The organism is Chiayiivirga flava (assembly GCF_014202825.1).
Lineage (GTDB): Bacteria > Pseudomonadota > Gammaproteobacteria > Xanthomonadales > Xanthomonadaceae > Chiayiivirga > Chiayiivirga flava.
In genome coordinates this window covers 402,316-458,628 of the sequence record NZ_JACHHP010000002.1, presented here as the reverse complement: position 1 = coordinate 458,628, position 56,313 = coordinate 402,316, and the positions used below count along the sequence as shown (strand labels likewise).

The window sequence follows — 56,313 nt, the reverse complement described above, 5'->3', positions numbered from 1 at the left end:
GGATGGCGCTCTACCTCGACCGCAGCACGCCGTTTCCGGATGAGGTGAAGAAGGCCTGGCTGATCGATTCGAGCTCGCGTTCGCGCCAGTTCCTGCTGCCGTTCCTGCGGCCGGCGGCGCGCGCCCTCATCGTGCTGGTGCAGGTGGCGAAGGCGTTCACGCCGCGCAAGCTCGCGTTCTCGCGCGCGCTGCACCGGCTGCTGGCGTGGGGCCTGAAGAACTTCCTGCGGCCGGAAGCGAACTGGCTGATCCTGCGCCACTTCCATCTGGGCTCGCAGACGCTGGCGTTCATCGCTGCCAATTCGCCCGCGCCGGTGAACACCAACCCGCTCAAGCCGCTGACCATCGACGACCTGCGCGAAGACCTGTTCCTGATCCACGATCTCAACCTGTTCAACTTCGTCATCAACCTCAACGGCGCGCTGCGCGATGCGAACCTCGAGCTCGTGCCGGTCGATCGGCCCGATTTTTCCGCGGTGGAAGAACCGCCGGTGCGCCTTGCGGACATGCCGAACCGCTGGACCAATGTCATCGACCTGCAGAGCGGCATCGAGCTGTTCACGCCGATTTACCAGCTGTTCCTGACCGACGCCGATTTCTGGCGCGCCACCAACTCCTTGCAGCTGGACGAGACTATCGGCGTCTACGTGGCCACATTGCTGCGCGCGCGCGAACATCTGATGCTGGTCAACAATCGCCACCCGCTGGTGCCGATGTCGACGCTGCGCGCGGGTTTCCGCCTGACGCTGCACGGCCTGTCGACCGAAATGCTGCACGCTTTCCTGATGCAGCAGAAGGCGCGTGCGGCGGGCGCGGCGGCGCCGGAACCGCTGTAGCGGCGGCGCCGCATGCGCCGGAGCGACGCGACCGCGGGCTGCGCCTGCGCGTCGAGCATCGAAGTCTTGCGAGGAGGTCGCCCATGTTCCGTTCCGCACCCGTGGATGCCAGCCGCGCCGCGCTTGCGCTGGCCGTGTTGCGTGTCGCGCTCGCCGGCCTGCTTGCCGCGCACGGCTGGGCGCGCCTCATCGCCGGCGGCGTGGTGCCGTTCGGCGCCTGGCTCGATTCGATCGGGTTTCCGTTCGGCATCGGCATCGCCAGCGCGGTGACGGCCATCGAGATCCTCGGCACGCCGCTGCTGGCGTTGCGCCGCTTCGTGTTTCCGCTGTGCTGTGTCTATGTGGCGATCTATCTCGCCGGCCTCGTGCTGGTGCACTGGCCGGCGGGCTGGTTCGTGGTCGGGCTCGGGCGCAACGGCATGGAGTACAGCGTGCTGCTGATCGTGTGCCTGGCCGCGGTCGCCTGGCAGGACGCGCCGCGCGGGCGGGCCCGCTGACCCCGGGCGGGGCCGCCGCCCGCTGCAGGAAAAAATCGGCCGGTCACCGTGTCGATCCGCGGCCCGCTGATCCGTCGCCTCCGCAAGAGCACGCCACACCGGCTGCGCTCAACGACGGAGAATCGCCATGCGCGTGATGGTCATCATGAAAGCGAACGAGGACTCGGAAGCCGGCGTCATGCCGAGCGAGCGGCTGCTCACCGAGATGGGCGCGTTCAACGAGGCGCTGGTCCGGGCCGGCGTCCTGCTTGCCGGCGAAGGCCTGCACCCGAGTTCGGAAGGCGCGCGGGTGCGGTTCGGAGCCGATACCCGGCCGCAGGTCATCGCCGGTCCGTTCGCCGAGACGAGGGAGCTGATCGCGGGATTCTGGCTGCTGCAGGTCAAGTCGATGGATGAGGCCATCGCCTGGGTCAAGCGCGTGCCCAATCCCGAGGGGCGGCAGTACGAGATCGAAATCCGCCCGGTGTTCGAGATGGAGGATTTCGGCCCCGAACTGACACCCGAACTGCGCGCGCAGGAAGTCAGCCAGCGCGCCCGGCTCGACGCGCACACCGACTGAGGCCGCCATCATGCTCAAGATGATTCTGCTCGGGCTGCTCGGCGTGGTGGTGCTGGCCGTGGTGGTGGTGTTGGTGCTGGCCTCGCGCAAGCCGGACGAGTTCCGCGTGACGCGTTCGATCCTGATCGCGGCGCCGCCGGAGGCGGTCTTTCCGCACATCGAGGATCTGCAGGCCTGGCAGGCCTGGTCGGCCTACGAGGACAAGGATCCGGACATGCGGCGCACGCTCGGCAATCCGTCGCGCGGCGTCGGTGCCACCTACGCCTGGGACGGCGACGGCAACGTCGGTGCCGGGCAGATGACCGTGGTCGAGGCCACCGCGCCGTCGCACGTGCGCATCGCGCTCGACTTCACGCGTCCGATGCAGGCACACAATCTCGCCGATTTCTCGCTGCAACCCGAGGCCGGCGGCACGCGCGTCACGTGGACCATGCACGGACCTGCGCTCCTGATCACCAAGGTGATGCAGGTCCTGATGGACATGGACCAGATGGTCGGACGCGATTTCGCCGCCGGCCTCGCGAAACTCAAGACCCGCGTCGAAGCCGACGCCCCCCGTCCCTGATCGCCACGGAGAACCGCATGAAACTCGTGACCTACCTCAACTTCGACGGCAACACCGAAGAGGCGATGACCTTCTATGCCGGCGCGCTCGGCGCGCGGATCACCGCGATGATGCGCTTCGGCGACACGCCCGCGGCCGAGCACGTGCCGGCCGATGCGCAGGACAAGGTGATGCACGCCTGCCTGCAGCTCGGCGACGACATGATCCTGTTCGCGTGCGACAGCGGCTGCGTGCCCGGCCAGGAGTTCCGCAGCCACGAGGGTTTCTCGATCGCGATCTCGACCCCAAGCATCGACGAGACCGAACGCGTGTTCGCCGCGCTGTCGGCCGGCGGCACGGTGACGATGCCGCTGGAGAAGACATTCTGGGCCGAGCGCTTCGGCAGCCTGGTCGACCGCTTCGGCGTGAGCTGGCTGATCAACTGCGACCTGCCGACCTGAGCCGGCGCGCGGTCGCGTCGCGTGCGGCGCATGGCGATGTCTTTCCGCTTGCAAGGCCGGTGGCGCGATGGTTTGATCGCGCCGCATGACGGTCACCGACACCCACCGCGCCATCGATGCGGTCTGGCGCATCGAGGCCCCGCGGCTGATCGCGGGGCTGGCGCGTATGCTGCGCGACGTCGGGCTGGCCGAGGACATGGCGCAGGATGCGCTGCTGGCGGCGCTGGAAAAATGGCCGCAGGGCGGCGTGCCCGACAATCCCGGCGCGTGGCTGATGGCCACCGCCAAGCATCGCGCGATCGACCGGTTGCGGCACCTGAAACTGGCCGACGAGAAGCACGCGCAGATCGCGCACACGTTCGACGCTGAGTCCGAGCCGATGCCCGACCAGGCCGCCACGCTCGACGACGACATCGGCGACGATCTGCTGCGCCTGGTGTTCACCGCCTGCCATCCGGTGCTGTCGACCGAGGCGCAGGTGGCGCTGACGCTGCGGATGCTCGGCGGCCTTGCGACCGACGAGATCGCGCGTGCCTTCCTGGTGCCGGAAGCCACCGTCGCGCAGCGCATCGTGCGTGCCAAGCGCACGCTGAGCGAGGCCAAGGTGCCGTTCGAGGTGCCCGGCCGCGCCGAGCGCGCGGAGCGCCTGGACGCGGTGCTCGGCGTGATCTATCTCATCTTCAACGAAGGCTACGCCGCCACCGCGGGCGAGGACTGGACGCGCCCGGCGCTGTGCGAGGACGCGCTGCGGCTCGGCCGCGTGCTGGCCGGCCTGATGCCGGACGAAAGCGAAGTGCATGGGCTGGTTGCGCTGATGGAAATCCAGGCCTCGCGCCTTCGCGCGCGCACCGATGCCGACGGCCAGCCGGTGCTGCTGATGGACCAGAACCGCGCGCGCTGGGACCGCCTGCTGATCCGGCGCGGCCTCGCGGCACTGGAACGTGCCGAGCGGCTGGGCGGGGCACGCGGACCGTACGCGCTGCAGGGCGCGATCGCCGCGTGCCACGCGCGCGCGCAAACGCCGCAGGACACGGACTGGCCGCGCATCGCAGCGCTTTACGACGCACTGGCGGAGGTCGTGCCTTCGCCGGTGGTGCAGCTCAATCGCGCCGTGGCGGTGACGATGGCGTCGGGCCCCGCGGCAGGTCTGGCGCTGGTCGACACGCTGCGCGACGCACCGGCGCTGAAGGACTACCACCTGCTGCCGGCCGTGCGCGGCGATGTGCTCGTGCGGCTGGAGCGGCTCGACGAGGCACGCGTCGAGTTCGAACGCGCCGCCGCACTGACCCGCAACACGCGCGAGCGGGCGCTGATGCTCGAACGCGCCGCGGCATGTGCGCAGCCACATGGCGACTGAAGTGCGTGCGAGCGGCGTGCGCTGTGCCGGTGGTGCGGCGGGCGAGGCGTTGATCGCGTGTTGCGTACCGGCGGCATCGGGATAGCGCCGATGCTCGATCACGCGACCCTCGTCCGTCTGTGCCGCGCGCGCGACCGGCTGCATCGGATCGATGATGACGCGCCGGTGAGCGCACTCGCACGCGAGGCCGGCGTGTCGGTGTATGCGTTCATCCGTCTGTACGCCGCGGTGTTCGGCCAGACGCCGCACCAGCAGCGCATCGCGCTGCGGCTCGAACGCGCGCAGCAGTTGCTGGCATGCGGCGATCGTTCGGTGACGGACGTGTGCGCCGAGGTCGGTTTCGCCAGCCTGGGCAGCTTCAGCGCGCTGTTCGCGCGGCGTGTCGGCGTGGCGCCGTCGCGCTACCGGCGCCGTTTCCATGCAGTGGTGGTGCGGCCGGCGCGCGTGCCGGCGCAGCTGATTCCCGGTTGCCTGCTGCTGATGGGCGGCATCGCCGCGCTCGCAATTCCGGAGAAGCGCACCGTGCACGATCCGCAGTACCGTGACCGCCCACTCCGGTGAAGGACCAGCCCATGCGGATCAAGCTCAACAGCATCTTCGTCGACGACCAGGACAAGGCCGTCGCGTTCTACACCGGCGTGCTCGGCTTTGCGAAGAAGCACGACGTGCCGGTCGGCGAGTTCCGCTGGATCACGCTGGTGGCGCCGGAGCGCGACGATCTGGAACTGGTGCTCGAACCCAACGCCAACCCGGCCGCGCGCACGTTCCAGGCCGCGCTGATGCAGCAGGGCATTCCGCTGACGGCGTTCGAGGTCGACGACGTCGACGCCCAGTTCACGCGACTGCGTGGGCACGGCGTGGTGTTCACGATGGATCCGGCGACGATGGGCCCGGTGCGGATGGCGGTGTTCGCCGACACCTGCGGCAACCTGATCCAGCTCTACCAGCCCTTGCCTGGCTGACGCGCTACGCGCGCCGCGCGGCGGCGGATGCAGTGGCCGGCGCGCCGCATTCACCGCCGATGCATGGCAGGCGCGCGAGGCTCGGCGGCCCGTCCCGCGGAGCCCGCGCCATGTCCCGTCGATCCCTTGCCCTGGCTGCATTCGCGCTCGCGGCCGTTGCCGCCCTCGCCGCCTGCGCGTCGCGCCCGGACAGCCGTCTGCCGCCGCTGACACCGTCCATCGAGGTCGACCTGCCGCGTTTCATGGGGCAGTGGTACGTGATCGCCAACATCCCGTACTTCGGCGAACGCGGCAACGTGGCCGCGCGCGACATCTACACGTTGAACGACGACGGCGAGGTCGACACCGTCTACCGCTACCGCAAGGGGTTCGACCGTCCGGAAAAGACCACCGAGTCCACGGGCCTCGTGCAGCCGGGCACCGGCAACGCGTTCTGGCGCATCCGGTTCTTCGGCGTGCTGAAGGCCGACTACCTGGTGCTGGCGGTGGCCGACGACTACTCGTGGGCATTGATCGGCCAGCCGGACCGCGACCTTGCCTGGGTGTTCGCGCGCACGCCGGTCATCGACGACGCGCTCTACGAGAGCCTGCTCGAACGCCTGCGCGGCTTCGGCTACGACACCGGCCGCCTGCAGCGCGTGCCGCAGGTGCCCGAGCAGCTCGGCAAACCCGGGTTCCAGACCCCGTAGGCCGGCACCGGCGCGGCGGACCGGCTTCCGCCCTTGCCGTGCGCCGGCTATAATCGGCCGTTCGTTTCGGCGTCCTGTCGCCACAGCCAAGGGTGTGAGCGTGAGAAATCACGATCTGCAGTTCCTCAAGCATTTTTCGATGGTCATCGTGTTCCTGATGGGCGTGACCGTCGTCCTGTTGATCGGCGCGTTCTACGCCCACAGCCTGCACCCGGTCGATCCGGACCCGCGCGCCGAAGCGCGCGTGGCCGAACGCATCCGTCCGGTCGGCGGCGTCTACGCGGGTGAAACCGGCGCCGCGGCGATCGCCGCCGCGGCCGAGGCGGCTGCCGCCCTGGCCGCGAGCCAGGTGGCCTACGACGGCACCCTCGACGGTTCGGTGATCTACGCCCAGCTGTGCGGCGCCTGCCACACCAACGGCGCCGGCGGGGCGCCGACGCTGGACCGCGCGCACTGGGATGCGCGTATCGCCAAGGGCGTGGACACGCTGGTCAAGCATGCGATCGAGGGCTTTCAGGGCGAGGCCGGCCTGATGCCGGCGCGCGGCGGCAATCCGTCGCTCAACGACGCCCAGGTCGAGGCCACGGTGAAGTGGATGATCGACAATCTGAAGTAGTCGGCGCCGCGGCCGCTCCGGCCGCGCGACGGCTGCCGATGCATCGATGCCGCCTGCGGGCGGCATCGCCGTTTGCGGAGAGTGCGATGCGAGTGGTGCAACTGGCTTGGGCGCTGGCCGCCGGTCTCGGACTGGTCGGCTGCAGTGCGGACGCGGGGAGCGCCGCTGCCGGCGGCGACGGCGCCGGCGCCGGCACCGATGCCGTCCGCACGCTGCGCATCGGCGCGGTGCAGGGCCGTGGCGACAGCAGCCCGCATCTGGGCGAACGGGTGGAATTGCAGGGCATCGTGACGGGCAATTTCGTCGCCGGGCTCGATGGCTTCTTCCTGCAGGACGCGCGCGGCGAGGACGACGGCGACCCGGCCACCTCCGACGGCCTGTGGGTGCGCTGGCCGCGCAACAGCACGCCGAAGGTGCGCCGCGGCGATCGCGTGCGCGTGGCCGGCAGCGTGGCCGAGCTCGGGCCCGACGGCGCCAGCCAGACCACGCTCGAAGCCAGCGACGTGGCGGTGCTCGGGCGCGGCGCGGCGGCTGCCACCGTGCTCGCCGGCCCGCCCGAGTCGGCCGCGGACTGGGAGCGGCTGGAAGGCATGTGGCTGCGCATCGACGCGCCGCTGACGGTGTCCGGCAACGACGGCCTGCTGCGCTTCGGCGAACTCGTCGCGAGTTTCGGCGGACGTCTGGTGCAACCGACCGAACGCGTGCCGCCCGGCAACCAAGCGCGCCTTGCGCGCGAGGACAATCTGCGCCGTCGCCTGATGCTGGACGACAACCGCGACGGCGAGTACCCCGAAAAGCTCTGGTTCCTCGATGCACCGCTGAGCGTCGAGCGGCCGCTGCGTGTGGGCAGCGTGGTGCACGGCGTGGAAGGCATCCTGCAGCAGCATCGCGGCTGGCGCCTGCAGCTCACCGACGCGGTCGAACGCATCGACCAGGCGCCGCGGCCGGCCATGCCCGAGTTGCCGGACGGCCTGCGCGTGGCCAGCTTCAACGTACTGAACTATTTCAACGGCAATGGCCGCGGCGGTGGCTTCCCGACCGAACGCGGCGCCGCGAGCCGCGAGGAACTCGCCCGCCAGCGCGACAAGACCGTCGCCGCCATCCTGGCGCTCAAGCCCGACATCGCCGCCCTGCTGGAACTGGAAAACGACGGCTACGGCACGCGCAGCAGCCTGGCCGAACTCGTGGCGGCGCTGAACACGGCGCAGCCGGACGCCGGCTACCGCATGGTCGATGTCGGCAACGGTCCGGGCACCGATGCGATCCGCGTGGCGCTGATCTACCGGCCGGACCACGTCGTGCTTCACGGCAACGCGGCCACCCTCGCCGCCGGCGCCTTCGAGGACCACAACCGCGTGCCGCTGGCGCAGAGTTTTGCCGCACGCGACGGCGGCGCCGCCTTCACCGTGGTGGTGAATCACTTCAAGTCGAAGGGCGGCTGCGACGAGGCGGACGCCGCCAATGCCGACCGGCGCGACGACCAGGCCTGCTGGAACGGCGTGCGGCTCGCGGCCGCGACCGAGCTCGATGCCTGGCTGCGCGGCGATCCGACGCGATCGGGCACCGATCGTGTCGTCATCCTCGGCGATCTGAACGCCTACGGGCAGGAAGATCCGATCCGCCGCCTGCGCGAACTCGGCTGGCGTGACGCCTTCGAACTGCACGCTGCCGCGGCGCCCTACAGCTTCGTCTTCGACGGCTACGCCGGTCGCCTGGACCACGCCTTCACCAGCGCCAGCCTCGCACCGGAGGTTCGCGCGGCCGTGGAATGGCATATCAACGCCGACGAAAGCGAGGCCTTCGACTATCGCCGCAAGCGCCGCGACCCGGTCTGGTACCGCGCCGATCCCTACCGCGCTTCGGACCACGATCCGCTGCTGATCGTGCTGGGCCCGGCGCCCTGATGCCGGCCCACGGCGCCGGTCCGTACCGTCCGGTATGATCCGGCTCTCGCCCTCCGAGCCCACTGCATGCCCGCGTCCCCGGACCAGTTCCCGGACACCGCCACCGCGCTGACGCTCGCCGGCCCCGCCGGCGCGCTGGAAGCGGCCGTCGACGTGCCCGATCCCGCCTGTGCCCGCGCCGGCACGGTCGTCATCTGCCATCCGCATCCGCTGCAGGGCGGCACGATGCACAACAAGGTGGTGACGATGATCGAGCGCAGCGTGCGCGAGCTGGGCCTGCGCACGGTGGTGTTCAACTTCCGCGGCACCGGCGCCTCCGAGGGCGAATACGACGACGGCCGCGGCGAAACCCTCGACCTGCTGGCCGTGGCCGAATGGGTCGGACGCGTGCGGCCGAACGATGCGCTGTGGCTGGCCGGATTCTCGTTCGGCTCGTACGTGGCGCTGCTGGCGGCGCGCCACCTGCCGGTCAAGCAGATGATCTCGATCGCACCGCCGGTCGGGCGCTGGGATTTTTCCGCCGCCATCGCGCCGCCGTGCCCGTGGCTGATCGTGCAGGGCGAGGACGACGACGTGGTCGAGCCGCAGGCGGTGTTCGACTGGGTCGAGGCCATGCCCGAGAAACCCACCCTGGTGCGCATGCCCGACACCGGGCATTTCTTCCACCGGCGCCTGATGGACCTGCGCGGCGCGATCAAGAACGGGGTGCGCGGCAACCTGCCGCCGACGCTGGCCGCGTGACCGCAGCACCGCGGTGACGCCTCCGCTCGATTCCCAGCCGATGCGCCCGGGCGAGGCCTACGCCGCGGGCGTCGCGAGCGGGCGCTGGACACGCGACGCCGCGCAGCTGGCGGTGCTGGCCGAACTCGATCGCATCCACGACGGCCTGCTCGAACGCGCGTCGGCCGGCGCGCTGACCCGCCTCGCGCAGCGGCTGCGGCCGCCGCCGCCGGTGCGCGGACTGTACCTGTGGGGCGGCGTGGGACGCGGCAAGACGTTTCTCGTGGATCTGTTTTTCGAGCATCTTGCGCTCGAGGAAAAGCGCCGCGTGCACTTCCATCGCTTCATGGGCGAGGTCCACGCGCGCATCCGCGCGCTGGGCGAACACGCCGATCCGCTGGCGCGCATCGCGGCCGAGTATGCGCGCGAGGCCCGCGTGTTGTGCCTGGACGAATTCTTCGTCTCCGACATCGGCGACGCGATGCTGCTCGCGCGCATGCTCGACCAGCTCTTCGCGCGTGGCGTGACCCTGCTCACCACGTCCAACACGCCGCCGCGCGAGCTCTATCGCGACGGCCTGCAGCGTGCGAGCTTCGTGCCGGCCATCGATCTGATCGAACGCCACTGCACCGTGCACGAGATGCGCAGCACGCAGGACTACCGCCTGCGCGCGTTGACGCACGCGCCGGTCTACCACGCGCCGCTCGGCGCCGGGGCCGACGCGGCGCTGCAGTCGATCTACGAACGCCTGACCTGCGACACCGCGCACACCGCCGACACGCTCACGATCAACGCGCGCGCGATCCCGGTGATCGACCACGCCGAAGGCGCGGTGTGGTTCGAGTTCGCGGCGCTGTGCGAGGGGCCGCGCTCGGTCGCCGACTACATCGAGATCGCGCGGCATTTCCACACCGTGCTGCTCGCGCACGTGCCGCTGTTCGATCGCATGAACGAGGATGCGGCGCAGCGCTTCGTGCTGCTGGTGGACGAACTCTACGACCGCAACGTGAACCTGATCGTCAGCGCCGCGGCCGGGCCGACGGCGCTGTACGGCGGACGACGGCTGGTGCACGAATTCCGCCGCACCGAGAGCCGGCTGATCGAGATGCAGTCCGAGGACTACCTGGCGCGGGCGCATCGGCCGTGACACGGCGCAGCCCGGCCTGGAGCGCAGCCGTGGCGGCGGCCCTGGGCCTCGCGCTGACGTGCGCGGCGTTCTGGCCGGGCTGGGCCTCGTCCGATTCGCTGCAGCAGTACCTCACCGCCACCGGCCGGCTGCGGCTCGACGACGTGCATCCGCCGCTGATGGCCGGGCTGTGGCACCTGACCGATGCGATGGTGCCCGGTTCGGGCGGGCTGTTCCTGCTGTTCGCCACTGCCTGGTGGGGCGGACTCGCCGCCTGTGCGTGGGCGTTGTTCGAGCGGCCGTGGCAGCGCTGGCTCGCCACGGCGCTGGTCGGCCTCTGGCCGGCGGCGTTCCTGCTGCTCGCGCATGTGTGGAAGGACGTCGGCATGGCGGCGGCGCTGCTCGTCGCCGTCGCCGCGACGCTGCGCTGGCAGGGAGGCGGCACCCGGTGGAGCGGGGCGATCGCGCTGCTGGCGCTGGTGGCGGCGTGCGGGTTTCGCCACAACGGCGTATTCGCGGCGTGGCCGCTGCTGGTTTGGCTGTGCTGGCCGGGCGCGAATGCCGCGGCCCGCGTGCGCTGGCGCGTCGGCGCCGTGGTGCTGCTCTCGCTGGTGCTCGTGGCCACGCCCGCCACCATCGCACGCCTGAGCGGCGCGGCGCGCGGCGATGCGTGGACGGTGGTGGCGCTGTGGGACATCGGCGCGATCTCCGTGGCACAGGACCGCATGCTGATGCCTGCCAGTCTCGTCATGCCCGATCTGACCGTGGACGAGTTGCGCGCCGGCTATCTGCCCTACGCCAATCCGCCGATCTTCGGCTCGGGCAAGCTGCTGCTGAGCCTGTTCGTGCCGTACACCGACGCGCAGCGCGCAGCGCTGCGCGAGGCGTGGTGGAACGCGGTGCGCCGGCATCCGCGCGACTACCTCGCGCACCGCACGGCGCTCGCGTGGCATCTGCTGCTCGGTTACGACGCAGCATTGCCGTACCAGCTGGTCTACGTGCCCGAGCGTCTTGTCGACATCGATACCCAACCCCGACTGGCACCGCTGCCGCCGGACGACCTCGGCGCGCGGGCCGCGCGGAGGCTGTGGACCACGCCGCTGTTCGCCGGTGCGCTGTATCTCGCGCTGGCATCGTTCGCCATCGCGGGTGCGCTGCGTGCCTCGCGCCGCGCGGTGCGCGCGCCCGTGTTCGCGCTGTCGGCGTCGGCCTTCGGCAACGCGCTGCCGCTGCTGGCGATCGCGGGTTCGGCGGAGTTCCGTTACCTGGCGTGGAGCGTCGTGGCCGCGCTGCTTGCGGTGCTGGCGGCGTGGCTTGCGCAACAGCGCCGCCCGGTGGTTCTGCATTAGCATCGACGGCTCCCGACCTGCCGGATCGATCGCCATGCGCCTGACCGTTGCCCTGCTCCTGCTCGCCGCCGCCATGCCGGTGGCCGCCGCCGAGATCGACGCGGCGCTCGACACGAAGATCCAGGACTGGCGCCGCGACCTGCACCAGCATCCCGAACTCGGCAACCGCGAAACGCGCACGGCCGGCGTCGTCGCCGCGCACTTGAAATCCCTTGGACTCGAACCGAAGACCGGCATCGCCCACACCGGCGTCACCGCCGTGCTGCGTGGCGGCAAGCCGGGCCCGCGCATCGCGCTGCGCGCCGACATGGACGCGCTGCCGGTCACCGAACGTGTCGACCTGCCGTTCGCCTCGAAAGCCACCGCGCAGTACCGCGGCGAAACCGTCGGCGTGATGCACGCCTGCGGTCACGACGCGCACACTGCCATCCTGATGGGCGTGGCCGAAGCGCTGGTCGCGCAGAAAGACGCGCTCGCCGGCGAGGTGCTGTTCCTGTTCCAGCCGGCCGAGGAAGGCCCGCCCGAGGGCGAACAGGGTGGCGCGTCGTTGATGCTCGAGGAAGGCGTGTTCCGCGACTTCACACCCGAGGCCGTGTTCGGCCTGCACGTATTCAGCACCTTGAATGTCGGCACCATCGGCGTACGCGAAGGTCCGCTGATGGCAGCGAGCGATCGCTTCGAGATCGTGGTGAACGGCCGCCAGACGCACGGCTCGCGGCCGTGGGGCGGTGTCGATCCGATCGCCGTGGCAGCGGAGTTGATCGGCGGCGCGCAGCAGATCGTCAGCCGCGAGATGAACATCTCCAAGCAGCCGGTGGTCGTCACCTTCGGCGCGATCAAGGGCGGCATCCGCTACAACATCATCCCGGACTCGGTCGAACTGGTCGGCACCATCCGCACCTTCGACGAAGACATGCGCAAGGACGTGTTCTCGCGCCTGACGCGCATCGCCGACCACACCGCCGCCGCGCACGGCGCCACGGTGCAGAACCGCATCCCCGCCGACGAAGGCAACCCGGTCACGCGCAACGATCCCGCGCTCACCGCGAAGATGCGCCCCTCGCTCGAACGCATCGTCGGCGCCGACAACGTGCTCGATCCCGGCCTCACGATGGGGGCCGAGGATTTTTCGTACTACGCACTGGAGGTGCCGTCGATGTTCTTCTTCGTCGGCGCCACGCCACGCGGCACCGACCCGGTCACCGCGCCGAGCAACCACTCGCCGGAATTCTTCCTCGACGAGGAAGCGCTGAAGATCGGCACGCGCGCGCTGCATGCCGTGGCGGTGGACTACCTGGCTGCATCGAAGGCGAACTAGGCTTCAGGACGGCATCGCGGCGATGCGTTTTGCCGCCGCCTCGATGCCCGCGAACACGCTCTCCCGCACCCGCGCGGGAAATCCGTCCGGCAGCAGCGCAGACACCTCGTGCAGCGCTTGCGGAACGCGCTGCACCAGGGCGTCGATCCACGCGTCGGCGCCCTCGGCAAATCCGCAGGCGCGCGCCATCGCATTCCAGTGCGAACGGCGGATGTCGAGCAGGCGATAGTGCCGGTTCTTGCCGACCACGGCCATCGCGAGTTTCGCGTCATGCGGATCGAGTGCGCCGGCGCTGCGCCCGAGGATCGGGTACACCGACAACACGTCGTACAGCGGCGTGAGGCGGAAGCGACCGCCGCGTTCGAGGTGCAGGCTGAAGTTCTTCGCGTGGCCGTCGGTGGCGGCAAGCAGCCAGAACGCGATCTGGGTGCGCAGGAAGGTGGCGCGATCCTCCGGCTGCGCCGACTGCCGCAGCAGTTCCAGGATGCGTCGCATGCCGGGGCCACCGTCGCTTTCGTATTTGCGTGTCGGCGGCAGGCCGAGGGCCTGGCAGAGGTCTTCCTGCGGCAGGCGCATCCACCAGCGTCCGTCGGGCGACAGCTGCCGGTCGAAGCGTTCGACGATCAGTGCCTTCTGATCCTCGAAGCGCGCGATTTCTGCGCGCGCCACCGGCAGGCCGAAGGCGCGCAGCAGTTCGCCGCACAGCCATTCATTCTCGACCGACGCCGACATGTCCGCACGCATGTTGCCGACGAGGCCGAGCGGCAGCTTGAAGATGTGGGTGGTGGGCGTGGTGCCGTGCGGCCGGCACCAGCGGCCGTGGTAGCGCAACAGGGCGGTTTTTTCCTGCGCGCCTGCGATGGAAATGCGGAACGCGTCGTCGCTTCCCCCCTGTCCCGGCAGCGGCGCGGCGCCGAGGCCGCGCAGCACGGCGGCGATGCCGGCGTCGTCCAGAGGCTCTGCCGTGATGTGCTGCACCGGCGGCGGACGCTCGCCGTGCGGCATCAACTGGATGGCGCCGGTGCAGTCGCGGCCGATCTCGGCGAGCAGGTCGAACGCGGCGGTCGTCGCGGTGCGGAAGCGTTGGCGCATGCGGCGCCGGATCGGTTCGCTGTCCGGCAGCAGGTTTTCGAAGAAGGCGTCGACGACATCCCCGCGATGCTCGCCGCCGTCCGGCAGCAACGGCAGCGACAGCGAGATGGCACGCACGTGTACGGACGCGAGCCATTCGGGACGGTAGCGCAGCACATCGACGCCGCGACGGTCGCGCGCCCACTCGGCCACGTGTTCGCCGTTCATCCACAGATCGAGTGCGGGCATGGCGATTACCAGTCGGCCGCTGGCGCGGCATCGACATCGCGAGGCCTGAGCAGCACGTCCACCTGCAAGAGCGCGAACACGCGCATAAGCCGTTCCAGCGTCGCGGCTTCCGGGCGCTGTTCGAGAAGACTGATTGCCTGCCGAGTGACACCGAGCTGCCGGGCAAGGTCCTGTTGCGTCAGGCCACGCGACTTGCGCACTGCCCTCAGGATCGGCCCAAGCTGGCTGGAAAGCTGCAACGGAATGTCCGACATGTCGCCTCCGCGCGCAAGCGAAAGCTTGCTTCTTGCGAATGCAATGTATCGCTTGCTTTTATCAATAGCAAGCAATGGCTTGCCTTGCACGAAAGCAAGTTATGGCTTGCCCTAGCCGGAATTGGTGTCCAGAAACGCCCGGATCTTCGGCACCAGCACCGCCGCCTTGTCCTCCAGCACGTAATGCCCGGCATCATCGAACGACAGCGTCTCCGCGTTCGGCAGAGCCTTCTGGAAGCCGCGCAGGAAATGGTGGTCGAACACGAAATCGCGCAGACCCCACAGCAGCAGCGCGGGGCGATCCGCGTACTCGTGCAACCGCCGCGCGGATTCCTCGACCAGCGCCCAGGCCTTGTCGCCCGGTTCCAGCGGAATGTCCTGCACGAAGCGCAACGTGGCGATGCGATTGGCCCAGGTGTCGTACGGCGCCACATAGGCGCGGCGCACGTCCGCCGGCATCTTCGTCTCCACGCCGACATAGGACGCTGCGCCCGAAAACGCGTTGAAGCCACGGATCAGCAAGGCCCCGAGCTTCGAATCGCGTCCGAGCTTGAGCTGCCACGGCAGTGCCTTCTCCTTCGGCAGCGGAAACGCGGCGGTGTTCGTGATCACGAGACGCTTCACCCGCGACGGATCGCGCAGCGCCCAACCGAAACCGATCATGCCGCCCCAGTCGTGCACGGCAAGGGTCACGTCGCCGCGGATGCCGAGGTGTTCCAGCAAGGCCGCCACATCGTCCACGCGCGACTGCAGCGTGTAGTCGTACGCCGCATCGTCCGGCTTGTCCGACAGCCCCATGCCGACATGGTCCGGCACGATGCAGCGGTAGCGATCCGACAATCCCGACACGAGCTTGCGCCAGTAGTAACTCCACGACGGATTGCCGTGCAGCATCAAGACGACCTCGCCATCGCGCGGGCCCTCGTCGAGATAACTCATCGAAATGCCGGGACGCACCGCGAAACGGCGGGGAGAAAACGGGTACTCGGGAAACGTCATCGTGGCTCGCGCGGGACAGAAGCCCTTGCATGATACCGGTGCCGTCCAACCGCGGCCCGGTCGCGCCACGAATGTCGTCCGTTCGTCGGCAGGCCGGCCCGCGTTGGGGCAGGCGTCAGCTGCGGTCGCGGCGGCGGGGGTACGCTGGCCCACCCAGTTCCGCCGGCCCCGCCATGCATCGCACCATCGCCGCCGCGCTGCTCGTCCTGGGCTTTCCCCAGATCGCCGCGGCGCAATTTGCCAACACCGCCGACTGTCTCAACCCCGAGGAGGCCAGCCTCCTGGCTCAGGTCAACCAGTACCGTCAGCAGAACGGATTGCCGGCGGTGGCGACGTCGTTTTCGCTGTCGAGCGTGGGCCAGTGGCATGTGTGGGATCTGGAGACCAACAACCCGTGGACCGGCGGCGCCTGCAATCTGCACAGCTGGTCGAATGCGCGTCCGTCGATCTGGCAACCGATGTGCTACACCGCAGACCACGCGCAGGCGGCGCAGATGTGGAACAAGCCGCGCCAGGTCACCGACAACGCCTACAACTCGAACGGCTACGAGAACGCGGCGTGGACCAGCGGCACGATCACGGCTGCGGCGGCACTGCAGATGTGGAAGAACAGCCCTGGCCACAACCAGGTGATCCTCAACCAGGGCGGATGGGCGGGCCAGACGTGGCGCGCTATGGGCGTCGGGGTATCGCAGCATTTCGCGGTGCTGTGGTTCGGCACCCTGACCGATCCGCTTGGGACGATGCTGCCGTGCGGCACCGTGGTTCCCGATCCCGATCACCTGTTTTCCGACAGTTTCGGAACCTGACCGGGCATCGACGCCCGGCACGCTGCGATCGCTGGCGCGCGTCGGCCTCAGGTCGGCATGCGCGGCTCCCACGTCCGTCCTGTCGCGGCAACGCAGCGCTACAGAGGCTGCGCACCCTCGCTCAGGATCTCCGGACAGGTCTTGCAGGCAAACACCCGGCGCCGACGCTCGCCGTTGAACTCATTGCCGATGCCCGTCTCCGAGAGCGCATCCACCGCACCACGAATGGTCGACGCGCGCAGCGCCATGCGCGCCCGCCGACTGACGGCGTTCCCGCGCCTCGGTTCGGAGCGCAATCCCTACCAGACCACTTCCGCCATCGAGCAATTGAGCCCGGAGCCGATTCCGAGCAAGGCGACCCGGTTGCCCTTCTTCAGGCGCCCCATTTCCTTGAGCTTCGACAGCACGATCGGCACCGATGCCGGCCCGATGTTGCCGTGTTCGTGGAAGATCGTGAGGACTTTCTTCGGGTCGATGCCGAAGGCCTTGATGAAGGCCTCGGTGTGGACGCGGCTGACCTGGTGGATGACGAACTCGTCGAGTTCCTCCACCGCCCAGCCCAGCGCCTGCTTGGCCGCGATGAACGTCTTCTGCGCGAGTTTCAGGCCTTCGATCAGCAGCATGCGGGTGTCGGTGACCATGCGGTCGAGGTTGCCGCGGCACAGGGTGTTCCACTGCGTGGCGGCACGGGTGACGCCGCCCTTGTAGCGCGGCGCGTCCGGGGTCAGTTCGGCGCGCGACATCACCATCGCGGCGGCCCCGCAGCCCAGCGTCAGCGAGGCCAGTTCGTTGCGGAACTGCTCTTCGGTGACGTCCGGCGCGGTCATGCGTTCCAGCGTCTTCTCGTACACGAGGTTGGCCGTTTCGCCGTCGACCACCAGCGCGTAGTCGATTTCGCCGCGCTCCAGCATGCGGCTGGCGATGTCCATGCCGTTGAGGAAGGCGAGGCAGGCATTGGCCACATCGAAGTTCTGGCAGTTCTCGCCCAGGCCCAGGTTGCCGCTGACGATGCTGGCCGTGCTGGGTTCGAGAAAGTCGCGGCTGACCGAAGTGTTCACCAGCAGGCCGATCTGGTCGCGCGAGATGTCGAGCTGCGCCAGGGCCTTTTCGGCGGCCATGGTGGCGGCGTCGGACGACTGCGTGCCGTCCTCCCACATCCGGCGCGAATAGATGCCGGCGATGTCCTGCAGCACGTCGGTCCGGATTCCGAGGCGCTCCATCGTCGGCTTCAGGCGCGTATTGATGTCCGCCGAGCTGAGCGGGCGTGGCGCATCGATGTGCGCGATGCTGGCGATGGAGACGTTCTGGAACAGCATGGGACCTGCCGGGGCGGGAATTGTCGGGGAAAAGCCGGTGAACGCTACAAGGTTACGCCGGGGGGTGCAACCGAACCGGACCCCGAGAAATGGGGGCGGACGGGGTGGGGGGCAATGGGTTCGGAGGCGGACAGGTGCGGGCCGGGTGCCAGCGTTGCCGCAACGGAGCCATCACCGATTCGAGATTAATCGTCGACCAGCGCCGCCGCCGGGATCTTCACCACCGCGTCGGGCGCGCACAGCCACAGCCGATCCTCGCGCGCCGGCTGGATCCGGTACCCGCCCGTGAAGCGCGAGAACGCCGGCAGCACCGCATGCCCCGCGCACGCCCACAGCACCGGAAACTGCGCCTTGAGCCCGGTGCGGTGCAGCCGGATCACCGGATGCACGTGGCCACCCAGCACATAGCGACCGGTGACCGGACGCGCATCGTGCTCGAAGCGGAACGGGCCGGCCTCGAGGTGCCGCACCACGGCATCCAGCCCCAGCCGCCTGCCGTCGACCGCACGATCATGGTTGCCGGCCACCAGCACGATCCCGCGCGCCGCATGCCGCATCCGCCACGCCGCCCACTCGCGCACCCATGGTGCGTCGGCCGGCAGCGGGCCATGCAACATGTCGCCGAGGATCAGCACCTGCGCGGGATCGAACGCTGCGATCAGCGCATCCAGCCGCGCCAGGTCGCCGGCGGTGCCGCCGCGCGGCAGCGCGATGCCGGCCTCGCGAAACACCTGGCCCTTGCCCAGATGCAGGTCGGCGATGGCGAGCACGCGCTCGCGCGGCCAGAACAGCGCACGCTCGGCGTGCAGCCGCACCGTTTCGCCGGCCAGTTCGAACTCGCACCACGGCTCCGACGCCGCCACCGCACTCATCCGTACTTCGCCTCGAGTTCGGCCGCGGCGCGTTCGACGCGCGTGCGCCAGTCTTCCGTGCTGAGCGCGCCGCGGAAGCCCTCGGCCCACAGCGGGAACGACAGCGGGCTCAACGTGTCCGGCTGCAGCAGCACGAGCCTGCGCGACGCGATCGCGTCGAGCGTGGTGCGCAGGTGGACGATGTCGAGTTCGGCGTCGAGCACTTCGCGGAAAGCCTGGTCGAGCAGGAGGTGACCCGGGTCATGTTGGGTCAGCACGTCGAAGAGCAAGCCGCTGGAGGCCTGCAGCTGGCGCATGCTGCGCGGCGTGCGGCCGGGCAGCGACGGCGGCAGCAGGCCGGCCACGCGCGCGATGTCGCGGAAACGGCGGCGCGCGAGTTCGCTCAGGTTGAGGCCGGCGCGGATGCCGTCGACGAGGTCGTCGGCCGAGAGGATCGAGCGCAGCAGCGGTTCGTCGACGACGATGCGCTTGGCCGGCGACAGCACCAGCCCGTAATCGTTGATCGCGAAACTGAAACTGTTGGCCGTGGCCTTGCCGAGGCGCGCGGCGAGCATCGCGGCGAGGCCTTCGTGCACCTGCCGCCCGGCGAACGGATACAGGAAGACGTGCTGCCCGTCGCGCCGCTTCACCACCTCGACCAGGAACTCGTCACGCGCCGGACGATGCGAGATGCGCGCCTGCAGGTCGAGCAGCGGCAGCACGGCCGCGAGATCGTCGGCAGCATCGTGCTCGCCCGCGATCAGCGCCTGCACGCCGTGCGCGAGCTCGGTCGACAGCGGCATGCGGCTGCCCTGCCAGCGCGGCACGATGGCGTCGCCCTTGCCTTTCGCGATGCGCACGTAGGCCGTCATGTCCTTCAGCGTGACCAGTTCCAGCGCGCGGCCGGCGAAGAGGAACCGGTCGCCGGGTTTCATGCGGCCGACGAACTGCTCCTCGATCGAGCCAAGGTCGCCGCCCTTCATGTACTTGACGCGCAGCGAGCCGTCGCTGGCGATGGTGCCGACCGAGAGGCGATGGCGCAGCGCGACGCGGCGGTCGGCGAGCAAGTAGCGGCCGTCGTCGGCGATCTCGACGCGGCGGTAGTCCGGGTAGTGCTGCAGCGCCTCGCCGCCGCGCACGATGAAGTCGAGCACGGCCTGCCACTGCAGCGGCGTGATGTCGCGGAAGGCGTGCGTGGTGCGGATTTCGGCGAGTGCGTCGTCGGCCTCGAAGCCGCCGCCGAGTGCGAGCGTGACGAGATGCTGCGCGAGCACGTCGAGGCTCAGGCGCAGCGGATGCCGCGCTTCGATGCGGCCGGCGTTCAGCGCATCGCGCGCGGCGGCGAATTCGATCAGCTCCAGCGCGTGAGTCGGCACGTTGATCAGGCGGCTGCGTTCGCCGGGACGATGGCCGGAACGCCCCGCACGCTGCAGCAGGCGCGCGATGCTTTTCGGGCTGCCGAGCTGGATCACCTGGTCGACCGCGGCGAAGTCGACGCCGAGATCGAGCGACGAGGTAGCGATGACGCAGCGCAGTCTGCCCGCGCGCAGGCCGTCCTCGACCTCGCGCCGCAGGCCGCGATCGAGCGAGCCGTGGTGCAGCGCGAGCGTCGACGGATCCTCCAGCCACACCGACGACAGCGCCTGGTGCCACAGTTCGGCCGCCGAGCGCACGTTGGTGAACAGCAGCGTCGAGTTCGCCGCGTAGATGCGCGCGAGCACGGCGGGCAGCTGCTTCATGCCGAGGTGCCCGGCCCACGGGAAGCGCACCACGTTGTCGGGCACCAGCGTTTCGAGCGCGAGCTTCTGCGGCGAGGTGCCGCGTACCAGCACCGCATCGCTGCCGTCCGGAATCAGCGCGTCGCGTGCTTCGTCGAGGTTGCCGAGCGTGGCCGAGATGCCCCAGATGCGCAGCTTCGGCGCGATCTTCTTCACGCGTGCGAGGCACAGTTCGAGCAGCACGCCGCGCTTGTTGCCGAGCAGTTCGTGCCACTCGTCGACGACGATGCCTTCGAGCCCGGCGAGCACCGGCTGCGTGTCGGCGTAGGTCAGCAGCAGCGCGAGGCTTTCGGGCGTGGTGATGAGTGCGTCGACGAGGCCCTTGCGCGCGAGGTCGCGCTGCTTCGTGCCGGAATCGCCGGTGCGCGTGCCGATGGTCCACTGCAGGCCGAGGGCGTCGAGCGGCGCGCGCAGGTTCTGCTCGGTGTCGGCGGCGAGGGCGCGCAGCGGCGTGATCCACAGGATCTTCAGCCGCGGCGCGTCCTTTGCCGGTTTCTTCTTCGGCAGCGTCGCGGCGAGCAGGGCCGCGCCCCACACCGCCAGCGTCTTGCCGCTGCCGGTGGGTGCGTGCAGCAGGCCGCTCTTGCCCGCCGCCCATGCGGCCCAGACTTCGCGCTGGAACGGCTGCACCTTCCAGCCGCGCGACTTGAACCAGTTGTTGAGGCGTTCGCGCCGCGTGCGGCCTTCCGCGCTTTCCGGTTCGACATGGACGACGGCCGGCGCGGCAGGCGCGGAGTTCGCCGCCGCCTTCGCCGCGCGGCGACGCGCCATCGCGGGCGTCTGGCGTACGCTCACGAGGCGAGGCGCTTCAGCGTTTCGAGCCTGTCCGCATCCTCGCAGCGCTTGTCGTCGCGCCAGCGCAGGATGCGCGGAAAGCGCACCGCCACGCCGGACTTGTGCCGCGTCGACAGGTTCACGCCTTCGAAGCCGAGTTCGAACACATGCTCGGCCTTCACCGAACGCACCGGTCCGAAGCGTTCCAGCGTGTTGGCGCGGATCCAGCGGTCGAGCTTGAGGATTTCCTTGTCGTCGAGGCCGCTGTAGGCCTTGGCAACGGGCACCAGCTTGTCGCCGTCCCACAGCGCGAAGGTGTAGTCGGTGTACAGCGTGGCGCGGCGACCGGAGCCGGATTGCGCGTAGATCAGCACCGCGTCGATGGTGAGCGGATCGATCTTCCACTTCCACCAGTCGCCGCGGCGGCGGCCGACCTGGTAGGTGGAATCGCGCCATTTCAGCATCAGGCCCTCGACGCCGCGTTCGCGCGCGGCGTCGCGCTGCGTGGCGGCGTCGGTCCAGCTGTCGGCGTGCACTTCGGGCGAGATCGCGATGGTCGGATCGCCGAGCTGGCCGAGCAGGTGCGCGAGCATGGCGCGGCGCGTGGCGAGTGGCTGCATGCGCAGGTCGACGCCGTCGCGTTCGAGCAGGTCGTAGGCCTGCACCGCCACCGGATGCTCGGCCAGCATCTTCGCGCCGGGTTTCAGCCGGCCGATGCGGCGCTGCAGGCGCGCGAACGGCAGCACGGCGCCGTTCTCCCACGCCAGCAGCTCGCCGTCGATGACGCAGCCGTCGGGCAGCTGCGCGGCCGCGGCTTCGATTTCCGGGAAGCGGCCGTCGAGCCGTTCCTCGCCGCGCGACCACAGCGCCACCGTGCCGTCGCGCCGGATCAGCTGCAGGCGGATGCCGTCCCATTTCCATTCCAGCAGCCAGTCGCGCAGGTCGCCGAGCGATTCGGCCGGCTGCTCCAGTGGCGAGGCGAGGAAGAACGGATACGGTTGCTGGCGATCGGCGAGCGTGGTTTCGGGCGACAGCAGGCCGGCGAGGAAGTCGGTGGTCGCGGGCCACTCGCCCATCATGCGTTGCGCGAGCACGGCGATGTCGATGCCGGTGGACTGCGCCAGCGCCTGCTGCACGAGGCGCTGCGACACGCCGACACGCAGCGCGCCGGTCAGCAGCTTGTTGAACAGCAGGCGCTCGGTCTGCGGCAGCAACTGCCACGCGTGCTTGATCGCGGCGGCGCGTTCCTCGACGGGCGCGTTGCGCAGCGGGATCAGGTAGTCCTCGACCCAGGCACGCAGCGGGCGTTCGTCGACCGCGTCGGGGTTCGGATCGGGAACCAGCAGTGTCAATGTTTCGGCGAGATCCCCGACGTGTGCGTACGAGTCCTCGACCAGCCACAGCGGCAGGCCGGAGGTCTCGACGATCCAGGCGCGCAGCTCGCCGCTCGACACGATCTTCGCGAGCTTGCGCCCGACGAGGAAATACAATGCCCACACCGCGTCGTCCGGCGGCGCGGCCTTGAAGTAGTCGATCAGCGCGGCGCGCTTGTCGAGCGTGGCGGTGCTGCGGTCGAGGCGGTCGTAGAGGTCGGCGAAGCGCTGCACGGCGTCAGTTCTCGTCGCCGTACGCGGTGCGCAGCGGTTCGGCATCGACGCCGCGTTCGCGCAGCAGCTGCACGATGGCCTCGGTGTTGCCGTGCGTGGCGAGAATGCGCTTCGCACCCGTGTCCTCGATGGTGCGCAGCAGGTCCGGCCAGTCGGCGTGGTCGGACAGCACGAAGCCGCGGTCGTAGCCGCGCCGGCGGCGATTGCCGCGCACCTGCATCCAGCCCGAGGCGAAGCCGGTCTGCGCATTCCTGAATCTGCGCATCCACGGCGAACCGGCGGCGGACGGCGGCGCGAGGATCAGTTCGCCGGCGAAATCCGCGGCCTTGCCCTGCTCGCTGACGGTGTCGGTCGGCACCATGGCCACGCCGGCTTCGCGGTAGATGTCGACCGCACGCGTCATCGCGCCGTGCAGCAGCACGCGTTTGTCGGTGTAGGCCAGCAGTTCGGCCAGCAGGCGCTGCGCCTTGCCGAGCGCGTAGCAGTACAGCACGGCGGTGTCGCCGAGTCCGATGCAGTGCTGCCACCACTCCCACACCTGCTTCGCGATCTGCGGCGTCGGGCACCAGCGGTAGATCGGGAAGGCGAACGTGGCCTCGGTGATGAAGACGTCGCAGGGCACGACCTCGAACGGCACGCAGGTCGGATCCGGATTGCGCTTGTAGTCGCCCGACGCGACCCAGACCTCGCGGCCGTCGTCGATGCGCACCTGCGCGGAGCCGAGGATGTGCCCGGCCGGGTGCAGCGAAACCTGCATGCCGCCGAGTTCGAAGCGCTCGCCGTAGGCATGCGGCACGAGGTTCACGTCCTCGCCCAGCCGCCAGCGCAGCAACGGCGCGCAGCTGTCGACGCAGTGGTAGAGGCCGCTGCCGGTGCGCGCGTGGTCGCCGTGGGCGTGCGTGATGATGGCCGTGTCGACTGGTTTCCAGGGATCGATGAAGAAGCCGCCGCGCGGGCAGGCGAGGCCATCGGGCTTGAGCTGGATGAGGTCGTCGGGACGCGGCATCGCGCAAGCGTGCCGCAGCGATGATGAACGGATGCGGGCCGGCGACGGCGTCATGCGCCGCGAGCATCCGACGCCGCGTACGCATCGCCCATGTGTACTTACTTTCATTGTCCGCGGCACGCCCTGGGCGTCCTTCTGCGGCTCGCAGTCATCGTCGCCGCGCTCTCGGTGTCAGGATCTGCCGTCGCGGCGATCACGCGGGGCGTCGATGCAAACGGCACGCCCTGGATTATTGCCGTACCGGACGACTGGCAGGCGGGCGACGGACTCGTGCTGGTGCAACATGGGTTCGTTCTTGATCCGGTGGCCGAACCCGATCTGGGATTGTCCGCTGCCCGAATGCTGGAGGACGGATTCGCGATCGCCGCAAGCGGCTATCGCCAGCATGGCTGGGCCCTGTTCGATGCGATCGACGACAATCTTCTGTTGCTCGATACGTTCCGTACCTTATACGGCGTGCCTGGGCCGGTGGTGACCCACGGTGCGTCGATGGGCGGACTGATCGCGCTGAAGCTCGCCGAAGATGTGCGGGTACGGGACATGATCGTCGGCGTCGTGGCCCTGTGTCCGGCGGTCGATGGCATGAGCTTGTGGGATCGTGCCTTCGATCTGCGCATGGCGTACGACACGCTCTGTGCCGGAGTTGCGGGCGGCACGTTTCCGGAAGGGTCGGCACCATTGCCCTGGGTCAGCAATCCCGACACCCTGCAGATCGCTCGACCTTTCGGTTTCGATCTCGCGCAAAGAATGCGCGAGGAGGGAGCCATCCGAGCGTGTCTTGCGCTCGACCGCCCGCCTCGCGGTCGAACGCCCGAATCCCAGGCACGTGTCCAGGCGCTACGTGCGGTTGCCGGCTCGCCCAACGACGAGGCGCTGACCTTACATCTTGCGCTGGCGTATTACGGCCTCTCGGATCTGCTTCGCTCGCCGGACAAGCTCGATGGCGCCAATCCGTTCTACAACCGAGCCCAGGTGCGTGGGCTTGGCTTGCTCGACGTGATGTATGGCCGCAACTGGTCCGCTGACCTTCCCTATGGTTTCGACAGTCGCGTGCGGCGCGTTTCACGCGATGAATCCGCGCGAACGAGCCTGCATCGCGCAACCTCCCTGGACGGCACCGCAACGGCAAAAATCGTTTCCGTTCACACCAGCGGCGACAGCCTGGTACCTGCACGGGAACTACATGCGCTACGGTCCCGACTGGAATACGCCGACCACGTCATCGGCGTGGTGTCCGAGGCCCGGCCGAGCCATTGCGGCTTCAGTCCCGGAGAAATCGAAGCTGCCTGGCGAACCATGCGTGAATGGCTGCGTGCGGAGGGCGGCGCCACGCCTCAACTGTCGACGTTGCAGGCCCACTGCGAGCGCGATGCGGCGTCGCTGTGCCGCTTCGATCCGATCGCCACGGCTGAGGCGCTCGACGGCGCCGGGGATACGGCAATTCTGCGGCGTGCGTTCTCGGATGCATTCCCGAGCCATGTCGAAAGCCTCGGCGGCCTGTGGTGGGATCCGTCACGGCCGGCGCAAGGGCTGATCATCGAGGAACTGGACGACCACGTCGGAGACTGGCACGCGGGCGAGCAACGTGTTTCGGTTTCCTGGTATACCTGGGCTCCGCGCAGCGATCCGCAGCCCGGTCCGCGTTGGCTGCACGGGATCGGACGGGTCTACGAACGCAGCATCGTCATCGATTCGATGCACGCAGTGCATGGAGGTCGCTTCGGCGTCCCTCTCGCCGCCCAGGATCTGCAGATCACCCATTGGGGCGAGGTCACACTGCACCTGGGGTCCGAGGCTGCAACATTGCACTACCGCGGACCGTCAGCGTATGGGGAAGGTACCCTGGCACTGCAGCATCTGCTGCCGGCAGGCACTGGCGTGGTCGACCGAACGGGCCCGGTAACGCTTCCACGGTACGATTTTTCCCGGCGAGGCACCTATATCGATCCGCGACAAGCCGCTGGCGGCTGGCTGCTCAATCCGTTTGGCACGGAGAATGCGACCGGCACGCTGGTGGTGTGGTTTACCTGGACGCCCAACGGACAGCCGACATGGCTGTTCGGCCTCGCCGATGGCGACAGCGACGAGGTTGCGTTGACGCGTCCTGTGTCGGGTGGATACTTCGATGGCGGATACACCGCCGCCGACCTGGAAATGCGCGCGTGGGGCACACTTCGACTGGAGGGCTGCGACGCCGAAGGCGTCGAAACGATCCATTGGTACCCGGATGATTCGTCGTACGCCGGCGGCAGCGTCGGCCCGCGTCGTGTGACGGTTCCGCGCTACAGCGGGGGCGTTCTCGACTGCGAATGATCGAGCGACGCCCTCACTTCGGCATCGCTGCATCGTTCTCGCGGATCGGGAAGGTCTCGGCCTCGTCCTGGCGCGGCGGCGCATCCGCCGGCTGGTCCGCGGTGCGCGGTCGGTAACCGCTGCCGCAGGCGTAGGCCGCGAACCGCTGCTCGCCGGCGCTCGGTTGGTTCAGCGGCTGCACCGTGTCGGCGGCGAGGCTCGATGCCTCGTTGCGTGCCATCGTTTCGAGTTCGTCGCGCACCTTGAGGTCGTTGCGCTCGTAGAAGCCGACGCGGTCGCGCACGCTCACCGCGACCTCGCCTTTTCGGGTGCAGCCGGCGAGGCTGTCGCCGGCACGCGCGACGCGCACGGTCGCGCCGTCGGGATCCATCTTGACCCAGGTGCAGGCACCGAGCGAGAGAGCGAGCGAAGCGGCAAGCAGGGCGTAGCGCGACATGGACACGGTCCCGTGGATGAGCCGCGGCAGTATGTCACCCGCGGTCGCGCGCTGGATGGCTGCGGGATGAACGTTTGCGGGCACGTCGCGACGCTGCGACGTACCCGCGGACGATCAGCGCAGCGGCTTGCCGTCGGCGTCGAGCACGCTGACCTCGCCCAGCTTCAGATCGCGCACCGGCTGTTCGATCTTCGACAGGTCGCCGACCACCACCCAGGTCAGCGCATCGGGCTTGAGCAGGCCGGCCGCCGCGTGCACGGCCTCGGCGCTCACCGCTTCGGTGCGTTCCTTGAGCGTTTCGACGTAGTTGTCGGGACGGCCGTAGCGCACGATGCCGCCGATCGCACCCATCACCGCGCCGGCGGTTTCGTAGGAGCCGGGCAGGCTGAGCACGTTGGTGCGCTTGATCTTCGCAATCTCGTCGTCGCTCGCGGCCTGCGCGTTGCTCGCGAACTGCGCGATGTCGGTCTGCAGCTCGCGGATCGAATCGGCGGTCCTGTCGATCTGCACTGCCGCCGACGCGATCCACGGGCGCTGGCCCTTGGCGCCGATGGCGTAGCTGTAGGCGCCGTACGCCCACTGCTTTTCCTCGCGCAGTTTCATGTTGAGGCGCGAGGAGAACTCGCCACCGAGCACGCCGTTGGCGATGTCGAAGTCGAGCGCCTTCGGATCGCCGGTCGGGTTCACTACCTGGCCGACGAGGATATTGGCCTGCACCGCGCCGGGCTGATCGATGAGGAACACGCGCGGCTTGGGCTGCAGCTCGACTTTCGCCACCTCGATGACGGGCAGTTTCTTCTCCGGCGCCTTCCAGTCGGCGAAATGTTTTTCCAGCAGCGGCACGATCTCTTTGAGCGTGGTGTCGCCGACGACGATCAGCGTGGCGTTGTCCGGACGGATGAAGTCACGGTGGAAGGCGACGAGGTCGTCGCGCTCGAGCGCCTTGATCGAGGCCTCGTCGCCGCTGCCGCTGAAGGGAATCGCGTAGGGATGGCCCTTGCCGTACAGCAGCGGCGGCAGCACGCGGTTGGCCACGCCGTTGGGGCGCGTCTTTTCCTGCGCGATGCCGGCCAGCCAGGTCTGGCGCACGCGGTCGATTTCCTTGTCGGCGAAGTCCGGCTTGCGGATCACGTCGGCGAACAGCGACAGCGACGGATCGAGTTGCGGCTTGAGTGCAGAGACGTATACGTTGCTGCCGTCGAGCGAGGCACCGGCGCCGATCACCGCACCGAGGCTCTGGGTGCGGTCGGCGAGCGCGAGCGCGTCGAGACCGGCCGCGCCTTCGTCGAGCATGCCCATCGTGAAGCTGGCGGTGCCGAGCTTGCGGCCGAGGTCGGCGGTGTAGCCGGCGTCGAACTCCATCGAAAGCTGCACCACGGGGATCTCGTGCCGCTCGGCCAGGATCACGTCGATGCCGTTGGAGAGTGTCGCGCGCTGCAGCGCCGGGAAGCGCAGGTCGGGGAACGACTTGGTCTCCGGCACGCCCTTGCTGCGATCGACCTTCGAGGCAACCACGGTGAAGTTCGGATCCGGCAGCAGCACCTTCTCGGGCTGTGCCTTATCGCTTTCGGTGGCGACGCGTTCGGGTTCCGGCGCGGACGCGGCCGAGGTGTCGCCCGGTTCCACGACGAGGGTGTGGTCGCCCTGCGCCAGCCACTTCGCCGCGGCGGCCTTGAGATCGGCCGTGGTGGCCTTGTCGAGCGTGGCGAGGCTGTCGCGGAAGCAGCCCGGATCGTCCATGAAGACCGCGCATTCGGCCAGCACGTCGGCCTTGCCGCCGAAGCCGCCGATGCGCTCGACGCCGCGCACGAAACCGGCCTCGAACACGATGCGGGCCTGGTCGAGTTCGGCCTGCGTGGGACCGTCGGCAACGAACTTCTTCACTTCCTCGGCCAGCACCGCTTCGACCTTCTTCACGTCGACGCCGTTGCGCACGTTGGCGATGATCGCAAAGCCCGACCCGAGCTCCGAGCCCATCGCGAACGCGCTGACGCTGTCGACCAGCTTGTCCTGGTGCACGAGGCGGCGGTCCAGGCGCGAGGACTTGCTGCCGCCGAGGATCTGCGCCACCAGTTGCAGGTGGTCGAGCTGGGCGTTGCCGAATTCGGGCACGTTCCAGGCGCGGTAGATGCGCGGCTGCGCGACGCGGTCGGTCATCGTCTCGCGCGTGGACTCGGTGCGCGGCGCGATGTTGGTCGGCAGTTTCGGCACCGTGGCACTGGCCGGGATGTCGCCGAAGTAGTCGAGCGTCTTGGCCTTGGCGGTGGCGAGGTCGATGTCGCCGGCCAGCACGAGCACGGCGTTGTTCGGGCCGTACCAGTCGCGGAACCAGGTCTTCACGTCGTCGAGCGAGGCGGAGTTCAGATCCTCCATCGAGCCGATGACCGAGTGGTGGTACGGATGCGACACCGGGTACATCGAGCGCGAGAGCTGGTCCCAGACGCGACCGTAGGGCTGATTCTCGCCCTGGCGCTTTTCGTTCTGCACCACGCCACGCTGCTCGTCGAGCAGTTCCTGCGTGACCGCGCCGAGCAGATGCCCCATGCGGTCGGACTCCATCCACAGCGCCATGTCGAGCGCGGTGGTCGGCACGTTCTGGAAATAGTTGGTGCGGTCGGAATTGGTGGTGCCGTTCTGGTTGGTGGCGCCGACCAGTTCGAACGGTCCGAAGAATTCGCCGTCGTGGTTCTCCGAGCCCTGGAACATCAGATGTTCAAACAGGTGCGCGAAGCCGCTCTTGCCGACCGGCTCGTCCTTCGAACCGACGTGGTACCAGATGTTGACCGCCACCACCGGCGCCTTGCGGTCCTCGTGCACGATCACGCGCAGGCCGTTGGGCAGGGTGAATTCCTGGAACGGAATGTCGACGTCGACCTTCGCGTGCGTGGTGCCTGCGAGCGCGAACGCGAGGGTCGAGGAAAGCGCGAGAACGCGCCCGATGCGGGACGGCTGCGACATGCGGAACTCCGGAGACGACGATTTCGAACAGCCCGTCATGCTACCGGAGACACGCGCCGGGCGCGCCGCATGACCTTCGGCACGGTGCACACGCGGAACGAGCGTCCGGCTGCAACCGCGCGTCGTGCCGATGCGTAGATAGACTGGCGCCAACCCGGCCGTGTGCCGTCGTTTACGGAGGCTTCCATGCAACGCATCCTCATCACCGGTGCCAACCGCGGCCTCGGCCTGGAGTTCGCCACCCAGCTGCTGGCGCGCGGGGCGCATGTCGTCGCCACCTGCCGCGATCCGGCAAAGGCCAACGCGCTCAACCATCTTGCGGCCGCACACCCGGGCCGGCTGCACGTGCTGCCGCTCGACGTGTCGCAACCGGCGACGATCGACGAACTCGTGCGCGAGACCGCGCTCGTGTTCGACGGTCTCGACACGTTGATCAACAACGCCGGCGTGCTGGTCCCGGGCGAGCGCTTCGGCAGCCTCGATGTGCAGACGATGGAGCACACGTTCCGGGTCAACGCGGTCGGACCGGTGCTGGTGACGCAGGCGTGTGCCGATCTGCTGCGCCGCGGCACCACGCCGAAAGTCGCCAACGTCAGCAGCCAGCTCGGCTCGATCGGCCACTGCGGCAGCTTCGGCACGCCGAGTTATTCGATCTCGAAGGCCGCGCTGAACATGGGCATGGTGCAACTCGCGCACGCGCTGGAGCCGGACGGCATCCCGGTGTTGCTGCTGCACCCGGGCTGGGCGCGCACCGACATGGGCGGCCCGAACGCACAGGTGGACCCGGCCGTGGCGGTGGCCGGCATGCTGCGCGAGATCGACGCCCTCACGCTCAAGACCAGCGGTCGCTTCCGCGACTGGCAGGGTCACGACCTGCCCTGGTGATCCGCGTTCGCCTCCTCGCACTCGCACTCGCCGGCGCGACGCTGCCGGCACCGAACGCGTCGGCCGAATTCGTCGAAACGCGTGGCGACGCCGTCGGCATCGAGAGCGGCGTGCCGCTCTACACCGAGCATCACGTGGTGCGACGCGAGCGTGGCGTCGCGCGCGAACGCATCGTGCTCTACCGCTGTCCGGACGGCCGCGCCTTCGGGCGCAAGACGCTCGACTACGGCGATACGCCCGCCACGCCCGCGTTCCGCATGGAGGACGCGCACGTCGGCTATGTCGAAGGCGCGCGGCACGCGGACGACGGACTCGTGGCGTTTTTCGGCTTCGCCGCCGACGGCGCGCCGGCCGAAGTGGCGATCCCGCGCGGGCCGTCGCTGGTGGTGGACGCGGGGTTCGACGAGTTCATCCGCAGCCGCTGGGATGCGCTGCAGGCGGGCGAGACGCTGACGATCGATTTCCTCGTGCCCAGCCGCGGCAAGGCGTATGCGTTCGAGCTCGTGAAGCTGCGCGAGCAAACGTTGCAGGGGATGCCGGCGAGCGTGTTCCGCCTGTCCCTGGACGGTCTGCTCGGCTGGTTTGCCTCCGACATCGACGTGGCCTACCGCAACAGCGACCGCCGCCTGATGCGGTTCGAAGGACTCACGAGCGTGCGCGTGGACCGGCGCGCCAACCTGCCCGCACGCATCGATTTTCCGCTCGATGCCGAACGCGTGGTGACGGACGAGAGGTGGCGGGCGTTGCGCGACGAACCGCTGACCGACTGCCCGCCGGCCATGCCCTGACCCACGGAAGACCGGCACGCGGCGGAGCGGGGCTGCAGGCAGCGCGCAGCCGGTAGCCGGCAGCGGCAAAAAAGAACCCCGGCGCGCGGCCGGGGCAAGAGGGGAAGCGGCCACGATGCAGAACGCGGCCGTTGCCTGGGAGTCCGGGTGGGGGCGGGAGATCCGTCTCCCGCCCGCCCGAGGGCATCTCGTCTTACAGGACGACGATGTCTTCGAAACCGTCGCGGAAGATCGGACACACGCCCTCGGTCTGTTCCGGGTCGAGCGGACAGGCGTCGGTGCGGTCGCCTTCGCCGTCGTTGTCGTCGTCGTCGTCGCAGGCGTCGCCCAGGCCGTCGCCGTCGGTGTCGCGCTGGTCGAGGTTGGATGCCACCGGGCAGTTGTCGGCGTCGTTGTTCACGCTGTCGCCATCGAGGTCGTCGTCGCAGCTGTCGCCGACGCCGTCGCCGTCCAGGTCGGCCTGATCCACGTTCGCGACGAGGGTGCAGTTGTCGGAAAGGTCGCCGATGCCGTCGTTGTCGTCGTCGTTGTCGCAGGCATCGCCCTGGCCGTCGCCGTCGCTGTCCACCTGGTTGCCGTTGGCGGTGAGCGGGCAGTTGTCGCCGTCGTTCGGCACGCCGTCGCCGTCGGTATCGCCGTCGCAGGCGTCGCCGGTGCCGTCGCTGTCCTCGTCGGCCTGGTCGGGATTGGGCACCAGCGGGCAGTTGTCGCCCGGCTCGGTGACGCCGTCACCGTCGCGGTCGTTGTCGCAGGCGTCGCCGAAGCCGTCGCCGTCGCCGTCACCCTGGCCCGGGTTCACGATCAGCGGGCAGTTGTCGTTGCCGTTTTCGATCCCGTCGCCATCGCGGTCGGCGTCGCACGCATCGCCCGTGCCGTCGCCATCGGTGTCGCGCTGGTCTTCGTTGGCCGCGAGCGGGCAATTGTCCTGCCCGTTGTCGATGCCGTCGCCATCGCTGTCGCCGTCGCAGGCGTTGCCGACGCCGTCGTTGTCGGTGTCCACCTGGTCGGCATTGCCCACGAGCGGGCAGTTGTCGGCGAGGTCGAGCACACCGTCGTTGTCGTCGTCGCCGTCGCAGATGTCGCCCAGACCGTCGCCGTCGTTGTCCTGCTGCGTCGGGTTCGGGATCAGGATGCAGTTGTCGCTGTCGTCGGGGAACCCGTCGCCGTCGTTGTCCGGTTCGCAGGCATCGCCGATGCCGTCGCCGTCGGCGTCGGACTGGCCCGGGTTGACGTTGATCGGGCAGTTGTCGTCGCCGTCGGGAATGCCGTCGTCGTCGCTGTCGTCGGTTTCGCAGGCGTTGCCGATGCCGTCGTTGTCGTCGTCTTCCTGGCCCGGGTTGCCGGTGATCGGGCAGTTGTCGTCGCCGTCGGGCACGCCGTCGTTGTCGTCGTCGTCGTCGCAGGCGTCGCCCACGCCGTCGCCGTCGGTGTCGAGCTGGTCCGGATTGGGGACGAGTGGGCAGTTGTCGCCGCCGTCGTCTTCGCCGTCGTCGTCGTCGTCGTTGTCGCAGGCGTCGCCGAGGCCGTCGCCGTCGGTGTCGAGCTGGTCGGGATTCGCGACCAGCGGGCAGTTGTCGGTGTCGTCCGGCGTGCCGTCGCCGTCGCCGTCCTCCTCGCAGGCATCGCCTATGCCGTCGCCGTCGCCGTCTTCCTGGCCCGGATTGGGCACCAGCGGGCAGTTGTCGGTGTCGTCGGGGACGCCGTCGCCATCGCCATCGCCTTCGCAGACGTTGCCGATGCCGTTGCTGTCGTCGTCTTCCTGGCCCGGATTGGCGGTGAACGGGCAGTTGTCGTCGCCGTCGGGCACGCCGTCGTTGTCGTCGTCGTCGTCGCAGGCGTCACCGGTGCCGTCGCCGTCGGTGTCGATCTGGTTCGGATCGGAGACCAGCGGGCAGACGTCGTCGCCATCGGGCACGCCGTCGTTGTCGTCGTCGTCGTCGCAGGCATCGCCGACGCCGTCGCCGTCGCTGTCGATCTGGTCGGGATTGGCCACCAGCGGGCAGTTGTCGCCGCCGTCGTCTTCGCCGTCGCCGTCGTCGTCGTTGTCGCAGGCGTCGCCCAGGCCGTCGCCGTCGGTGTCGCTCTGGTCGGGGTTGGCGATCGCCGGGCAGTTGTCGTCGCCGTCCGGCACGCCGTCGTTGTCGCCGTCGTCGTCGCAGGCATCGCCGATGCCGTCGCCGTCGCTGTCCTGCTGCCCGGGGTTGGGGATCAGCGGACAGTTGTCGATGTCGTTGGGTGTTCCGTCGCCGTCGCTGTCTTCGCAGCCGTCGAGGGTGGCGCCGGCGCTGCCCAGGATAATGTCGCCGGTCAGCACCCCCAGCACATTCAGTCGAATGTGCAACGCGTTGACGCGGATGCTGTTGCCCGACACCACCTGCTCGTTGGCGACGATCCGCACCACGCCGAGCACGTTTGCGACCACGGTGTTCGGTGCCGGATTGGCGGCCAGCGGCACCGCCACGCCCTGCAGCACGAGGTTGGCGCCGGTGAGGTTGCTGCTGCCGGACAGCTGCGCCGCGTTGTTCACGCAGACGGCGCTGGCCTGCGCGACGATCGCGTCGGCCTCGAGGTTGAGCAGGTTCGGCAGGAGCACCGGAATGTTGATGCCGAGGCTGGTGTCGTCCACGCGGCCGGTGGCGTCGGCCGATTCGGCCGCGGTCGAGCCGTCGGCGGTGGCCGACGCGGCGCCGATGTCGAGCAGCGTGCCGAGGCTGACGTCGAGCGTGGTGGCGTTTTTGTCGTAGTCCGGCGGCGCGACGCCGTTGACCCCGGCCGGTGCCTTGGCCAGGTTCAGCGGTGCGCCGAGCAGGGTCAGCGTCGCGGCGGCGCCGTACCCTTCGCTGCTCGCGGCCTGGGCCGCCCGGGCGCTGTCGATGCCCAGCAGCGACAGTGCCGTGGCGAAGGCCGCCACGGCGCCCAGTCGCAGCAGGGGCCGGAGACGGACGGTGGTGATGTCGGAGCAGCCGCGGCGCGGTTGCCCCGCGGATGCCAGGTGGTCGCAATACTCACGCTTCATGGTCTTTCCTCCCCTGTTGAGGGCGCCGAAAGCCCGGTCACGCGAGTATTCGCGCAGTGCCGGGGGTTTGCGCTTTCACGCTAACGCGGCGTAAATGCACCGACCAATGAAACAAATTCATGCGGCGATGAAGGGATTTTCGCGGGCGGCGCCGCCGCGACCGGTGCCGCCGCGCCGCGCTCGGGCAAAACGGTTGATTTTTCGGGGATGTGATGAATATCGCAGTCGCCGATCCGGTTCGGAGACCTGCATCGCAGATAATTTCGCGGTAATCTGAAACAATCGTTCAACATTTCTGTGACGGGCTCCACACCGCGGTCATGCCGGAACAGCACCTGCACCTGCAACGACGTTCGATGCTGCGCGTCCAGCAGCTGGACATGCTGCTGCATCTGGTGGAAAACGGGTCGATCAGCAGTACGGCCGAAAAACTCGGGCTGACCCAGTCGGCGGTCACCAAATCGCTGAAGGAACTCGAATCGGGCTTCGGCGTGCGCCTGTTCGACCGTACCTCGCGCGGCCTGCATCCGACCGTGTACGGCGAAGTGCTGGAACGGTTCGCCCACGACGTGATGATCGGCCTGCAGTCGGCCTTCGAAACCATCCGCGCCTTGCGCCTGGGCGAACGCGGCCACGTGGCGGTGGGAATGGTGCCCGGGGCGAGCCAGCGGCTGGTCGCGCGGGCGCTGCAACGGGTGCGGGCCAGCACGCCGGAACTGTCGATCGAGTTGCAGGTGGAGGGCTCGGATGTCCTGCTCGATGCGCTCGGCGCCGGCTACATCGATTTCGCCCTCGTGCACCCGTCCGCCGCGATGGACCTGGAGCGCTTCGAGTATGTGCCGGCCGGCAACGAGCACGTGCACGCGCTCGTGCATCCCGCCCACCCGCAGCTGTGTGCCGACGGCGCCAGCGGCGTGGCGCTGATGGACTGCGCCTGGGCGCTGCCGGCGCGCGACGAGCCGCTGCGCCAGCTGGCCGAGGCGGCGATGGTGACGGCGGGGTTCCCGTTCCCCAGCGATGTCATCGAGCTGCCGCTGCACGCCGGTGCGGCGGAACTGGCGCGCACGCTCGATCTGATCGTGCTGTTGCCGCACTCGCTGGCCGAGCCCTATCTGCAGCGCGGGCTGCTGCAGGCCATCGCGCTGCCGTTCGAGATGCCGCCGTTGCCGTTCGGCCTGCTGCGCGCGCGTCACGCCGATCCCAGCGCGGGCGCCTGTGCGGTGCTGCGCGAGTTGCTGCAGGCCATCGCGCCGGACCGGGACGAGCCCGCCGCCGACGTGCGCCAGGCAGCGCGCGGCGGCTGAACGCGGCCGGGCGCGGGTCGGCTGCAACGCGTACGTCGAGGGCGGATAATCGCCCGATGCTGCACGTCGTGCTGTTCGAACCCGAGATCCCGCCCAACACCGGCAACGTCATCCGGCTGTGCGCGAACGCCGGTGCGCGCCTGCATCTGATCGAACCGCTGGGGTTTGCGCTCGATGACGCCAGACTGCGCCGCGCCGGGCTCGACTACCACGAATACGCGCAGCTGCAGGTGCATGCGGACTTCGCGGCCTTCCTCGCCGCGGTGAACCCGGCGCGCGTATTCGCGTTCTCCACGCGCGGCACGGTGCGTTACGACCGCATCGCCTACCGTGCCGACGATGCGTTGCTGTTCGGTCCGGAAACACGCGGCCTGCCGGACGCGCTGTGGCAGCGCATCGCACCGGACTGCCGGCTGCGGCTGCCGATGCGGCCGCATAACCGCAGCCTCAACCTCTCCAACGCGGTGGCGGTGACGGTGTACGAGGCCTGGCGCCAGAACGACTTCGCGGACGCGTCGGAACGTAACGAATCCTGAACATTTCCCTGTGCCATCCGTCATTTCGGCACGCAAGTTCAGGCCTGCGTTACTCCCCCGCCCGCATCCTGCGCCCCGGCCATCGACGGCCGGGAACACTTCTGACGGAGATTCACCATGAAACGCACCCTCACTGCCCTGGCCCTCGCACTCGCACTGCCGTTCGGCGCGCAGGCGGCCGATCTGAGCTATAGCTACATCGAAGGCGGCTGGCAGAAGTTCGACATCGACGGCGGCACCAATTCCGACGGCTGGGTGGCCAACGGTTCGGCCGCACTGGGCGAGAATTTCCACATCTACGGCGGCTACGGCCAGAGCGAACTGGACAACACAAGCATCGACGCCGACACCTGGCGCCTGGGCGTGGGCTGGAACACCGGCATCAGCGACAACAGCGATCTGGTCGTCCGCGCAAACTACGTGGAAGCCTCGGTGGACATCCCGGTGCTCGGTGATGTGAAGTCGGACGGCTACGAAGCCGAAGTCGGCGTGCGCTCCGCGTTCGGCGACCGCTTCGAAACGTACGCGGCGGCGGGCTACATCGACATCGAAAGCGGCTCGGGCGACTTCTACGGCAAGCTCGGCGGCCAGTACAAGTTCACCCCGGCGTTCGGCATCGTGGCGCAGGCCACCCTGGCCGATGGCGGCAACGAGTATTTCGTGGGGCCGCGCCTCAGCTTCTGACGGTTGTGTTGTCCTGTTGCATCGAAGCCGCCGGGAAACCGGCGGCTTTTTTGTGCGCTGCGGGCGGCCGGACGCGCGCCGCGCTTGCCGCGAACGCGCGCAGCGTCACGGCTTCACGAACTTGAGCGTCATGCGATCCGATTCGCCGATCGCGGCGTACTTCGCACGGTCCTTGTCCCCGAGCGCGTAGCTCGGCGGCAGCGTCCAGACGCCGTCGGGATAGTCCTTGGTGTCCTTGGGGTTGGCGTTGATCTCGCTCCTGCCGACCATGCGAAAACCCGCCGCCGTCGCGAGTTCGATGATCTGCTGCTCGGTGACGTAACCCAGCACGCCGTCGGTGGCGGGTCCGGGATTGGCACGGTGGTCCACGATGCCGAGCGTGCCGCCGGATTCGAGCACGTCGAAGAAGCCCTTGAAGTACGCCGGCGCATCGCCTTCGGCGATCCAGTTGTGGGCGTTGCGGAAGCTCAACACCATGTCGGCGGAACCGGGCTTGCCGAACACCGGCTGGTCGGGGTTGTATTTGCGCAGCAGCGGGCGCGTGGCGTCGTAGCTGCTGCGGTCGGACGCGAAGCGCTGCTTGAGCGCCGCATTGTCCTTGGCCACGTAGGCCGGCACGCCCGGCAGCGTGTCGTCGACGACGGCGGCATAGTAGCTGCCCATCGATTTCACCATCGGCGACAGGATGGCGGAATACCAGCCGGTGCCGGGATCGATCTCGATGATGTTCTTGCCGCGGTCGATGCCGAAGAACTGCAGCGTTTCCATCGGATGGCGGAACTGGTCGCGCGCGCGTTCGGCGGCGGTGCGCTGGGGCCCGACGAGCACCTTCTGCAGGCGTGAGTCCGCGGTGGCCTGGGTGATCGGCACCTGCGGCGGCTGACGCGGCTGCACCGCGGTCACGGCCGGGCCGTCGCGGGTGGCCGGTGCCTTGTCGGCCTGCGCGTCGGCCTGGGTCGGCGCCGGCGCCTCGTCGTCCGAGCACGCGGCAAGGCCACCGGCGAGCAACGCGGCGGCAAGCGCCAGGGACAACATAGTGGTGCCGGACGGTCGATCGGTGGATAACATGAGGGCTCCTGCTCGATTGCGTGAAAGCGGCGGCGGCGCGCGCGCCGCGGAAAATCCGGAATGCGCGTCAGACGGCGACCGTCGCGGGCAGGTTCGACCCCCGCGGCGGCGCGGGAGTTCCCCCGATCCGCGCCGACTCCGGATACGGCGGCACGTCGGTGTGCTGCGAGTCTGCCAGACCGCGCTGCAGATCGATCCACCAGCGCACGTCGAAGATCTCGCCGTGCGCGGCCAGCAGCGCCTCCTGCTGCGCCGGCGTCAGGCCGAGGAAGCGCGGGAACTGTTCGGGAAACACGTCGCGCTCGTCGACGTGATACCACGCGCCGTGGTGCATCTCCTCGTCGTCGGTGGTGGCCTGCGGCAGGCGGCGGAAACGGCAGTCGCGCACCAGGCACAGTTCGTCGTAGTCGTAGAAGATCGCGCGGCGGTTGCGCGTGATGCCGAAGTTCTTGAGCAGCAGGTCGCCGGGAAAGATGTCGCTGCGCGCGAGATCCTTGATCGCCTGGCCGTAGTCGACGACCGCGCGCAACGCATCGTCCGGCGCCACCTCGCGCAGATAGAGGTTGAGCGGCCGCAACCTGCGCTCGACGTAGCAGTGCGACACCACGATATCGTCGCCGTCCTCGTACACGCTGAGGCGGCAGCCGTCGAGCAGTTCGGCCAGCAGGGGCGCCTCGAATTGCCGCCTGGCGAAACGCAGGTAGCGGAACTCCTGCGCATCGACCAACCGCCCCGCGCGATCGTGGCGCGACACGATGCGGTATTTCTCGACCACCTCCTCGCGCGCCATCTCCTTCGGCCAGGCGAAGCGGTCGCGGATGAGCTTGAACACCAGCGGATACGAGGGCAGCGTGAACACCAGCATCACCATGCCGCGTTCGCCGTCGGCATGGCGGAAGCGCTCGTCCGGATGCTGCTGCAGGTGGTGGAAGAAGTTGCGGTAGCGCTCGGTCTTGCCCTGCTTGGCGCGCCCGAGCACGGTGTAGAGCTCGTCCACGGGCTTCTTCGGCAGCAGCGCACGCAGGAAGACCACGGCATCGCCGACGGTGGGAAGGTCGGCGAAGAAGTAACTGCGGGTGAAGCCGAAGACCTGCGCCAGATGGTCGCGATCGGTCAGCACCGCGTCCACGACCAAGCCGTCCGGCCCGTGCGCGAGCGCGATCGTGAACGGCGTGTGTTGCGTCTCGCCCAACGCGCGGCCGACGAGGAAGGCGCGGTGTTCGCGGAAGAACACCGTTTCGAGCAGCTCCAGCGCCACCAGTGGGCGCTCACCCCATGTGGCGAAGCGCGCAGCGATGCACGCCGCCATCGCCCCGGCGCAGCGCGCGGCGTGCGCGTACGGCACGTCGAACGCGTAGCCTGCGAGCACGCGTTCGAACACCGCGGCAAGATCGCCGTGCACGGCGTAGTTGTGGCGCGCGACCGGATGCGTGATGCGGTCGGTGGGCTCGATGTCCAGCGCGACGAATTCGATGGCCGGGTCGACCCCGCGCGTGCGGAAGAAGCGCCGGGTGAGCGTGTTGAAGTAGGTCTTGTACAGCTCCTGGTCGAGCAGCGGCGCAATCTGCGCGGCGAACGCGTCGCGGATCGCCTGCCACAGCGCGCGCTCCTGCGCGCGCTCGCCGAGCGCGGCGTCGAGCCAGGCCTGGGTCTGCGCCACGCTCACGTCGTACAGCTCGATGCGTTCGACGAGGTCGGCGCGCATGCCGCTCCAGTCGCGTGCCTCGAAACGCGGCCGCGCACGGCGCGTGATCGCGGCGAAGCGCGCGTTGTAGTCGTCGAAGCCGTCGCGGATGCGCGCGGCGACGCCGGAAGCCAGGACATGCATGCGGTGGGCCGGTGCCGGGGTAACGCGATCTTACGCGGGGAGCGCGTGCGGATTCGTCCCGCACTGTCCCGGATTGCTTCAGTGCGCGATCGGGTGCGCGCCGCGCGATCCCCGGGCCCGCTCAGAGCTGGGACTTGAACAGCGACGCCACACGTTCGCGCAGGCGCTGGCTCCAGGGGCGGGCCTGCCATTGCTCGAACGTGATCCTGCGCGTGTGAGCCAGATCGTTTTCGAAACTTGCGGTCATCTGCGCCGCGAACCGGGTGTCGTAGACGTTGAGGCTCGCCTCGTCGTTGAGCCGAAACGAGCGCGCATCGAAGTTCGTCGAGCCGACCGAAACCAGATAGCCGTCCACCACGAGCGCCTTGCAGTGGTACATCGTCGGCGTGTACTCGTGGATCGCGATGCCGGCCTGCAACAGGCGCCCCCACTGGGCCTGCGATGCCCAGCGCACGGTGTCGGCGTCGATGTGTTCCCCGGGCACGATCACGCGCACCCGCACGCCGCGTCCGGCCGCCGCCAGCAGCGCGTCCAGCGCGAGTTCGTCGGGCACGAAGTACGCGGCCTTGATGTCGATGCTGGTGCGCGCCGCCGCGATCGCCATGAGGTACATCAGCTGCATGCTCTCGCTGCCGCCGGTGGGCGAACTGGAGAACATCTGCGCGGGCATGCCGTCGGCGGGTTCGAGCCTGGGAAAATAGGCCTCGCCCTGCAGCACCTCGCCGGTGGTCTTGATCCAGTTGTCCATGAAGGTGGACTGGATCTGCGCCACCACCGGACCCTCGATGCGGAAATGCATGTCGCGCCAGTGGTCGGGGTCCTGCGCGTTTCCCTGCCATTGGTCGGCGATGCCGACCCCGCCGGTGAAACCGATACGTCCGTCCACCACGAGCAGCTTGCGGTGGGTGCGGTTGTTCATGCGCGCGATGTGGTACCAGTGCAAGGGGTGGTAACGCTCGACCTGCACGCCGGCGTCGACCATCGTGTCGAGCAGCGTCTGTTCCATCTTCACGCTGCCGACCCAGTCGAGCAGCACATGCACGGCGACGCCGCCGCGGGCGCGCTCGGCGAGTGCCTGCGCCATCTCCCGGCCAATGTCGCCGGACCAGTAGATGTACGTCTCGAAGGTGATGCTGCGTTGCGCGGCGCGCACGGCCTCCAGCATCGCAGGGAAAATTTCCTCGCCGTTCTGCAGCGCTTCCACCTTGTTGCCGGCGATGATCCCGGGCCCGAGCAATACGCTCATCTCGCGCAGGAACTGCGGATCGCCACTGGCCGGCGCATGGGTGATGCGGCGTTCGATCTTTTTCTCGGGCGGTGCGAAGTTCAGCGCGACGAGCACCAGCAGCGAAGTGACCACGCATGTGACGATGATGGCGAACATCTTCCCCCGACGTTGCATGAAAGATCCTGGCGCTGTGGAACGCCGCGGGCGCGGCAACGCACGCCCGTCCGCGGCGCGGGTGATCCGCAGGCGCGCCCCCGCGCCGGCGAAGGGCTGAGCACCACGCGCTTCGCTGTCAGGCGAACGCCGCCGGCAGGCCGGGCGCGTGGGGCATCAGGTGGTGGCGGCGCGCGCCGCCGTAACGCGACGACGCGCGGCCGGCTCAGTGGTCGCGCGAGTAGGTGCGCGCTTCGCGCGCGCCGGCACGCTCGCGGCGGACGCGCTCGCGGTCGCGCCGCAGCGAGTGGCGCAGCGAATTGAACGCCATCATCTCGTCGTCGCCATGCTGGAAGACGATTTCGTGGAGACGGGATTCGACGCGACGGCGATCGTGTTCGACGGCAAGGCGGTTGCGGCTCATGGTGACGCTCCGGCGGCAGGTGAACGGTGGCGGCAACGCGTTATCAACTTCCGTGCCAGAGTTCGGTCGCGCGCCAATGCGCGATTTTTCGTGGGCGTGGACGCGATGCGCCGCTCGGGGCGCCCCGGGTTCAGCGCAATGCGCATTCCCGCAGTGCGTGCTCGATGCAATTTGCATCCCGGCTTGCGAGCGGCGCGCGGCGGTATGCCGCGCTTGGCGTGCCGCCCGCGGCGTGGCACGAATCGTGAAATGGTCTCGGGCGACGCGCAGCCGCGCGATCCCACCCCTTCCAGGAGCCACCGCATGAACACCCACTCGGTCACCGAATCGGCGAAGTCCCTTGCCAACGGCGCCAGCCGCGAACTGCAGGCCGTCAACCGCCGCGTGGCGCAGGCGTCCACCGATCTTGCGCACGTGGTGAGCGAGCAGGGAACGGCGTTGATGCAGAACGCCGCCGCCGGCCTGCGCACGGCGAGCCGCAGCGCGAAGCAGCACCCGTGGATCGCGTCCGCGGCGGTGGTGGCGGGTCTGGCGGCGCTGGGCGGGTACCTGTTCTCGCGCCGCGTGCGCCAGCAGCAGGCGCCAGCACCGCGTCGCAGGCGCAATGCGGCGTCCTGAGCCAGCGCGCCGACCACAAAAAGGCCGCCTTCCGGCGGCCTTTTTTGTCACGCTTCGGTCGAGCCTCAGAGTGCCTTGATCAGCTCGTCGGCGAATTCCGAGCACTTCACTTCCTTCGCCCCGTCCATCAGACGCGCGAAATCGTAGGTGACGGTCTTGTTGCCGATGGCGATATCCATCGCGCGCAGGATCGCGTCCGCGGCCTCGGTCCAGCCCATGTAGCGCAGCATCATCTCGCCCGACAGGATCACCGAGCCGGGATTGACCTTGTCCAGGCCCGCGTACTTGGGCGCGGTGCCGTGCGTGGCTTCGAACACGGCGTGGCCGGTGACATAGTTGATGTTGCCGCCGGGTGCGATGCCGATGCCGCCGACCTGCGCGGCGAGCGCGTCGGAGAGATAGTCGCCGTTGAGGTTGAGCGTTGCGATCACGTCGAACTCGTTCGGACGGGTGAGCACCTGCTGCAGCGTGATGTCGGCGATCGCATCCTTGATGATGATCTTTCCGGCCGCGATCGCGGCCTTCTGCTCGTCGTTCGCGGCGGCTTCGCCGGACGCGGCCTTGGTGTCTTCCCACTGGTCCCAGGTGTAGACCTTGTCGCCGAATTCGCGCTGCGCCAGGGCGTAACCCCAGTTGCGGAACGCGCCCTCGGTGTACTTCATGATGTTGCCCTTGTGCACGAGCGTGACCGACTTGCGGTTGAACGCGATCGCGTACTCGATGGCCGCACGGACCAGGCGCTCGGTCCCGTCCTTCGACACGGCCTTGATGCCGATGCCGGAGGTCTCGGGGAAGCGGATCTTGCCGTATTCCTTCGGGAACGCGGCCTTGAACGCGTCGAGGAACTTCCTGTTGGCCTCGGAGCCGGCCTCGAATTCGATGCCGGCGTAGATGTCTTCGCAGTTCTCGCGGAAGATCACCATGTCGACCTGGTCGGGACGCTTCACCGGGCTCGGCACGCCCTTGAACCAGCGCACCGGGCGCAGGCAGGTGTAGAGGTCGAGCATCTGGCGCAGCGCGACGTTGAGCGAGCGGATGCCGCCGCCGATCGGCGTGGTCAGCGGGCCCTTGATCGAGACGAGGTAGTCGCGGCAGGCCTGCACGGTGGCGTCCGGCAGCCAGGTGCCGAACCGGTTGTTGGCCTTTTCGCCGGCGAAGATTTCCATCCAGTGGATCTTGCGCTTGCCGCCGTAGGCTTTTTCCACCGCAGCGTCGAACACGCGCACCGAGGCGGCCCAGATGTCGGCGCCGGTGCCGTCGCCTTCGATGAAGGGAACGATGGGGTTCTCGGGAACGTGGAGCACGCCGTTGCTGATGGTGATCTTGGCGCCGCCGGCGGGCGGGGTGAGGGTCGGTTCGGCCATGGTGCACTCCCGGATGGTTGCCGCGCGGCAGGCATGCGCGCGATCGATGGATAACGCGCCATTGTCGCGGGTTACGGGCGTGGAATGAAGGCCCGGGCGGACGGGTTCCGTTGGACGGCCGAACGCGCCAGAATGCCGGGTTGGATGGAATCGGCGCCCGCTTGGACAGTACCCGACTGCAACGCCTGATCGCCGGCCGTGCCTGGCTCACGCGTTTCAATCCGGCCACGCTGAACCGTGCCCTCGACGAGGTGCGCGCGGACCGCGTCGTGGCGCTGCGGCACGAACACGACGATACGCACGGCGGCGAGCGGCTGGTCGGCACGCTGCGCGGCGCAGCCAACGGGCTCTACCGCTGCAGCATCGCGTTCGCGCCGGACGGCAGCGGCGTGCCGCTCGATACGCGATGCACCTGCACCGTGCAGCACGAGTGCAAGCACGCTGCGGCGCTGCTGATGTTCGCCGGCGAGACGCCGCCCGCGCGCTGGCCCGCCGGCGAAGCCGCGCCGCGGGCGCGGGTGGCGGACGCGCCGCCGCTCTCGCCGATGCTCGGCGCGCCGTTTCTCGGCGGACCGGGCACGTTCGGCGTCGGCCCGAGCACACCGCAAGTCGAGGACGCCCCGGCGCTCGTGCCGCTGTGGGACCGCTGGCTGCAGACGCTGCCGCCGGGCGAGGACGACGACGGCGCGGGCGCGTCCGGCCGCCGCTTCGGCCTGCTGCTCGGCGGCGACGCGGAAGGCCGCCTGCAGGCGGCCCCGGCGTGGCTGCGGCCCGGCCGCGGCAAACACATCGGCTGGGTGGATCCGCGGCCGTTGCTGCCGGCGGAAGACGGTCCCCGCCCCGCCCCGGACGCGGGCTGGGCGCCGGACGACCTGGCCGCGCTCGCCGCGCTGCAGCCCACGCCGCCGCTCGACGGACACGGTCCGCACTGGAGCGTGGTGACCACGGCCGTGCAGGAGCGCGCACTGCTCGATCTGCTGCAGCGGCACGCCGCCTTCGCCGAACGCGGCGGCGCCCCGCTGCAGCACGGCGACGCGCTGCCGCTGCGGCTGGCCTGGCAGGACCGGCCCGACGGATCGCAGGTGCTGCACGCCGGCGTCGACGGCATCGACGGTGCGCGCCTGCTGCGCGGCCACGGGCTGTGGTACGTGTCGGGCGAGGCGCGCCGGTTCGGCCGCGTCGAAGGCCACCGGCGCGTGGTCGAACATCTGCAGCGCGCGCCGGCGCTCGAACCCGAACGCGCCGAGGACCTGCGCCGGCGCCTGCAGGCCGGACGCGACCGGCCGCGACCGCGCATCGGCATCATCCCCGCGCCGCACGCGCGCGGTCCGATCCGCCACATCGACACCACGCCGGTGCCGGTGCTGAGCCTGCGCGTGGTGGAGTTCGACCTGCCCGGACGGCATCCGTCGCGTGGCCGCGCGCGGCTGGGCTGCGCCTTGCTGCAGTTCGACTACGACGGCCACCGCGTGCCGCCGGCGCCGGCCGGCAACGCGCCGATCCGCGTGCTGCGCGGCGACGAGGTGCTCGACATCCGGCGCGACACGCGCAAGGAACAGCGCACGCTGACCCGGCTCGAACGCGACGGCTTCGTCGATGCGACCCAGTTCGCCGAAGACCAGGGCCGGCGCCGCCATCCGTTCGCGGCCGACGAGTTCCTGCTGCAGCCCGACCAGCACCGCGCGCCGCTCGCGCCCGAAGCGTGGACGTCCGCCATCGCCGAGCTGGCCGCGTCCGGCATCCGGATCGAATACGGCGCGGATTTCCCGCGCGACGACGTGGTCGAGATCGAGGAGTGGTACGCCGACATCGAAGAGGCCGGCAGCGCCTGGTTCGACGTGTCGCTCGGCGTGGACCTCGGCGGCGAACGCGTCGACCTGTTGCCGATCCTGCGCCGCCTGCTCGTCGATCCGAACTTTCCGATGCAGCCGGGCAAGACCGAGAAACCCGACGCGACGTGGCGCATGCCGATCGACGCCAACCGCAGCATCCGCCTGCCGCTCAAACGCCTGCGCGCACTGCTCGAACCCCTGCTCGAATGGCTGCAGGCCGACAACGACGGCCTGCGCCTGCACCGCACCCAGGCCGAAACCCTGCTGCGCGTGGGCCAGAGCGCGGGCCTGCCGTGGCGCGGCGACGCGGCGCTGCGCGAACGCATCGAACGTCTGCGCCGGCATGCCACCAGCATCGACGCGCCGCCCGGCTTCCGCGCCACGCTGCGGCCCTACCAGCGCGACGGTCTGGCCTGGCTCGATTTCCTCGCCGAGGCCAACCTCGGCGGCGTGCTTGCCGACGACATGGGCCTGGGCAAGACCGTGCAGGTGCTCGCGCATCTGCTGCGCGAAAAGCAGCTCGGGCGGCTGGCCGAACCGGCGCTGGTGATCGCGCCGACGAGCCTGGTCGGCAACTGGCGCGACGAGGCCGCGCGCTTCGCGCCGGACCTGCGCGTGCTCGTGGTGCACGGCGCGGACCGCGCCGACCAGTACGAACGCATCGCCGCGCACGATCTCATCATCACCACCTATCCGCTGCTGCCGCGCGACCGCGAACTGTGGACCGCGCAGCGGTTCTCGCTCGTGATCCTCGACGAGGCGCAGGCGATCAAGAACGCACGCAGCCAGGCCGCGCAGGTGGTGCGCGAAATCCCCGCGCGGCGCCGCCTCGCGATGACCGGCACGCCGCTGGAGAACCATCTGGGCGAGTTGTGGGCGCAGTTCGACGCGGTGGAACCGGGCCTGCTCGGCAACGAGCGCAGTTTCGCCCGCGTCTACCGCACGCCGATCGAAAAACACGGCGATGCGGACAAGCAGCAGCGCCTCAACCGCCGCATCGGCGCGCTGCTGCTGCGCCGGCGCAAGGAAGACGTATTGACGGACCTGCCGCCCAAGACCGAGATCCTGCGCAGCATCGATCTGGAAGGCGACCAGCGCGCGCTGTACGAAAGCCTGCGCCTGGCGCAGCACGCACGCGTGCAGGAAGTGGTGCAGCAGCGCGGCCTGGCGCAGGCCGGCATCGTGGTGCTCGATGCGCTGCTGAAGCTGCGCCAGGTGTGCTGCGATCCGCGCCTGGTGAAGCTGGCCGGCGCGCGCAAGGTCGACGAATCGGCCAAGCTCGATGCGTTGCTGGAGCTGGTCGAAGTGCTGCGCGACGAGGACCGCCACGTGCTGCTGTTCTCGCAGTTCGCCGAAATGCTCGAACTCATCGCGCGCGCGCTGGACGAACGCGGCATCGCCTTCCTGCGCCTCACCGGCGACACGCCAGCGAAGCAGCGCACGGATCTGGTGCGGGAATTCCAGGAAGGGCGCTGCACCCTGTTCCTCATCAGCCTCAAGGCCGGCGGCGTGGGGCTCAATCTCACCGCCGCCGACACCGTGATCCACTACGACCCGTGGTGGAACCCGGCAGTGGAAGCGCAGGCCACCGACCGCGCGCACCGCATCGGGCAGGACAAGCCGGTGTTCGTCTACAAGCTGATCTGCGCCGGCACGGTGGAAGAGAAGATCGTCGCGCTGCAGTCGCGCAAGGCGGATCTGGCCACCGCCGTGCTCGAGGGCGGCAGCACGCAGCGGCTGCGCTTCGACGAATCGGATCTGGACGAACTGTTCGGCGATTGACGCCGAGCGCAGACTGCGTGCCGTGGACGGCGGGCTGGCCCGCGTCACCGCGCATTGCCGTGGGGATCAGCCGCACGCCAACGATTCACTGGAGGACGCCCATGCTTCGTCAGTTTCCCGCGCTGCTCGCTGCCGCCCTGGCCTGCACGCTGCCGGCACATGCCGCCGACATCGTCGTCGACACATCGTCCGACGGCCCGGTCATTCCCGTCGGCCGCTGCACGCTGCGCCAGGCCGTGACCGCGGCCAATACCGATGCCGCCACCGGTGGCTGCAGCGCCGGCAGCGGCGACGATCGCATCGTGTTCGACGGTGTGGCCGTCATCACCTTGCGTTCGGCGCTGCCGTCGATCACCGAATCGCTCGAGTTCGACGGCGAGGCAAGCCTCGTGACGCTGCGTCGGGACCCGGACGACGTCGATCTGTTCCGCCTGCTCGACGCGAGCACCACCACGACGCTGACGCTGCGCTGGATCGCGATCGAGAACGGCGCCGTCGCCGGCGCCACGCCGCCGCTCGCCGACGGTGCCGGCGTGCGCGCGCTCGGTACGCTGATCCTCGAGGACAGCCGCGTTACCGGCAACAGCGCGTCCGGCGCGAACAGCAACGGCGGCGGCATCCGCGCCGGCACGGTGCAGCTGCTGCGCAGCGTGGTGTCCGGCAACGCGGCCACACACGCGGGCGGCGGCGTCTACGCCACCGGTGCGGTCACGCTGGTGGACAGTCGGATCGAAGACAATGCCGCCACTGCCGCCGACAGCTTCGGCGGCGGCGTGTCCGCGGGTACGTTCGATGCGACGGGCAGCACGATCGCGCAGAACGCGGCCGGGAGGACCGGCGGTGGCGTCTACGCCGACAGCGTCGCGCTGACCGACAGCGTCGTCGAAGGCAACAGCCTCGGCGACGATGCAAGCCGGGGCGGCGGCGTGCGCAGCGAAGGCGCAATCGTCGCAACGCGCAGCCGCGTATCGGACAACACCGCGGTGGAATCGGGCGGCGGACTGCGCGGCGAGACCGTCACGCTGGTCGACAGCCTCGTCGACGGCAATGCCGTCACGGGCGCCGCGGGCATGGGCGGCGGCGCGTACGCCGAAGTGCAGGTGGACGCGACACGCAGCACGTTCGCGAACAACACGGTCGGCCAGGCCGGCGGCGGCGCGTACGGCATCGCGGTGACGCTGCGCAACAGCACGCTGTCCGGCAATGTGGCCGTGCTCTGCGGCGGCGGGCTCATCGGCTCGCTGATCTCGGTGCAGAACAGCACGATCACCGACAACGGCGCCGGCGACAACGCCTCGGGCGGCATCTGCGCGCTGGCCTCCGGCGAGCAGGCGCACTCGCTCTCGATCAGCAACAGCATCGTGTACGGCAACCTGGGCGACATCGGCACCATTCTCGATCCGGTCGATGCCGCCGGCATCAACAACATCATCGGTCCGGTCGGCGGCAGCGTGAGCGTGCCGGTCGACACGATCGATTGCGACCCGCAACTCGCGCCGCTGGCGGACAACGGCGGACCGACGCCCACCCATGCGATCGGCAGCGCGTCCTGCGCGCTCGATGGCGCCACCAACCCCTTCGACTTTCCGACCGACCAGCGCGGCGAAGCGCGCACCGTCGGCGCCGGCACCGACATTGGCGCGTACGAGCTGCAGACCCTGCTCGTGTTCCGCGACGGCTTCGAGGGCTGAATCGCGCGATGCCGCGCGGCCCGTGGGCAGCGCGCCGGCATCGATGTCCGAAAATGGCGAGTCGGCGCCCGCGGGCGCTGCTAGCCTTGTTCCATGTCCTCGCCCGTCGCCAGCGCAGAACTCGATCCCGCCGTCTGCGAACGCGCCCGCCTCGCGCGCGACGCCCGCTTCGACGGGCTGTTCTACACCGCGGTCCGCACCACGCGCATCTACTGCCGCCCGGTCTGCCCGGCGCCGACGCCGAAAGCGCACAACGTCGACTATTTCCCGACCGCCGCCGCCGCCGCCGCGGCCGGTTACCGTCCGTGCCTGCGCTGCCGGCCCGAACGTGCCCCCGGTGCGCCGGCGCATCGCGTCGGCAGCGAACTCGTGGCCGGCGCGCTGCGCCTGATCGAACACGGCCTGCTCGACGACGCGCCGGTCGCGACCTTGGCCGAACGCGTCGGCGTCGGCGAGCGTCACCTGCGCCGCCTGTTCGCCGAGCAGCTCGGCGCCGGTCCGCTCGACGTGGCGGCGACGCGCCGCCTGCTGTTCGCCAAGCAGCTGCTGAGCGACACCACGCTGCCGATCACGCAGATCGCGAGTGCGGCCGGCTATGCCAGCCTGCGCCGCTTCAATGCCGCCTTCGTCGACAGCTACGGCAAGCCGCCACGCGAGTTCCGCCGCACCGAGACGCCGCTGTCGTCGAACGGCGAGCTCGTGCTGCGGTTGCCGTTCCGTCCGCCGTACGACTTCGCCGGCCTGATGGCGTTTTTCGAACGGCGCGCGATTCCCGGCGTGGAGCAGGTCTCGCCGCGGCACTACCGCCGCAGCATCGCCGTCGACGGCGAACCGGGCTGGTTCGAGGTGACGCCGCGCGACGGCGACGACGCACTGTCGCTGCGCGTGTCGGTGCCGCGCGCGAGCCAGCTCGGCCGGGTGGTCGCGACGGTGCGGCGCCAGTTCGACGTCGACGCCGATCCGGCCGCGATCGGCGACGTGCTCGGCCGTGCCCCGCTGCTGCGGGCAGCCGTCGCGCGCTGGCCCGGGCAACGTCTGCCCGGCGCGTGGAACGGTTTCGAACTCGCGGTGCGCGGCGTGCTCGGGCAGCAGATCAGCGTGGCGGCGGCACGCACCTATGCCGCGCGCATCGTCGCCGGCTGGGGCACGCCGCTGGGCGAGCGCGGTATCGACGGCGTGAATGCACTCTTCCCGACCCCCGCCGCACTCGCCGACGCGCCGCTCGAAACCATCGGCCTGCCGCGCGCGCGCGCGGCCACGCTGCGCGGCCTCGCCGCGGCGTGCCGCGACGGTCGGGTGGATTTCGCGCCGGAGCAGACGCTGGCCGGTTTCGTCGAACGGTTCACCGCGCTGCCCGGCATCGGCGCCTGGACCGCGCACTACATCGCGATGCGCGCGCTGTCGCAGCCCGACGCGTTTCCGGCCGGCGACCTGGTGCTGCGCAAGGTGGCCGGCGGCGGCGCGCCCCTCACCGAACGCGCACTGGAACAGCGCAGCCAGGACTGGCGACCCTGGCGCGCCTACGCCGTGATGCTGCTGTGGCGCGCGGCCGGCTGATGCATCCGGACTCCACGAACCCCGATACCGAACGAGGCCACCGCATGACCCGCAACACGCCAGCCCACGACACCGTGGTCCACACCACGATCCCGACCCCGATCGGCCCGCTGCTGCTGGTCGGCGACCCCACCGGGCTGATCCACATCGGCCTGCCGCAATCGCGCCACCCGCTCGCACTCGATCCCGCATGGCGCAGCGACCCCGATGCGTTCGCCGACGCGCGCCGCCAGTTCGATGCCTACTTCGCCGGCGAACGCACCGACTTCGACCTGCCGCTGGCCCCGCGCGGCACCGCATTCCAGCGCGATGTGTGGAGCGCGCTGTGCGACATTCCGTACGGCGAGACGATCAGCTACGCGGAACTGGCGCACCGCATCGGCCGGCCGCGCGCGGTGCGCGCCGTCGGCCTCGCCAACGGCGCCAACCCGCTTGCCATCATCGTGCCCTGCCACCGCGTCATCGGCGCGGACGGCAGCCTGACCGGCTACGGCGGTGGCCTGGCCGCGAAGCGCTGGCTGCTTTCGCTGGAGCGGCAGCGCACACCCGCCGACTTCGCTCTGGCCTGAGCGCCGGACGAGGCGACTGGGGCGCCGCGACGGCGGCGCGCACCAGGACGCCGGGCCGGAGCGAGAGCAAGGCCGATATACTGCATCTCTTTGCTCCGTCCCGCAGGACCATGCCACCCATTCCCGCGCTGCAGATCCGCGACCTCCGCAAGGTGTACGACAACGGGGTCGAGGCCCTGAAAGGCGTGTCGCTCGATGTCGCCGAAGGCGACTTCTTCGCCCTGCTCGGACCCAACGGCGCCGGCAAGTCGACCCTCATCGGCATCGTCAGTTCGCTCGTCAACGCAAGTTCGGGCAGCGCGCACGTGTTCGGCGTCGACATCGCCACGCAGCGCTCCCAGGCGATGCGCCTGCTCGGCCTCGTGCCGCAGGAGCTGAACTTCAACATGTTCGAGACGCCGCGGGACATCCTGGTGAACTACGCCGGCTTCTACGGCGTGCCGCGCGCGGACGCGCTCAAGCGTGCCGACGAGGAACTGGCGCGGGCGCAGCTGTCGGACAAGGCGAGGATGATGAGCCGCACGCTGTCGGGCGGCATGAAGCGCCGCCTGATGATCGCGCGCGCGCTGATGACGCGGCCGCGGCTGCTGATCCTCGACGAACCGACCGCCGGCGTCGACATCGAGATCCGCCGCGGCATGTGGAAGCTGCTGCGCGACATCAACGCCGCCGGCACCACGGTGATCCTGACCACGCACTACCTGGAGGAAGCCGAAACCCTGTGCCGCAACATCGCCATCATCGACAAGGGCCGCATCGTCGAAAACACCACGATGAAGAATCTGCTGTCCAAGCTCGACGTGGAAGGGTTCCTGCTCGACGTCGACGGCGCGCTGCCGGCGCAGCTGCCGCGGATCGACGGCGTCACGCTCGCCGCGCGCGACGACCACACCCTGGAGCTCGACATGCCGCGCGCGATGGATCTCAACCGCGTGTTCGGCGCGCTCTCCGGCCACGGCATCACGGTGCGCTCGATGCGCAACAGCGCCAACCGCCTCGAGGAACTCTTCGTGCGCCTGACGGGAAACCACTGATGCGTTGCGATCATGCAATCCTTCTCCCCGCGGGAGAAGAGCCTGCCCCGGACGTGATCCGGGGTGCCGGCAGGCGGATGAGGGCGCGCCTTCCCAGCCTGCGTCGAGGGACTGCCTGTCGACTCGCCCTCATCCGCCTTCGGCACCTTCTCCCGCGGGGAGAAGGAACAGCGGGGGCACACCAGTGAGTCCTTCCGTCGCGCAACTCAACCTCACCGCGCTCTACACGATCGCGCGCCGCGAAGTGCGCCGCATCCTGCGCATCTGGGGCCAGACCCTGGTGCCGCCGGCGATCACGATGACGCTGTATTTCCTGATCTTCGGCAAGCTCATCGGCTCGCGCATCGGCGACATGGGCGGCTACGACTACATGGACTACATCGTGCCGGGCCTGGTCATGATGAGCGTGATCCAGAACGCGTACGGCAACATCTCGTCGAGCTTCTTCGGCGCCAAGTTCGGACGCCACGTGGAAGAGCTGCTCGTGAGCCCGATGCCGAACTGGGTGATCCTCGCCGGCTACGTGGCCGGCGGGGTGCTGCGCGGGCTGATGGTGGGCGCGATCGTGCTCGCCATCGCGTTGTGCTTCACCCACGTGCGGGTGCCGCATCCGTTCGTGATGTTCACCACCGTGCTGCTCGGCGCCACCGTGTTTTCGCTTGCCGGCTTCGTCAACGCGGCGTATGCCAAGAAGTTCGACGACATCGCGATCATCCCGACCTTCGTGCTGACGCCGCTGACCTACCTGGGCGGCGTGTTCTATTCGGTCACGCTGCTGCCGGGCTGGGCGCAGACCGCCACCCATGCAAACCCGATCTTCTACATGGTCAACGCCTTCCGCTACGGCCTGCTCGGCGTCACCGACGTTTCGCTATGGCTCGCCTACGGCGTGATGCTGGGCTTTGCCGTGGCGCTGGCGACGCTGAGCCTGTGGCTGCTCAAGCGCGGCACCGGCATGCGCAGCTGACGCGCGGTCAGCCTGCGGCGCAGCGCACCGCGAAGTCGACGTGGTAGTGCTCGTCGTGCCGCACCCAGGCCGGGCGCGGCAGGAACTGCAGATGCCTGCGCAGGTAGTCGCCGTCCGGGGTGGCATGGAGCTTCGCGAGGTAGGGCGGATCGAAGATCACCTGGCGGATGCCGATGCCTTGCGCGCGTGCCGCCTCGTGCAGGGCACGCAGGTGGGCGGCGATGGCGGCGAAGTCTATGCGAGTGTCGTCCAGCGTCCCCTCCGCGTCGAACTCCAGGTCGTAGCCATAGCGATTCCAAGGCCACGTCGGCAATGGGGCGCTGGTGCCGTCGGCGTCGCGTAGCGGCACCATGAAATCGACCAAGAGTCCGTTCTGGTGGGTCCGGTGCGGTGGCATCGGCCCACCCGCCTCGTGGCCGGTTTCGCCGTAGACGAACACCAGCGACGGATGATGTTTCGCCAGCGTCGCATACGCGGCGAGCATCACGTTCGCAACCCGATCGTGCACGAAGTTGCGATCGAACATCCGGCTCAGGTGGCTGTAGGCCACGAAGTTCTCGCCCGACAGCGGCAACGGCACGCCGTTGTCGAGCCGCCCGTCGCCAGGGCGGCCGTAGCACGTGCTCGCGGCGTGCGTGGGCAGTGCACCTCCGAGCGCACCGAGCAGGAGCAGCCCGACCGCGACCCGGTTCATGCGGGAAGGCGGAAGAACGCGCGCGCGTTCGAGGTGGTCGACGCAGCGGCGGCCTCGATCGATTCGCCGCGGTCGCGCGCCAGTTCCTCTGCGATGTGGGGCAGATGCATCGGCTCGTTGCGGCGGTCCTTCGGCATCGGCCTGAGCGTGCGCGGCAGCAGGTAGGGCGCGTCCGTTTCGATCATCAGCCGGTCCGCCGGGATGTGCCTGACCAGCTCGCGCAGGTGCGCGCCGCGGCGTTCGTCGCAGAGCCAGCCGGTGATGCCGATGAACCAGTCGCGGTCCAGGCACTCGAACAGTTCGCGCCGCCCGCCGGTGAAGCAATGCACCACGGCCGGGCCGATGCGGCCGTCGAAATTCTTCATCACCGCGACGAAGTCGTCGTGTGCGTCGCGCTGGTGCAGGAACAGCGGCTTGCCGGTGTCGACCGCGATCTGCAGCTGGCGCTCGAAGGCACGGCGCTGCGCGGGGCGGGGAGAAAAATCCCGGAAATAGTCGAGGCCGCATTCGCCGACCGCGACCACCTCCGGATGCGCGAGCAGCGCGCGCAGTTCCGCGTCGCATTCCTCGGTGTATTCGGTCGCGTGGTGCGGGTGCACGCCGGCGGTGGCGAACAGGAATCCCGGATGCTGCCGCGCGAGTGCGAGCGCCTTGGGCGAGTGTTCGCGGCTGGCGCCGGTGACGACGATCTGCGCGACGCCGGCATCGCGCGCGCGCTGCAGCACCGCGTCGCGATCGCCATCGAACGTTTCGTGCGTGAGGTTGGCGCCGATGTCGATCAGTTGCATGTCAGTCCGCCGGCACGCAGCGTTCGCGCGCCCAGTCGCGCAGCCACTGGACGCGCTCGGCCATCAGCACCGACAGCGGGCGGGTGCTGCGCAGCGCATCCAGCAGACGCGCCTGGTCGAGCCGCGCGCCGTCGCCGTAGGCGGCGTACAGCGCGCTGACCACGGCCTGCTCGATCTCGGCGCCGGAAAATCCGTCGGCCGCGGCCGCGAGCGCGGAAAGGTCGAACGGCTCCAGCGGTTGTTCGCGGCGTTCGAGATGGATGCGGAACGCGGCTTCGCGTGCGGGTGCGTTCGGCAGATCGACGAAAAAGATCTCGTCGAATCTGCCCTTGCGCAGGAATTCCGGCGGCAGCTGTTCGATGGCGTTGGCGGTGGCGACAAGGAACACCGGCGCGCGGCGCTCGCTCATCCATGTGAGCAACGAACCGAGCACACGGCGAGAGACGCCGTCGTCGCTGTTCGAGGTGGCCAGGCCCTTCTCGATCTCGTCGCACCACAGCACGCACGGGGACATCGCCTCGGCGGTCTTCAGCGAATCGCGCAGGTTGCGTTCGGTTTCGCCGTGGTACTTGTTGTAGAGCGCGCCGAAATCCAGCCGCAGCAGCGGCACGCCGAAGCCGCCGGCGCAGGCCTTGGCCGCGAGCGACTTGCCGCAGCCCTGCACGCCGAGCAGCAGCACGCCTTTCGGCGGATCGAGGCCCTTCGGTGCGTTGCCATCGATGAACACCGCGCGACGCTGCCCGATCCAGGCTTTCAGGCGCGCGAGTCCGGCCACCTGATCCATTTGCGCCACGTCCGGTTCGAAGCTGAGGATGCCGCCGCGCCCGAGCAGTTCGAACTTCGCGCGTTGCGCTTCGGTGACATCGCGGGCGCCGATGCGGCCGTCGTGGTGGATCAGCTCGCGCACGATGCGGCGTGCGTCCAGCAGCGTGAGCCCGCGCAGGTGCTTGAGCACGGCGCGCTGCGCGTCGGCCTCGATGTCGACGCGTTTGCCGCCGTGTTCGCGCGAATACGAAAACGCCTCGTCGCGCATCAGCTTCGCCAGCGCGGCCTCGTCCGGCAGGCGCATTTCCACGCGCGTGGCCAGCGGTTCGAGCTCCGGCGGCAGTTCGATCTTCGAGCCGATCAGCACCACGGTGTGGCGCGCCGCCGCCTGTCCGAGCACCACCTCGCGCAGCATGCGCACGTTCATCGCGTAGCGCAGGTAGGGGTGGAAATCGAGCAGCAGCCAGAGGCCGCGGTGCGCGTCGCGCCGCATCACGTCGAGCACGGCGCTCGAATCCTGCGCCGCGGGCGCGGATGGATCGTCCATGTCAAGGCGCTGCAGGCCGGCGGTGATGCTCCAGCGCCACAACGGCCGGAACAATTCGGCCACCACGTGGCGGAACGCGTCGACGAGCAGGTCTTCCTCGTGCGTCTCGATCAGCAGCAGCGGATTGCCGGACCGGACGCGGACGGCCAGGTCGTGGGTATCGAACATGTGACCTGCAAGGTGATTTCGCGAAGGGAACGCCGGGGCGCCGGGATCTGAACGATCCGGCGGCGGCGACGGTGTATTCTGCCAAGCCCGACCCCGTTCTGCAGGAGTGTGTCCCCATGCGGCCCAGTTCCGCCCTCATTCTTTCCGCCGCACTGGCCGCCGTGTTTGCGTGTCCTGGCGCCGCGTTCGGCAAGGGAAGCGATGCGCCGTTGCACGCCACTCTGCGTGCTCCCACCCTGCTGGCCTTGGCTCCGGTCGACGCCTCGAAACTGGCGGTCGAGGATGCCGTGCTGGATGGCAAGTTTGGTGTGCCACTCCGGTTCGGGGTGGTGCAGGACGCGAGCATTGTCGACATCGCCAAGGGCGGCATCGGCGAGTGGAGCACGCTCTCGGACGGTCGCCTTCGGTGGCGCCTGGTCGTCGAATCGACCGGGGCGCGGACACTGGACTTCGGATTTTCCCGCTTCCGTCTGCCGCATGGCGCGGAACTGCGCATCTTCTCCAGAAGTGGAAAGGCACAGCTCGGCCCGTTCACGGATGCTGACAACCCGGTTGGCGGCAGGTACTACACGCCACTGCTCCCGGGCGCGGATGCCGTACTCGAGCTGACACTGCCCGCCGAAAAGCGCGATACGGTCGAGCTGGCGCTGGCCACGGTCAACCA

Annotated in this window: 50 protein-coding genes and 1 pseudogene (2 of these 51 cut by a window edge); 30 read left to right on the top strand and 21 right to left on the bottom strand. The window is 69.3% G+C overall.

Translation table 11 applies throughout. The features are described from left to right. From HNQ52_RS06510 to HNQ52_RS06440, 15 genes are all read left to right on the top strand, one after another. Positions 1-836, top strand: the 3' portion of a protein-coding gene (locus tag HNQ52_RS06510; RefSeq protein ID WP_183960302.1) for a DUF6999 family protein. 58 nt of this gene lie to the left of the window's left edge; only the last 836 of its 894 coding nucleotides appear in the window; its start codon lies beyond the left edge, outside the window; it ends in the stop codon at positions 834-836. Positions 837-919: 83 nt separating this feature from the next. Further along, positions 920-1,333: a DoxX family protein gene (locus HNQ52_RS06505; RefSeq protein ID WP_183960301.1), complete on the top strand. Its 414-nt coding sequence runs from the start codon at positions 920-922 to the stop codon at positions 1,331-1,333. A 127-nt stretch (positions 1,334-1,460) separates the two neighbouring features. After that, a complete protein-coding gene (locus HNQ52_RS06500) occupies positions 1,461-1,892 on the top strand; it encodes a YciI family protein (RefSeq protein ID WP_183960300.1) in 432 nt (143 codons plus the stop codon). A gap of 10 nt (positions 1,893-1,902) precedes the next feature. Beyond that, positions 1,903-2,457, top strand: coding sequence for an SRPBCC family protein (locus tag HNQ52_RS06495; RefSeq protein ID WP_183960299.1), 555 nt, complete (start codon positions 1,903-1,905; stop codon positions 2,455-2,457). A 17-nt stretch (positions 2,458-2,474) separates the two neighbouring features. Beyond that, positions 2,475-2,897, top strand: coding sequence for a VOC family protein (locus tag HNQ52_RS06490; RefSeq protein ID WP_183960298.1), 423 nt, complete (start codon positions 2,475-2,477; stop codon positions 2,895-2,897). An 85-nt stretch (positions 2,898-2,982) separates the two neighbouring features. Then, a complete protein-coding gene (locus HNQ52_RS06485) occupies positions 2,983-4,254 on the top strand; it encodes an RNA polymerase sigma factor (protein ID WP_183960297.1) in 1,272 nt (423 codons plus the stop codon). A gap of 90 nt (positions 4,255-4,344) precedes the next feature. Then, on the top strand, positions 4,345-4,815 hold the full coding sequence (locus HNQ52_RS06480; protein ID WP_183960296.1) for a helix-turn-helix domain-containing protein: 471 nt from the start codon (positions 4,345-4,347) through the stop codon (positions 4,813-4,815). 11 nt (positions 4,816-4,826) lie between these two features. Beyond that, positions 4,827-5,216 (top strand): VOC family protein, encoded by a 390-nt coding sequence (locus HNQ52_RS06475; RefSeq protein ID WP_183960295.1) that lies wholly within the window; start codon positions 4,827-4,829, stop codon positions 5,214-5,216. A 110-nt stretch (positions 5,217-5,326) separates the two neighbouring features. Further along, positions 5,327-5,905, top strand: coding sequence for a lipocalin family protein (locus tag HNQ52_RS06470; protein ID WP_183960294.1), 579 nt, complete (start codon positions 5,327-5,329; stop codon positions 5,903-5,905). Positions 5,906-6,005: 100 nt separating this feature from the next. Beyond that, positions 6,006-6,521 carry a c-type cytochrome gene (locus tag HNQ52_RS06465; protein WP_183960293.1) on the top strand — a complete coding sequence of 172 codons (516 nt, stop codon included), beginning with the start codon at positions 6,006-6,008 and terminating at the stop codon, positions 6,519-6,521. An 86-nt stretch (positions 6,522-6,607) separates the two neighbouring features. Continuing rightward, positions 6,608-8,425 carry an ExeM/NucH family extracellular endonuclease gene (locus HNQ52_RS06460; protein WP_183960292.1) on the top strand — a complete coding sequence of 606 codons (1,818 nt, stop codon included), beginning with the start codon at positions 6,608-6,610 and terminating at the stop codon, positions 8,423-8,425. Positions 8,426-8,491: 66 nt separating this feature from the next. Beyond that, positions 8,492-9,166, top strand: coding sequence for an alpha/beta hydrolase (locus tag HNQ52_RS06455; protein WP_183960291.1), 675 nt, complete (start codon positions 8,492-8,494; stop codon positions 9,164-9,166). A 40-nt stretch (positions 9,167-9,206) separates the two neighbouring features. After that, positions 9,207-10,292: a cell division protein ZapE gene (gene zapE / locus HNQ52_RS06450; RefSeq protein WP_183960717.1), complete on the top strand. Its 1,086-nt coding sequence runs from the start codon at positions 9,207-9,209 to the stop codon at positions 10,290-10,292. 29 nt (positions 10,293-10,321) lie between these two features. After that, positions 10,322-11,620 carry a hypothetical protein gene (locus tag HNQ52_RS06445; protein ID WP_183960290.1) on the top strand — a complete coding sequence of 433 codons (1,299 nt, stop codon included), beginning with the start codon at positions 10,322-10,324 and terminating at the stop codon, positions 11,618-11,620. A gap of 34 nt (positions 11,621-11,654) precedes the next feature. Beyond that, the gene (locus HNQ52_RS06440) at positions 11,655-12,938 is read left to right on the top strand and encodes an amidohydrolase (protein ID WP_183960289.1); all 1,284 of its coding nucleotides are present in this window, start codon (positions 11,655-11,657) and stop codon (positions 12,936-12,938) included. Between the two features lie 3 nt (positions 12,939-12,941). Here HNQ52_RS06440 and HNQ52_RS06435 read toward each other — a convergent pair whose 3' ends face one another. The 3 genes from HNQ52_RS06435 to HNQ52_RS06425 form a co-directional block, all read right to left on the bottom strand. After that, complete coding sequence (locus tag HNQ52_RS06435; protein WP_183960288.1) at positions 12,942-14,258, bottom strand: type II toxin-antitoxin system HipA family toxin; 1,317 nt, start codon at positions 14,256-14,258, stop codon at positions 12,942-12,944. A 5-nt stretch (positions 14,259-14,263) separates the two neighbouring features. Then, positions 14,264-14,512 carry a helix-turn-helix transcriptional regulator gene (locus HNQ52_RS06430; RefSeq protein ID WP_183960287.1) on the bottom strand — a complete coding sequence of 83 codons (249 nt, stop codon included), beginning with the start codon at positions 14,510-14,512 and terminating at the stop codon, positions 14,264-14,266. Positions 14,513-14,623: 111 nt separating this feature from the next. Beyond that, complete coding sequence (locus HNQ52_RS06425) at positions 14,624-15,511, bottom strand: alpha/beta fold hydrolase (RefSeq protein ID WP_183960286.1); 888 nt, start codon at positions 15,509-15,511, stop codon at positions 14,624-14,626. 173 nt (positions 15,512-15,684) lie between these two features. Between HNQ52_RS06425 and HNQ52_RS06420 the strand changes: the two genes are divergently transcribed. Next, on the top strand, positions 15,685-16,320 hold the full coding sequence (locus HNQ52_RS06420) for a CAP domain-containing protein (protein WP_183960285.1): 636 nt from the start codon (positions 15,685-15,687) through the stop codon (positions 16,318-16,320). A gap of 98 nt (positions 16,321-16,418) precedes the next feature. Here the strand turns inward: HNQ52_RS06420 and HNQ52_RS06415 are convergent, their stop codons facing one another. The 6 genes from HNQ52_RS06415 to HNQ52_RS06390 form a co-directional block, all read right to left on the bottom strand. Continuing rightward, the gene (locus HNQ52_RS06415; RefSeq protein WP_183960284.1) at positions 16,419-16,568 is read right to left on the bottom strand and encodes a hypothetical protein; all 150 of its coding nucleotides are present in this window, start codon (positions 16,566-16,568) and stop codon (positions 16,419-16,421) included. A gap of 51 nt (positions 16,569-16,619) precedes the next feature. After that, complete coding sequence (locus tag HNQ52_RS06410; protein WP_183960283.1) at positions 16,620-17,636, bottom strand: 3-oxoacyl-ACP synthase III; 1,017 nt, start codon at positions 17,634-17,636, stop codon at positions 16,620-16,622. A gap of 185 nt (positions 17,637-17,821) precedes the next feature. Next, on the bottom strand, positions 17,822-18,508 hold the full coding sequence (gene pdeM, locus HNQ52_RS06405) for a ligase-associated DNA damage response endonuclease PdeM (RefSeq protein WP_183960282.1): 687 nt from the start codon (positions 18,506-18,508) through the stop codon (positions 17,822-17,824). Further along, entirely contained in the window at positions 18,505-21,036 is a 2,532-nt protein-coding gene (locus HNQ52_RS06400; protein WP_183960716.1) for a ligase-associated DNA damage response DEXH box helicase, read from the bottom strand. The genes pdeM and HNQ52_RS06400 overlap by 4 nt, the downstream gene beginning before the upstream one ends. Positions 21,037-21,056: 20 nt before the next feature. Continuing rightward, the gene (locus HNQ52_RS06395) at positions 21,057-22,646 is read right to left on the bottom strand and encodes an ATP-dependent DNA ligase (protein ID WP_183960281.1); all 1,590 of its coding nucleotides are present in this window, start codon (positions 22,644-22,646) and stop codon (positions 21,057-21,059) included. Positions 22,647-22,650: 4 nt separating this feature from the next. Next, a complete protein-coding gene (locus tag HNQ52_RS06390) occupies positions 22,651-23,652 on the bottom strand; it encodes a ligase-associated DNA damage response exonuclease (protein WP_183960280.1) in 1,002 nt (333 codons plus the stop codon). Between the two features lie 90 nt (positions 23,653-23,742). Between HNQ52_RS06390 and HNQ52_RS06385 the strand changes: the two genes are divergently transcribed. Beyond that, entirely contained in the window at positions 23,743-25,965 is a 2,223-nt protein-coding gene (locus HNQ52_RS06385; protein WP_183960279.1) for an alpha/beta hydrolase family protein, read from the top strand. 124 nt (positions 25,966-26,089) lie between these two features. On the opposite strand, the pseudogene HNQ52_RS06380 reads toward HNQ52_RS06385, so the two are convergent. Both HNQ52_RS06380 and HNQ52_RS06375 read right to left on the bottom strand, forming a co-directional pair. Further along, positions 26,090-26,401 (bottom strand): annotated as a pseudogene (locus HNQ52_RS06380) (DUF4156 domain-containing protein); the annotation flags it as partial. Between the two features lie 114 nt (positions 26,402-26,515). Continuing rightward, complete coding sequence (locus HNQ52_RS06375) at positions 26,516-29,359, bottom strand: M16 family metallopeptidase (RefSeq protein WP_183960277.1); 2,844 nt, start codon at positions 29,357-29,359, stop codon at positions 26,516-26,518. Between the two features lie 186 nt (positions 29,360-29,545). On the opposite strand from HNQ52_RS06375, the gene HNQ52_RS06370 reads away from it, so the two are divergent. Beyond that, a complete protein-coding gene (locus HNQ52_RS06370) occupies positions 29,546-30,244 on the top strand; it encodes an SDR family oxidoreductase (RefSeq protein ID WP_183960276.1) in 699 nt (232 codons plus the stop codon). Continuing rightward, positions 30,241-31,032: a hypothetical protein gene (locus HNQ52_RS06365; RefSeq protein ID WP_183960275.1), complete on the top strand. Its 792-nt coding sequence runs from the start codon at positions 30,241-30,243 to the stop codon at positions 31,030-31,032. The genes HNQ52_RS06370 and HNQ52_RS06365 overlap by 4 nt, the downstream gene beginning before the upstream one ends. 193 nt (positions 31,033-31,225) lie before the next feature. Here HNQ52_RS06365 and HNQ52_RS17675 read toward each other — a convergent pair whose 3' ends face one another. Then, complete coding sequence (locus HNQ52_RS17675; protein ID WP_183960274.1) at positions 31,226-34,048, bottom strand: thrombospondin type 3 repeat-containing protein; 2,823 nt, start codon at positions 34,046-34,048, stop codon at positions 31,226-31,228. Between the two features lie 80 nt (positions 34,049-34,128). Next, positions 34,129-34,440, bottom strand: coding sequence for a hypothetical protein (locus tag HNQ52_RS06355; protein WP_183960273.1), 312 nt, complete (start codon positions 34,438-34,440; stop codon positions 34,129-34,131). Here HNQ52_RS06355 and HNQ52_RS06350 point away from each other — a divergent pair. The 3 genes from HNQ52_RS06350 (at position 34,429) to HNQ52_RS06340 (ending at position 36,572) form a co-directional block, all read left to right on the top strand. Next, positions 34,429-35,352, top strand: coding sequence for a LysR family transcriptional regulator (locus HNQ52_RS06350; protein WP_183960272.1), 924 nt, complete (start codon positions 34,429-34,431; stop codon positions 35,350-35,352). The two genes, HNQ52_RS06355 and HNQ52_RS06350, sit on opposite strands and share 12 nt — an antisense overlap. Before the next feature lie 56 nt (positions 35,353-35,408). Next, positions 35,409-35,888: a tRNA (uridine(34)/cytosine(34)/5-carboxymethylaminomethyluridine(34)-2'-O)-methyltransferase TrmL gene (gene trmL / locus HNQ52_RS06345; RefSeq protein WP_183960271.1), complete on the top strand. Its 480-nt coding sequence runs from the start codon at positions 35,409-35,411 to the stop codon at positions 35,886-35,888. A 117-nt stretch (positions 35,889-36,005) separates the two neighbouring features. Next, positions 36,006-36,572: an outer membrane beta-barrel protein gene (locus HNQ52_RS06340; protein ID WP_183960270.1), complete on the top strand. Its 567-nt coding sequence runs from the start codon at positions 36,006-36,008 to the stop codon at positions 36,570-36,572. 105 nt (positions 36,573-36,677) lie between these two features. Here the strand turns inward: HNQ52_RS06340 and HNQ52_RS06335 are convergent, their stop codons facing one another. The 4 genes from HNQ52_RS06335 to HNQ52_RS06320 form a co-directional block, all read right to left on the bottom strand. Continuing rightward, complete coding sequence (locus HNQ52_RS06335) at positions 36,678-37,640, bottom strand: class I SAM-dependent methyltransferase (RefSeq protein ID WP_246387632.1); 963 nt, start codon at positions 37,638-37,640, stop codon at positions 36,678-36,680. A 67-nt stretch (positions 37,641-37,707) separates the two neighbouring features. Next, a complete protein-coding gene (gene aceK / locus HNQ52_RS06330; protein ID WP_183960269.1) occupies positions 37,708-39,468 on the bottom strand; it encodes a bifunctional isocitrate dehydrogenase kinase/phosphatase in 1,761 nt (586 codons plus the stop codon). 121 nt (positions 39,469-39,589) lie between these two features. Further along, entirely contained in the window at positions 39,590-40,852 is a 1,263-nt protein-coding gene (cls, locus tag HNQ52_RS06325; protein ID WP_183960714.1) for a cardiolipin synthase, read from the bottom strand. A 223-nt stretch (positions 40,853-41,075) separates the two neighbouring features. Next, positions 41,076-41,273: a hypothetical protein gene (locus tag HNQ52_RS06320; RefSeq protein ID WP_183960268.1), complete on the bottom strand. Its 198-nt coding sequence runs from the start codon at positions 41,271-41,273 to the stop codon at positions 41,076-41,078. 303 nt (positions 41,274-41,576) lie between these two features. Here HNQ52_RS06320 and HNQ52_RS06315 point away from each other — a divergent pair, with 303 nt between their 5' ends. Then, positions 41,577-41,891 (top strand): hypothetical protein, encoded by a 315-nt coding sequence (locus tag HNQ52_RS06315; protein ID WP_183960267.1) that lies wholly within the window; start codon positions 41,577-41,579, stop codon positions 41,889-41,891. Positions 41,892-41,956: 65 nt separating this feature from the next. Here the strand turns inward: HNQ52_RS06315 and icd are convergent, their stop codons facing one another. Beyond that, positions 41,957-43,255 carry an NADP-dependent isocitrate dehydrogenase gene (gene icd, locus HNQ52_RS06310; protein WP_183960266.1) on the bottom strand — a complete coding sequence of 433 codons (1,299 nt, stop codon included), beginning with the start codon at positions 43,253-43,255 and terminating at the stop codon, positions 41,957-41,959. Positions 43,256-43,416: 161 nt separating this feature from the next. On the opposite strand from icd, the gene HNQ52_RS06305 reads away from it, so the two are divergent. The 6 genes from HNQ52_RS06305 (at position 43,417) to HNQ52_RS06280 (ending at position 52,687) form a co-directional block, all read left to right on the top strand. Next, a complete protein-coding gene (locus tag HNQ52_RS06305; protein ID WP_246387630.1) occupies positions 43,417-46,869 on the top strand; it encodes a DEAD/DEAH box helicase in 3,453 nt (1,150 codons plus the stop codon). A 101-nt stretch (positions 46,870-46,970) separates the two neighbouring features. Continuing rightward, the gene (locus tag HNQ52_RS06300; protein WP_183960265.1) at positions 46,971-48,560 is read left to right on the top strand and encodes a choice-of-anchor Q domain-containing protein; all 1,590 of its coding nucleotides are present in this window, start codon (positions 46,971-46,973) and stop codon (positions 48,558-48,560) included. 93 nt (positions 48,561-48,653) lie between these two features. Continuing rightward, on the top strand, positions 48,654-50,117 hold the full coding sequence (locus HNQ52_RS06295) for a DNA-3-methyladenine glycosylase 2 (RefSeq protein WP_183960264.1): 1,464 nt from the start codon (positions 48,654-48,656) through the stop codon (positions 50,115-50,117). Positions 50,118-50,161: 44 nt separating this feature from the next. Next, positions 50,162-50,686, top strand: a complete 525-nt coding sequence (locus HNQ52_RS06290) for a methylated-DNA--[protein]-cysteine S-methyltransferase (protein ID WP_183960263.1) — start codon at positions 50,162-50,164, stop codon at positions 50,684-50,686. A 110-nt stretch (positions 50,687-50,796) separates the two neighbouring features. After that, positions 50,797-51,720 (top strand): ABC transporter ATP-binding protein, encoded by a 924-nt coding sequence (locus HNQ52_RS06285; RefSeq protein ID WP_183960262.1) that lies wholly within the window; start codon positions 50,797-50,799, stop codon positions 51,718-51,720. A 184-nt stretch (positions 51,721-51,904) separates the two neighbouring features. Beyond that, positions 51,905-52,687 carry an ABC transporter permease gene (locus HNQ52_RS06280; RefSeq protein WP_183960261.1) on the top strand — a complete coding sequence of 261 codons (783 nt, stop codon included), beginning with the start codon at positions 51,905-51,907 and terminating at the stop codon, positions 52,685-52,687. 7 nt (positions 52,688-52,694) lie between these two features. On the opposite strand, the gene HNQ52_RS06275 is transcribed toward HNQ52_RS06280, so the two are convergent. Genes HNQ52_RS06275 through HNQ52_RS06265 form a run of 3 tightly spaced genes read right to left on the bottom strand, consistent with a single transcriptional unit; the run spans position 52,695 to position 55,649 of the window. Beyond that, on the bottom strand, positions 52,695-53,381 hold the full coding sequence (locus tag HNQ52_RS06275) for a penicillin-insensitive murein endopeptidase (protein ID WP_183960260.1): 687 nt from the start codon (positions 53,379-53,381) through the stop codon (positions 52,695-52,697). Further along, the gene (locus tag HNQ52_RS06270) at positions 53,378-54,169 is read right to left on the bottom strand and encodes a TatD family hydrolase (protein ID WP_183960259.1); all 792 of its coding nucleotides are present in this window, start codon (positions 54,167-54,169) and stop codon (positions 53,378-53,380) included. Before HNQ52_RS06270 ends, HNQ52_RS06275 begins: the two co-directional genes overlap by 4 nt. Position 54,170: 1 nt before the next feature. Continuing rightward, complete coding sequence (locus tag HNQ52_RS06265; protein WP_183960258.1) at positions 54,171-55,649, bottom strand: AAA family ATPase; 1,479 nt, start codon at positions 55,647-55,649, stop codon at positions 54,171-54,173. 116 nt (positions 55,650-55,765) lie between these two features. Here HNQ52_RS06265 and HNQ52_RS06260 point away from each other — a divergent pair, with 116 nt between their 5' ends. Continuing rightward, positions 55,766-56,313, top strand: partial view of a PKD domain-containing protein gene (locus HNQ52_RS06260; RefSeq protein ID WP_183960257.1) — the 5' portion only. Its footprint extends 2,917 nt past the window's final position; the window shows 548 of its 3,465 coding nt (coding positions 1-548); it begins with the start codon at positions 55,766-55,768; its stop codon lies beyond the right edge, outside the window.

Bases quoted from the DNA above. Each gene is read 5' to 3' on its own strand.
- HNQ52_RS06505 (WP_183960301.1), top strand. From the start codon at position 920: ATGTTCCGTTCCGCACCCGTGGATGCCAGCCGCGCCGCGCTTGCGCTG.
- HNQ52_RS06500 (WP_183960300.1), top strand. From the start codon at position 1,461: ATGCGCGTGATGGTCATCATGAAAGCGAACGAGGACTCGGAAGCCGGC.
- HNQ52_RS06495 (WP_183960299.1), top strand. From the start codon at position 1,903: ATGCTCAAGATGATTCTGCTCGGGCTGCTCGGCGTGGTGGTGCTGGCC.
- HNQ52_RS06490 (WP_183960298.1), top strand. From the start codon at position 2,475: ATGAAACTCGTGACCTACCTCAACTTCGACGGCAACACCGAAGAGGCG.
- HNQ52_RS06485 (WP_183960297.1), top strand. From the start codon at position 2,983: ATGACGGTCACCGACACCCACCGCGCCATCGATGCGGTCTGGCGCATC.
- HNQ52_RS06480 (WP_183960296.1), top strand. From the start codon at position 4,345: ATGCTCGATCACGCGACCCTCGTCCGTCTGTGCCGCGCGCGCGACCGG.
- HNQ52_RS06475 (WP_183960295.1), top strand. From the start codon at position 4,827: ATGCGGATCAAGCTCAACAGCATCTTCGTCGACGACCAGGACAAGGCC.
- HNQ52_RS06470 (WP_183960294.1), top strand. From the start codon at position 5,327: ATGTCCCGTCGATCCCTTGCCCTGGCTGCATTCGCGCTCGCGGCCGTT.
- HNQ52_RS06460 (WP_183960292.1), top strand. From the start codon at position 6,608: ATGCGAGTGGTGCAACTGGCTTGGGCGCTGGCCGCCGGTCTCGGACTG.
- HNQ52_RS06455 (WP_183960291.1), top strand. From the start codon at position 8,492: ATGCCCGCGTCCCCGGACCAGTTCCCGGACACCGCCACCGCGCTGACG.
- zapE (WP_183960717.1), top strand. From the start codon at position 9,207: ATGCGCCCGGGCGAGGCCTACGCCGCGGGCGTCGCGAGCGGGCGCTGG.
- HNQ52_RS06440 (WP_183960289.1), top strand. From the start codon at position 11,655: ATGCGCCTGACCGTTGCCCTGCTCCTGCTCGCCGCCGCCATGCCGGTG.
- HNQ52_RS06435 (WP_183960288.1), bottom strand. From the start codon at position 14,258: ATGCCCGCACTCGATCTGTGGATGAACGGCGAACACGTGGCCGAGTGG.
- HNQ52_RS06430 (WP_183960287.1), bottom strand. From the start codon at position 14,512: ATGTCGGACATTCCGTTGCAGCTTTCCAGCCAGCTTGGGCCGATCCTG.
- HNQ52_RS06425 (WP_183960286.1), bottom strand. From the start codon at position 15,511: ATGACGTTTCCCGAGTACCCGTTTTCTCCCCGCCGTTTCGCGGTGCGT.
- HNQ52_RS06420 (WP_183960285.1), top strand. From the start codon at position 15,685: ATGCATCGCACCATCGCCGCCGCGCTGCTCGTCCTGGGCTTTCCCCAG.
- HNQ52_RS06415 (WP_183960284.1), bottom strand. From the start codon at position 16,568: ATGGCGCTGCGCGCGTCGACCATTCGTGGTGCGGTGGATGCGCTCTCG.
- HNQ52_RS06410 (WP_183960283.1), bottom strand. From the start codon at position 17,636: ATGCTGTTCCAGAACGTCTCCATCGCCAGCATCGCGCACATCGATGCG.
- pdeM (WP_183960282.1), bottom strand. From the start codon at position 18,508: ATGAGTGCGGTGGCGGCGTCGGAGCCGTGGTGCGAGTTCGAACTGGCC.
- HNQ52_RS06400 (WP_183960716.1), bottom strand. From the start codon at position 21,036: ATGGCGCGTCGCCGCGCGGCGAAGGCGGCGGCGAACTCCGCGCCTGCC.
- HNQ52_RS06390 (WP_183960280.1), bottom strand. From the start codon at position 23,652: ATGCCGCGTCCCGACGACCTCATCCAGCTCAAGCCCGATGGCCTCGCC.
- HNQ52_RS06385 (WP_183960279.1), top strand. From the start codon at position 23,743: ATGTGTACTTACTTTCATTGTCCGCGGCACGCCCTGGGCGTCCTTCTG.
- HNQ52_RS06375 (WP_183960277.1), bottom strand. From the start codon at position 29,359: ATGTCGCAGCCGTCCCGCATCGGGCGCGTTCTCGCGCTTTCCTCGACC.
- HNQ52_RS06370 (WP_183960276.1), top strand. From the start codon at position 29,546: ATGCAACGCATCCTCATCACCGGTGCCAACCGCGGCCTCGGCCTGGAG.
- HNQ52_RS17675 (WP_183960274.1), bottom strand. From the start codon at position 34,048: ATGAAGCGTGAGTATTGCGACCACCTGGCATCCGCGGGGCAACCGCGC.
- HNQ52_RS06350 (WP_183960272.1), top strand. From the start codon at position 34,429: ATGCTGCTGCATCTGGTGGAAAACGGGTCGATCAGCAGTACGGCCGAA.
- HNQ52_RS06355 (WP_183960273.1), bottom strand. From the start codon at position 34,440: ATGCAGCAGCATGTCCAGCTGCTGGACGCGCAGCATCGAACGTCGTTG.
- trmL (WP_183960271.1), top strand. From the start codon at position 35,409: ATGCTGCACGTCGTGCTGTTCGAACCCGAGATCCCGCCCAACACCGGC.
- HNQ52_RS06340 (WP_183960270.1), top strand. From the start codon at position 36,006: ATGAAACGCACCCTCACTGCCCTGGCCCTCGCACTCGCACTGCCGTTC.
- HNQ52_RS06335 (WP_246387632.1), bottom strand. From the start codon at position 37,640: ATGTTATCCACCGATCGACCGTCCGGCACCACTATGTTGTCCCTGGCG.
- aceK (WP_183960269.1), bottom strand. From the start codon at position 39,468: ATGCATGTCCTGGCTTCCGGCGTCGCCGCGCGCATCCGCGACGGCTTC.
- cls (WP_183960714.1), bottom strand. From the start codon at position 40,852: ATGTTCGCCATCATCGTCACATGCGTGGTCACTTCGCTGCTGGTGCTC.
- HNQ52_RS06320 (WP_183960268.1), bottom strand. From the start codon at position 41,273: ATGAGCCGCAACCGCCTTGCCGTCGAACACGATCGCCGTCGCGTCGAA.
- HNQ52_RS06315 (WP_183960267.1), top strand. From the start codon at position 41,577: ATGAACACCCACTCGGTCACCGAATCGGCGAAGTCCCTTGCCAACGGC.
- icd (WP_183960266.1), bottom strand. From the start codon at position 43,255: ATGGCCGAACCGACCCTCACCCCGCCCGCCGGCGGCGCCAAGATCACC.
- HNQ52_RS06300 (WP_183960265.1), top strand. From the start codon at position 46,971: ATGCTTCGTCAGTTTCCCGCGCTGCTCGCTGCCGCCCTGGCCTGCACG.
- HNQ52_RS06295 (WP_183960264.1), top strand. From the start codon at position 48,654: ATGTCCTCGCCCGTCGCCAGCGCAGAACTCGATCCCGCCGTCTGCGAA.
- HNQ52_RS06290 (WP_183960263.1), top strand. From the start codon at position 50,162: ATGACCCGCAACACGCCAGCCCACGACACCGTGGTCCACACCACGATC.
- HNQ52_RS06285 (WP_183960262.1), top strand. From the start codon at position 50,797: ATGCCACCCATTCCCGCGCTGCAGATCCGCGACCTCCGCAAGGTGTAC.
- HNQ52_RS06275 (WP_183960260.1), bottom strand. From the start codon at position 53,381: ATGAACCGGGTCGCGGTCGGGCTGCTCCTGCTCGGTGCGCTCGGAGGT.
- HNQ52_RS06270 (WP_183960259.1), bottom strand. From the start codon at position 54,169: ATGCAACTGATCGACATCGGCGCCAACCTCACGCACGAAACGTTCGAT.
- HNQ52_RS06265 (WP_183960258.1), bottom strand. From the start codon at position 55,649: ATGTTCGATACCCACGACCTGGCCGTCCGCGTCCGGTCCGGCAATCCG.